Here is a 57,671-nt window from a genome sequence, read left to right as displayed (position 1 = left end):
CTTGATGGTCATCCGCGTGCCCAATGACGGCTCCCGCGCCACAGCCGTGTCGATTCCACGTGATACCTATGTTCACGACGACGATTACGGCAACCTCAAGATCAACAGCGTCTACGCCAACTACGCCGCGGACAGGCGCGCGGAGCTCCTCGAGGACGGCGCCGAGGAGAACCGCAAACTCGAGGAGAAAGTTGCAACCGCTGGCCAGCAGGGTTTGATTAGCGCGGTAGCAGACCTCACGGGTATCGAGGTAGACCACTACGCCGAGGTGGGCCTGCTCGGATTCGTTCTCCTTACCGACGCCATCGGTGGCGTCGACGTCTGTCTCAACGAGGACGTTGACGACGAGTTCTCCGGCGCCCACTTCCCTGCTGGAGTATCCACGCTCGACGGCACGCAAGCCTTAGCCTTCGTCCGACAGCGCCACGGCCTGCCCCGCGGCGACCTCGACCGCATTGTGCGCCAGCAGGCATTTATGGCCTCCCTCGTGCAAAAAGTCCTCAGCGCTGGCACTCTCACCAACCCAGCGAAGCTTAGCGATTTGGGCAACGCCGTGCAGCGCTCGGTGACTATCGATCAAAATTGGGACATCCTCGCTTTTGCTTCACAGCTGGCGAACCTGGCAGGCGGAAACGTCACTTTTACGACGATCCCCGTCACGTCCATCGACGGCACCGGCGACTTCGGCGAATCCATCGTCACAGTCGACTCAAAAGAAGTGCACACGTTTATGGACGAACTTCTCAATCCACCAAAGCCAGACCCAACGCCGACTGAAGAAAAACCGGCTGAAGAAGAGGACAACACCTTCGAGGGATACTCGGTTCACGTACTCAACGCGGGCCAGATCTCGGGCCAAGCAGGAGGCGTCGGAGCTTATCTCGAGGAAAACGGACTGGCAGTCGCCGAGGTGACCAACGCCATCGAGGGCGTGTACTCCTCATCCCAAGTAGTGGCGGCCGACCCCAATGATCCGGCAGCGTTGAAGCTTGCCGAGATGCTCGGCGGGCTCGAAGTAACCGCTAACGAAGGCCTCGATTCCGCCACGTTGATCGTCGTTACTGCCGACGAGTACGCGGGACCAAAATCCAACGTCAGCGATGAAATCGATACTCCCGAAGAACCGGTTGGTACTCCAGGTGCTGACTTCGGCGAGGCCGAAGTCGCCCCCGAAATCGATGCCGGTGGCGACGGCCCGCGCTGCGTCAACTAGTCCGCGAGACATCTCCACTCGGTTTTCCTTACGATGGGTGCCATGAGCATGCTTGAACCCTTGCTAAAGCACGATCCCGCGTCTCCACGTCTGACTGTTTACGACGAATCAACTGGTTCTCGGATGGAATTTTCCGGTGTCACCTTGGACAACTGGGCAAACAAGATCGCGAACATGATGACGCAAGAGTTCGACTCCGATCCCGATTCAGCAATCCGCATTGATCTTCCCGCTTCGTGGCAGGCCGCGGTAATCCCCCTCGGCATCATCGCTGCGGAGCTCACTCCCCTTTTCCAAGGCGACGCCGAACTCGTCTTCACCGACCTCGAAGGCTACGAGCGCTGGCCCGATGCAGATGACGTTGTCGTGGTATCCAACGATCCATTTGGTCGTGGCGTGGTCGAATCGGGTGGCACGCTCCCCCTCGGCGCAATCGATTTCGGCCCAACAGTGCGGTTCTATGGCGACCAATATTTCGGCGCGTCCCCTGAATTGGCACAGTTCCGGGTAGACGGTGTCGTCGATAAGCGATACCTGACTACCGGGTGGTCCACTGACGACGACTTTCGCAACCGCATTCTCGCGCCACTCGCTGCGGGAGGTTCCGTGGTGATTGTTACTGGCATGGCATCGACGCAGCGACTTGATGAGATTGCCACGATCGAAAAGGTGACAGCGCGTCTGGAATCCTAAATCCCAATGTCCACATGTGTGGGATTTCAAACAGCTCACCCCCGCGCAGGGGTGAGCTGGGTTAATTGCCTGCGCTGTAGTGAATACAGTCACTAAGTTCAAAGGAAATACATTTCCGAAAGGTGACACAAACATGAACTTTTCCTTGACTCGTAAAGCAGGCGCGACTCTTGCTGCTACTTTCCTCGCAGCAACTGCACTGACCGCCTGCTCCAGCACCGACGAGGGTTCCGCCGACGCACCAGCAGTAGACAACGCTGACGGCCGCGGCCCGATCACTTTCGCGATGGGCAAGAACGACACCGACAAGCTCATCCCAATCATCGACAAGTGGAACGAAGAGCACCCAGACGAAGAAGTCACCCTCAGCGAGCTCGCGGGCGAAGCTGACGCACAGCGCGAAACCCTCGTGCAATCCCTGCAGGCAGGCAACTCCGATTACGATGTCATGGCTCTCGATGTCATCTGGACCGCCGACTTCGCAGCGAACCAGTGGCTCGCACCACTCGAAGGCGACTTGGAGGTAGATACCTCTGAGCTTCTGGAAGCCACCGTGGAGTCCGCAACCTACAACGACACCCTTTACGCTCTTCCCCAGAACACCAACGGCCAGCTGCTCTTCCGCGACGCAGACAAGGTCGCAGAAGCGCCAACTACCTTCGACGAGCTTAAGGCATCGTGCGAGGAGGTTGAAGGCGACTGCCTGACCACTCAGCTCAAGCAGTACGAGGGACTGACTGTGAACACCGTCGGCTTCATCGAAGGTTGGGGTGGCTCCGTCATCGACGACCAGGGCGCACCTACCGTGGACTCCGACGAGGCAAAAGAAGGCCTTCAGGCGCTTGTCGATGCCTACGAGGACGGCACCATCGCTTCCGGCTCCACCGCAGCCACCGAGGAAGAGACCAACCTCGCGTTCACTGAGGGCAACACCGCATACGCGATCAACTGGCCTTACATGTACACCAATGCTGTCGACGCTGGCATCAACGTAGAGGTGCAGCCACTCGTTGCCAAAGACGGTGTCGGCGTGTCCACCCTGGGTGGCTACAACAACGGCATCAACATCAACTCCGAGAAAAAGGCCACTGCGCGCGACTTCATCGAGTTCATCATCAACGAAGAGAACCAGACGTCCTTCGCTGATGCTTCCTTCCCACCAGTCCTCGCATCCATCTACGATGATGAAGCACTGATCGAAAAGTACCCTTACCTGCCAGCCCTGAAGGAATCCCTGGAAAATGCGGCACCACGTCCGGTGTCCCCGTTCTACCCGGCGATCTCCAAGGCAGTTCAGGACAACGCGTACGCAGCACTCACCGACGGCAAGTCCGTTGACGATGCGACCGCAGACATGAAGGCTGCAATCGAGCAAGCCTCCAACTAGTCATTCAGATTTCAGCCCGCACTGACGTTTCCGACAGTGCGGGCTTTGTCCACTAGGAGGTTTTCCATGGCCACAGCCACCGCGACACCCAAGAAGCAACGCTTCCCCGACGCGAAGCAAGCATCCCTCCTTGTCACCCCAGCTCTCATCGTGCTCGCGATCGTGATCGGCTACCCGATCGTTCGCGCCATCTATCTGTCATTCCAGCAAGACAAGCATCTCGACCCTTCTACCGGCATCTTCGTCGACGGCGGGTTCGCAGGCTTGGACAATTACCTCTACTGGATCACTAATCGCTGCATGACCGGCACCGGCGAAGTAGGCGCGTGTCCTCCCGGAACACTGGCCACCGACTTCTGGCCCGCTGTGCGCATCACCTTGTTCTTCACCGTCACAACCGTGGCATTGGAAATCGTTTTGGGCATGATCATGGCGCTGATCATGAACGGCAACTACAAAGGTCGCGGTTTCGTCCGCGCCGCGGTGTTGATCCCGTGGGCGATCCCCACCGCAGTGACCGCGAAGCTCTGGCAATTCATGTTCGCACCACAAGGCGTGGTCAACTCGCTGCTGGGCCATTCCATCGCATGGACAACCGATCCCTGGGCCGCACGCACCGCCGTCATCATCGCCGACGTGTGGAAAACAACTCCATTCATGGCGCTGCTCATCCTCGCCGGCCTGCAGATGATTCCGGGCGATGTTTACGAGGCCGCCCGCGTCGACGGCGCCTCCCGCTGGCAACAGTTTTGGCTGATCACGTTGCCGTTGGTGCGCCCCGCACTCATGGTTGCGATTCTGTTCCGCACCCTCGATGCGCTGCGCATGTACGACCTGCCAGTCATCATGATTTCAGCCTCCTCGAACTCCCCTACCGCCACGATTTCGCAACTAGTCGTCGAAGACATGCGGCAGAACAACTTTAACTCTGCCTCAGCGTTGTCAACGTTGATCTTCTTGCTCATCTTCTTTGTCGCCTTTGTGATGATCAGGTTCCTCGGCGCCGACGTCGGTGGAGGCACAGCGAAAAAGCAACCGAGGCGTCGTCGTAAAGCAGAAGTGGAGGCAGCACAATGAAGAAAGTCACTCACTACCTAGGCATACTTTTCATCATGTTCTGGGGCCTCGCCCCGTTTTATTGGATGCTGGTTACCGCGTTCCGCGACAAGGCGCACACCTTCGACACGACACCGTGGCCGACGTACCTCACGCTGGATAACTTCCGCGACGCGCTGGCCACAGACAAGGGCAATGATTTCCTGGGCGCGATTGGTAATTCGCTGATCATTAGCTTTTCGACGACCGCACTCGCCGTCATCGTCGGCGTTTTCACCGCGTACGCTCTGGCGAGGCTTGATTTTCCTGGCAAGGGTATCGTCACCGGCATCATTCTGGCGGCATCCATGTTCCCCGGTATCGCGCTGGTCACTCCGCTGTTCCAGCTGTTTGGCGATCTCGGCTGGATCGGCACCTACCGCGCGATGATCATCCCCAACATCTCGTTCGCGCTACCGTTGACGATCTACACCCTGATCTCTTTCTTCCAGCAGCTGCCGTGGGAGCTTGAAGAAGCCGCCCGCGTCGACGGCGCCACCCGCGGTCAGGCGTTCCGACTGGTGCTGCTGCCATTGGCCACGCCTGCGATCTTTACCACAGCGATCATCGCCTTTATCACCACCTGGAACGAGTTCATGCTCTCGCGCCAGCTCTCCACGACCGCAACCGAACCTGTTACCGTGGCGATTGCAAGGTTCTCCGGACCGTCGGCGTTCGAGTATCCATACGCCGCGATCATGGCTGCGGGTTCCCTGGTCACCGTGCCGCTGGTCATCATGGTGCTAGTATTCCAGCGCCGCATCGTCTCCGGCCTGACTGCCGGTGGTGTGAAAGGTTAACCGTGCGCGAACGCAAAGACCTCGTGTGGCAGACCATCATCGGGTTTGTCGGCTTCTTCGCGCTGATCTCGCTGGTTCAGGCGGTGATTAATGTGCTGCGGCCAGATCCTCTAATCTGGCCCGGAGTGCTGGCTGGCGTGTTGCTTCTTGCCACCTGGCTCTTGGTCCGGCGTTGGCTGCAATGGCGCGAAGAAAACTAGACGCTGAGGCGGTGCACCCCTTGTTCTGGTGTCCAGCACCAACTGACATTCAATCGATCTTGAAACTCGATCCGTTCGATGGAAAACAGCTTTGCATTTAGAACTGGCTCATACTGTTGACCAGATTCAACTGATGCTGCAAAGCCCCAATCTTTGTTTTCGACAGATTGTGATTTGCCCGCAAGACTTTCGATGAAAAACTTGCCAGGTGGCAGTAGCTCCAATTCAATGGAATCCTTCTCGACTCGAGACCTCGCGTTAATTTTCACATTATGGAATGCAACGGCATAGGTATCTGTATTTGCAACAACGACTCCCCAAACACTCGAATCCCCGTTTTTCCTTGTCGCCCAATATGCATGGACGCTACCGGCCACACGTTTGAGTTCGGACTCTTCCTCTTTTCTTCGAAGCTCTTCCCTCCATTCCTCTTCACGTTCATCTCGCTGCTTCTCAAGCGCTGCAGTTTGCATGTTCGCCCGTTCAGCGGCATCTTCTGCACTCTTTGATCTCTTAAATGCCACGATTGAGATCAACACCCCAACGGCCGAAGCTACTGCCCCCGCCCATTCCCCCAAAGTGCCGAGTTCCATTTTGTCCCCTTCTTGCGTCCCAACTCTTAAATCTCGAAAGCCTATTGCCTTGGGGCATAACTTACCCAGCCTTAAGGAAGTTGTCTATTCAATTAGGAACTGTGCATTCTACATACAAACAAGAAATTGTGATTGAGAACTCTAAGGCTGCGATGGCACGAAGAAAACTAGACGTCTCCACACGTGCAAGTAGTTTTCAGTATCCTCGGTGGCGACCCCTTCCCTACCGAAAGGAATGCTCATGTCTGTTGATCTAACCCAACGTTTTGCAGGAAAGTCCGTAGTAATCACCGGTGGCGCGTCTGGCCTTGGCCTTGCAGTCGCAGAGCGCATCGCTCAGGAAGGCGGGAACGTCTTCCTCGTCGACCTCAACAACGAAGCTCTCGAGGCAGCGAAGGCGCAGCTTGAGGCTGACTACCCAAACATCAAGGTAGAGATCTTCGCGGCTAACTGCGCTAACGAAGACGAGGTCAAGGCGTACGTTGCCAAGGCAATCGAGCTCTTTGGCCGAATCGACGGCTTCTTCAACAACGCTGGCATCGAGGGCAAGCAGAACCTCACCCACGAATTTGGCTCCGAGGAATTCGACCGCGTTATCGGAGTCAACCTCAACGGCGTGTTCTACGGCATGGCTGAAGTTCTCGCGCACATGGTTGAGCAGGGTGGCGGCCAGATTGTCAACGCTGCGTCCGTCGGTGGCATCCGTGGCGTAGGCAACCAGTCCGGCTACGCTGCGTCCAAGCACGGCGTCATCGGTCTGACCCGTAACTCCGCTCGCGAGTACGGCGAGAAGAACATTTCGATCAACGCCATCGCACCCGGTGCCATCATGACCGCAATGGTGGAAAACTCACTGCGCCAGATGGGCGGCGACAACTGGGAAGAAGTTGGCAAGCAGTTCGTCTCCGTCAACCCAACCAAGCGATTTGGTCGCCCTGAGGAAGTGGGTGCCCTCGTCGCGTTCTTGCTTTCCGACGATGCGTCCTTCATCAATGGCACCGTCATCCCTATCGACGGTGGCCAGCACGCTATGTACTAAGCAGTCCAATCCATTGGCTCTTTGAGCCAGCGCTTGAATCTGCGCCACACCACCCGTGAGATGGAGTGCGGTAACGCCCCCAACTCGCGGGTGTAGTTGTAAATACGGTCGTCGTTAGGCGTTCCTGCGCCGATGACCTGCACGGGAATATCTAGGTGCCATGCCCACACGCGCGTCCGTAGCACGTGGAAATTGTTGGTCACTACGATAAACCGCTCGGCATCGGGCACCAGCGCGCGAGCATTTTCTAGGTTCTCGTTTGTCGATGTCGCCCGTGGCTCAACGACGATCCGCTCCCGAGGGAAACCATTGTCGACCAGCCACTGCGCCATCGCCTCTGCTTCACCACGCCCGCTGACGATGATGTCCGCCGAGTCGACAACATCCATCGCCTTAGCCAAGCGTTCTTCGAGCAAAGGGCGCGGCCGACCGTCGATGACCTTCGCGCCGAGAACTAGAACTGGATCCACTACTGACCCATAAGGCGTTGCTTAAGAGCCTCATCCTTGCGCTCAACTTCGGCGGCCATGTTGGCCTGGTAGTCAGCCATGCGCTGCATCAATTCATCGTTACCGGTGCCTAGAATCTGCACTGCCAGTAGGCCCGCGTTCTTGGCTCCACCAATCGACACGGTAGCGACCGGCACGCCCGACGGCATCTGCACGATGGACAGCAGCGAATCGATGCCGTCGAGGTCCTTGAGTGCTCGTGGGACACCGATCACCGGCAGCGGAGTTGCTGCAGCGACCATGCCCGGCAGGTGGGCTGCACCGCCGGCACACGCGATGATGACCTTCAGGCCCTTTTCCTGTGCACCCTTGGCGTAAGCAAGCATGCGCTCTGGGGTACGGTGCGCGGAAAGCACACCAACTTCAAAAGGAATTCCGAACTCAGCGAGAACTTCTGCGGCAGGTTCGACAGTGTCCCAGTCGGAATCCGAACCCATGATGAGGCCTACTAGTGGTTGCATGTCATCTATTGTGCCACGGCTAATTACAGCCACTGCGCGGTGACCAAGAAATGCGCCGCCGAGCGGGCAATCTCGCGCGTCTTCACCACCGATTGACCGGAGACATTCACGTGCCCGATTTTGCGACCCGCTCGATAGGTTTTCCCGTACAGATGCACCTTGACCTGTGGGTAACGCTCCATAACTTCGCGAACCCGCTGCGCCATCGGCAGCTCTGGATCTTCGTCACCACCTAGTACGTTCGCCATAACAGTCACCGGGGCAGTTTGGTCAACATCACCTAGTGGCCAATCCTGTACCGCACGCAGGTGCTGCTCAAACTGGCTGGTCACACAACCGTCCTGTGTCCAATGCCCAGTATTATGCGGGCGCATTGCCAACTCGTTGACCGCCACCTGTGGCATGCCGTCTTCGTCGAGGTACTCGAACAGCTCAACTGCCAGCACGCCGGTCACGCCGAGTTCGTCTGCGATCTTCACCGCGAGCGACTGGCAGTAATCCGCCAAGCCAGCATCCATGCCTGGCGCGGGCGCAATCGCCTCCACGCAAATACCGTCGCGCTGCACGGATTCCACCACGCGCCACGGACGAACCTCACCCGATGGACGTCGCGCGACCAGCGCAGAAAGTTCGCGAACGAAAGGTACCTTCTGCTCCCCCATCAAAGGTACGTTTTCACCGAGCAGCTTTTCGACGAGCCCTTCAAGCTCCTCCTTCGATTTCGGGAACCACACTCCATGGCCGTCGTACCCACCGCGAGTCGCCTTCAAGCACACTTCGCCGTCGACGGAGTCCCAGAAAGCATCAGCGTCCGCCACGGACTGGATCCCGGCAAATGGAGGCACCGGCGCGCCGATCTCCTGCAGTTTCTCCCGCATGACCAGCTTGTCCTGCGCGTTCACCAGCGCCTCTGGGCCCGGGTGAACGGCAATGCCGTCGTCGATAAGCGCATGCAGATGCTCGGTGGGAACGTGTTCGTGATCGAAAGTAACCACGCCTTCAGCGACTTTGCGCAAGTCATCGAGATTGCGATAGTCGCCCAGTACGACGTCAGCGATCACCTGACCCGCTGAGGAATCACGGGCCCCCGCGAGCAGTCGAAGATTAACACCAAGCTCAATCGCTTCGGTATGCATCATGCGGGCGAGCTGCCCGTCGCCGATCACGGTAACTGTAGGAGTAGCGTTCATGACAAGTAATCATACGCCCCCTTGCTTAGCGACGAACCGGCTCCCGCAATGCTTGCTCAACGCGCTTTGTGCGCCCAACGTTGGGAAAGTACACCGGCCGATCAAGACCGTACACCGCGATGGAAATTCCGCCCTTGTAGCGGCGCGCGGAATGAATCTGCTGTAGCGGAATTGAATCAACGCGAGGCTTCAACGACCCCGTTCGCGCTAGGACTCGTTTGTTCGTCACGACGAACCGCTGCCGTCGCGACCTCATCAATGGCAGAACAAATCGCCAGAATGCGAGGAAGGCCCACAGCAGCACAACTCCGTTGCGCAATTGCATGTCAATGACTTGACCAGGCTGATCCATAAACCCGACCACGATCCACAGGAGCCCGGTAATCAGTACCAACTCGAGGAACGGGAAAAACAGCGTGCTGATCGGCGCGCACATGTCAACGCGCGCGTATTCGTCTTTCCCCAGCTGGAACCGTGCCATGGAAAGAGAGCTTACCAAGGTGGGTATGCCTGTTCTAGACCTGCGGACGCAAGTGAGTGACATCGCCGGCTGAGTAGGGCGTGCCGTCGACGATGATTTCGCCAGTCGGGCTGACATCCTCCGCCACGCCGTAAACATCGCCTCCCGGCGCGATCAGCCGCACGTTTTGCCCGATCGTCGAGCACACCGCCCGGTATGCATCAAGGTCGAGGGGCTCCGACAAACGACGACCAAGCGCGTTGAGGAGGTCCGTGGCCAGCGCGGTCCAGTCATATTCGATGCCCTCTAGCAGCAATGACGTTGCATTTTCTACAGGCAAGTCCTTCTTTTCCAGCGCAACATTGAGCCCGATGCCCACCACCACGTGCGGCTTATCTCCGGAAAAGTCAGCTTCAGCGAGGATACCGGCGAGCTTCTTTCCATCAATCTGGACATCGTTCGGCCACTTCAAACGAGCCTGGGTAATCACGTCAGTTACTGCAAGGCCTGCGGTCAACGGGATGAGGCCGATGTCTTGGACGGACGGCGCGTCGATAAGCATGCTGAATGCGAACTGCGTGCCGCGCGGGGACTGCCAAGGACGCCCCAAGCGCCCCTTGCCTGCTGTTTGTTCACCAGCGATGAGCACGGCTCCTGGGGTGCCGCGCGAAAGAAGTTCAGTGTTGGTCGAACCGATTGAGTCCACATACTCAACGCTTGACCAATGGCCCTGCACGCGCGAACGTACAGTTTCGATGTCGATCTGAGTCATACCATCAGCGTACAGCTCCAAAAGGTAACGCTAGTCACTCCCTGGGGGAATGTTTCCCCTAGAAACTACCCCCGACCAGCAGGAACACAGAAAGTGACTTACATCACAGAGTTTCAAAGCTGGATAAACCCACTTCCATTGTCTAGAGTTCCAAAACATGACAGTTTCCTCAAGTTTCACGGATCTTGAAAAGCTTGCCGACAGCGCCACCACTGCCGGCAAGATCGCTGACCTGAAGAAGCGTCGCGCCGAGGCTGCCCAGCCCATGGGCGAGAAGGCTATCCAGCGCGTCCATGACAAGGGTAAACTTACTGCGCGCGAGCGCCTGGACTACCTGCTCGACGAAGGCTCCTTCGTCGAAACCGACCAGCTAGCCCGCCACCGCACCCACGACTTCGGCATGCAGGCAAAGCGTCCTGTCACTGACGGAATCGTCACCGGCTGGGGCACCATCGACGGTCGCGAGGTATGCATCTTCTCCCAGGACGGCACCGTGTTCGGCGGCGCGCTCGGCGAGGTTTACGGCGAGAAGATGATCAAGATCATGGAGCTGGCGGTCACCACAGGCCGCCCACTGATCGGGCTTTACGAAGGCGCGGGCGCCCGCATCCAAGACGGTGCCGTGTCGCTCGATCTGATCGCACAGACCTTTTACCAAAACATCAACGCATCTGGCGTGGTCCCGCAGATTTCCGTGATCATGGGCGCTTGCGCCGGCGGCAACGCATACTCCCCTGCGCTCACCGACTTCGTGGTCATGGTGGACCAGAAGTCGAAGATGTTCGTCACCGGCCCAGATGTGATCAAAACTGTCACCGGCGAAGAGATCACCCAGGAAGAACTTGGTGGCGCCATGACGCACATGACTACCGCCGGCAATGCTCACTACGTAGCTAAGTCCGACGAAGAGGCACTCGATTTCGTCTCCGACCTCGTGCATTACCTGCCATCCAACAACCGCACCTTCGCGCCACTTGAGGAACACGCGAAGGACGAAGGCTCCATCGACGACAACATCACCGCCGACGACCTAGCCCTGGACGAGATCATCCCCGACTCCCCAACCCAGCCATACGATGTCCGTGAAGTCATCGAGAAGCTTACCGACGACGGCGAATACCTCGAGATCATGGAGCAGCGCGCCGAGAACGTCGTCATCGCTTTCGGTCGCGTGGAAGGCCAGTCCGTCGGCTTCGTCGCAAACCAGCCAAGCGTTTACGCCGGCTGCCTCGACATCGACTCTTCCGAGAAGGCTGCCCGCTTCATTCGCACCTGCGACGCTTTCAACGTCCCGATCGTCATGCTTGTCGACGTCCCTGGCTTCCTCCCCGGCGCGGGCCAAGAATACGGCGGCATCCTGCGCCGCGGTGCGAAGCTGCTTTACGCCTACGGCGAAGCGACCGTGCCGAAGATCACCGTGACCATGCGAAAGGCCTATGGTGGCGCATACTGCGTAATGGGCTCCAAGGGCCTCGGCGCCGACGTCAACCTGGCGTGGCCAACCGCGCAAATCGCCGTAATGGGCGCCGCCGGTGCGGTGGGCTTTATTTACCGCAAGGAACTGGCAGAGGCTCGTGAGAAAGGCTTGGATGTCGAAGAGCTGGCCAAATCCTTCGAGCGCGAGTACGAGGATTTCATGCTCAATCCTTACCTGGCTGCAGAGCGTGGGCTGATCGACGCAGTAATCCTGCCTAGCGAGACCCGTGGCGCGATCGCACGCAACTTGCGCCTGTACAAGGACAAGAATGTCACCCGCCCGGCACGCAAGCATGGCAACATCCCGCTGTAAATCTTCTTCCAGCGAATTCCGAATTCCAGAACCCGAACGCCCTGGATGATTCGAGCACCCACTCGAAATCATCCAGGGCGTTCGGCATTTAGAATTCGGGATCTAGTTTTCACTATGAGAATTATGGTGAGGGCATACGCCCAATCCTGCAGTCCCTCCACCTTCGCCGCACGAGGATTGGGTGCGGTAGGCGATAATATCGGACGTTTTGAGTTTTCACCCATCTACTGCCCTCGTCTGACTTACCAACAAATCAAATATACTTTTATGCCAAAAACTTTATAGTTCCTGAATTATTCATCTAATATTTACAACTTATCTATTTCAAACTCTTACGGTTGACAATTGCTCACCAAAAACTTTTCCTTATAGGAGTTTTCGATGTCACTGTCCCGCCGTTCTTTCCTCACCGCCTCGGGCCTGGCTGTTTCCGCAGGCCTGACCGTTCCTACATCCGCACGCGCTCTTTCCTCCACTGGACTTTCCTCCGGCTCCTCCCTTTTCCAGGGCTTCCTTCCTAGCCGCCCAGAGATCACCCACGGTGTCGCCACTGGTGACATGCGTGCTGATGGAGCACTCGTATGGACCCGTTCCGACCGTCCAGCACGCATGGTTGTAGAGACAGCGGCTACCGAAGATTTCAACAACGCGCGTCGCTTCGTCGCAAAGCAGGCTCTTACTCCTGAGACCGACGGGACCGGTCGTGTTCGCCTTACCGGCCTTGAAGCTGGCCAGGATGTCCACTACCGCGTTACCCTGGAGGATCTCACCACCGGTGCTGCATCTGAACCAGTCACCGGCACGTTCCGCACCGCCCCTGCTGGCGAAGAGGACATTCGCTTCCACTGGTCCGCAGACGTTGCTGGCCAGGGCTACGGCATCAACCCGGACATGGATGGCATGATCGGCTGGTCCGCAATGGCAGCCCGAAGCCCACAGTTTTTCCTGCACTCCGGCGACTCGGTGTACTCCGACAATCCGATCGAGGCAGAGGTCAAGCTCGAGGACGGTCGCATCTGGCGCAACATCACCTCCGATGCGAAGTCCAAGGTTGCAGAAACTCTCGACGAGTTCCGTGGCCAGTACGCATATAACTTGATGGACAAGCACTACCTGGAGTTCAACCGCCAGGTACCGCAGCTTATGCAGTGGGATGACCACGAGGTATCGAACAACTGGTACCCGGGCGAGATCCTGGACGATCCGCGCTACACCATCGAGAAAAACGCCGATGTTCTCTCTGCACGTGGTTTCCAGGCATTCCACGAGTGGCAGCCACTGGACTCCACCATGGCCGTGGATGGACGCATCTACCGCAAGGTTTCCTACGGACCGCTCTTGGACATCTTCATCCTGGATATGCGCACCTATAAGGATGAAAACGATAAGCACCACGCCGGCGACAACGAGTACGGCTGGATCCTTGGCGATAAGCAGCGTGACTGGCTGATCAACGAGGTCAAGAACTCCACCGCAACCTGGAAGGTCATCGCAAACGACCTCCCACTGGGCATCATCATGCCGGATGGCGACAATCAGGAAGGTGTCTCATCCGGCACCCCTGGCGAGCCAGTTGGCCGCGAGCAGGAGCTCGCACACGTTCTCACCGCGTTCAAGGACATCAAGAACGTTGTTTGGCTCACCGCCGACGTTCACTACTGCGCGGCTCACGAGTACGACCCGAACAAGGCTGCCTACCAGGACTTCGCCCCGTTCTGGGAGTTCGTTTCCGGCCCGCTCCACGCAGGTGGCTTTGGTCCGAACGAAATGGACCCAACCTTTGGCCCGCGTGTGGACTTCTTCCACGGACCGGATTACGTCAATCAGTCCCCACTTGATGACATCCAGCACTTCGGCGAGGTTGACATCAACGCCGAAACCAAAGAATTCACCGTTCGCTTCATCACCACCCGCGGCAATGTCTTGTACACCAAGACCCTGCCAGCAGCGTAAGGAGATACACAATGACCGCATCTTTCAATCGTCGTCGCCTTCTTCAGGGCGGAACCATCGCAGCAGCCGCTGCAGCAATCGGCAACTTCGCGACACCGGCACGTGCAGTAGACACCGCAAACACTGCAGCGCCACTGCAGTTCAATACCGACGGCACCTTCAAGATCATGCAGTTCAATGACACTCAGGACGATCACCTCACCGACCGTCGCACCCTCGAGTTCATGGGCAAGGCACTTGACCATGAAAAGCCGAACTTCGCGCTTATTAACGGCGACGTGATCACCAGTGGCCCACAGGACAACGAGCAGGTCTACCAGGCACTAAACAATGTCGTCATGCCGATGGAATCCCGTGGCATCCCTTGGGCAGTCACCTTTGGCAACCACGACGAAGATTCAACCGAAGAAGGTGGCACCACGGTTTTCGAGCCGGAGATGACCAACTTTGTCCGCCAGTACCGGTACAACTACAACGCCCCTCTTGACGAGGCAGTATACGGCGCATCAAACACCCATCTGCTGGTCAACGGATCCACCTCCAGCTCCCCTGAGTTCGCGATTTGGATGCTGGATTCGGGTCGCTACCTCGACGACGCCCTCGCCGGCCAGCCCACCGATGAGCTACCAAGCTACGACTACATTCGCTCGTCCCAGATCAAGTGGTACCGCGATCTGTCAATCGCAACCGAAGAACAGTACGGCAAGAAAATCCCTGGCCTAATGTACTTCCACATCCCGACTTTCGAACACCGTGATATGTGGTTCGGTGGCCCTTATAACGACACCGAAGCACAGCACAAGGCGGCAGTCGCACGCCACGGCATCGAGGGTGTGAAGCACGAGGGCGTCTACGTTGGAGCGTTCAACTCCGGTATCTACTCTGCGGCGCGCGAGCGCGGCGACATCCTAGGCATGTACTGCGGCCACGACCACATCAACACCTTCCATGGTAATTACTTCGGCGTGGAGCTCGGCTACAGCCCTGGTACCGGCTTCGGCACCTACGGCCTCAACGACGGGACCTGGGACATGCACACCCTCCGCGGTGCTCGTGTCTTCGAGCTCAACGAGAACACCGACCGTGTCTACGAATCCACCCGCTTGGTCTTCGCTAAGGACCTGGGCATCGACATGAACCCAGAGCCACAGAAGATCGAGCAGCCAGAGGCATTCCCGGAGTACGTCACTCCAGGAAATTCCACTCCTGTACCAACGCCTGCTCCTGCACAGGGCAGCATTGATCTTTCTTCGAACGGCCTGTCCTCGATCTAAACCCACTAGCTAAGCGCGATATCCGGCATTTTAGGATATCGCGCTTTTACGTATCCCCAACTGGCTATTAATTAGCCCGTCCTATTGACACCAGTTTCTATTAACCTAGGGGTGTACCCATAAGCACATCCTCAAGGAGATCCAATGTGGAACAGAACACCCCCGTAGAGCAGCCAACCTACGCCATGCCACGCATCAGCGACCCAGCCCCAGAGTTTGTCGGCCAATCCACCCAAGGAACCGTCAACTTCCCATCCGACTACGCCGGCAAGTGGGTCATCCTCTTCTCCCACCCAGCGGACTTCACCCCAGTCTGCACCTCCGAGTTCATGACTTTCGCCATGATGACCGAGGAGTTCCGCAAGTACAACACCGAGCTTGTCGGCGTGTCCGTCGATGGCCTGCACAGTCACATCGCATGGCTGCGCACCATCCGTGACAACATGGACTTCCGTGGCTGGAAGAACGTCGATGTCACGTTCCCACTGATCGACGATGTCTCCATGCAGGTCTCCCAGAAGTACGGCATGATCATGCCTGGCGAGTCAGAGACCTCCGCCGTGCGTGCGGTCTTCATCATCGACCCAGCAGGCAAGGTTCGTACAATCCTGTACTACCCACTGTCTACCGGCCGTAACTTCGACGAAATCCTCCGCGTGGTCAAGGCTCTGCAGACTACCGACGAGTTCGGCGTAGCTACCCCAGCCGACTGGCGTCCAGGCGAGCGTGTCATCGTCCCCCCAGCTGGCACAATGGATGTCGCAGAAAAGCGCATGTCCGGCCAGGAAGACGGTGTCGAGTGCGCTGACTGGTTCTTCTGCACCAAGGAACTACCAGAAGACACCATCGAAAACGCGCTACAAAAGAAGTAACTCACCGCTTGACGACGAACCCCTAGCCTTCAAGGCTAGGGGTTCGCTTGTCTTTATGCTTTTTGGAAGGTCAAGTTGACCCCCCAAAAAACATGAAGGGGAATTCGTTAGTTTTGCAATGGCGTTTCGGCGGCCATTTTACCCGCAAGGTGCCCAAATATCAATCCCAACGCAATTGTGCCGCCGGCTCCTCCATAGAAGCCTTGAGTTGCTGCACCGCCTGCATTGCCCGCGGAGTAGAGTCCTTCAACAATCTGACCCGCCTTGTTTTTTACACGACCATTCGTGTCCGTAACTGGACCTCCTACCGTGCCTAGGGCCGAGGACTTCGCTTCCACTGCATAGAAGGGGCCACGCGAGATTGGGCCAAGCGTTGATGATTGTGGGGCTTTCAGGACTGGACGCATGATCTTGGAAAGCGGTCCCACGATCATTTTTCGCAGGGCTTCGGAATCGTTCTTTTTCGCAGCACGCTTGGCACCGACGTTGACGAATGGCCCAATTAACTTTGCGAACATCCCCTGCGCCTTCTGGGTGAAAGCTGGGAAGTTCTTTGCTGGGGATACTGCCCCTAGTACCGGATAAAAGTCGCCAAAGTAGCGATCGAAGAGTGTTTCACCACGGCCAAACCACGGATCGCGTCCCTTGGCGGCTTCTGGGTTGAATTTATCTACTGTTTCCAAGAGATTTTGGGCATTGACTCCTGCTCGTTCTGCCAACTCGGATAAGGAGTCTGCTTTCATGATGTATTCCGGTGCCTCCGCACCTGGAGCAGTACCGAAGAGTCCGTACTTCTCCCAGAAGTTTTGGTCGAAGATGAAGTAGGCAGGGTCATTAACCATTTCACCTCGCTCTTCGTCGAATACGCGCATTGCACCGCCCATCTGGTCATACGCTGCTGCTTCGTTGGTAAACCTCATGCCGTCTTTGTTCACCATGATGGAATGGGGAAGCGACCGCTCGCCCAGGAGCAGCCGAGCGAACGGCTTACCTTCCAAAGTTTCGCCAGGTATTTGCACGCCTGGCATCCACCATGCATGCTCCATCGCAGTAAGTTCGGCATCGATTTCTTCAGATAGCTGTACCGCAATGCCTCGATGTCCACGCGGAGATACGTGAGCACCCATTGGGGCATTCATGTACTCCGTAGTGAGTTCGTCGGATGTCTCAAAACCGCCAGATGCAATAATTACACCGTTATTCGCTTTGATAGTGTGCTCACCGCTCTTTGATGACACAACGAGGCCAGTAACCCTGCCATTTTCAATAATGAGATTCTCCGCAGGTGCCTCAACCAAAACATTGACACCAGCGACAAGATTAGCTTCAAGTAGTGCACCTACTAGCGCCGGGCCGGCGATCCACGCGGAATCGGTCTTCAGTCCACCTAGCATCCAGAAAGGCATGGGATTCTTCGCCATACCACTTGTTAGCGCTGGCCTAACATACTGAGCAGCATCGCCAAGCCCCTCCGCATTATACGGACCAGGGAAAAGTGCTCGCCCCACAGATGCGCCCGGGATATCTGACCGGTAGTCGGGCCAAATAGCGGGAATCCAGCCAAACTTCGTGTTGTTTTCGACATAGCGGACGACCTTCGGCCCTTCATTGAGAACCGTGTCAATCATGTCTGGGTCTAGGATTTCGTCACGCCCTTGACCCATGAAGTAGGTTCGACCTTGCTCAATCGAGTCCTCTACTCCTAGCGCCTCCGTCGAAAATCCATGGGCAGGAACCCACGCAGCACCTGCGGAAACACCTGTTGCTCCGCCGACGATATCAAGCGACTCGACGACCAACACGCTAGCACCACGGTCCGCTGCAGTCAGTGCTGCAGTTAGGCCTGCTCCACCGGAACCGATAACAATCACGTCAATATTGTCTGGAATGCCGTGCTCTTCTACGGTTCCGATTACACCTTTGTGACCAGGTTGACGGACAACCATAATTTCTCCTTCGCTCGAATTTGATGTTGAATCACCAATCGTATCGACGAATGATTTGAAGCACCGTAAGCTTTCTTGAAAAAGCTTGTGACAGTACTGTATAAACGCTCCCAGTGTAGGCACTTCTCCCGGGTCAAAGCATATTTCTCTAGTCCTATCCACGGGTTCGCTGTTTCTTCACCTCCCAGATACCCTGTCGCAATGTCCAAGACATAGCGTCGAGGCATGTCACTTTCGTTCTCCCCTGACGGCCACTTCCGCATCGTCCAATTCAACGACACTCAGGACACCCACCTCACTGACCGTCGCACGATCGAGTTCATGGAAAAGGTCCTCGATCAGGAGCAGCCGAACTTCGCGCTCATCAATGGTGATGTCATCTCCGGCGGCCAGGGCACAAACCTCGAGGTCTACCAGTCGATCAACAACGTGGTCATGCCTATGGAATCTCGCGGCATCCCCTGGGCAATCACCTTTGGCAACCACGAAGAGGACTCCACCGAACAGGCTGGCACGACGGTTTTCAAGCCCGAGATGGTCAGCTTCGTTCGCCAGTACGAGCACAATGTGAACCCGGAGGTCGTCGACAAGCTTCCGGGATGTTCGAACGGGCAGGTGCTTATCGACGACGCGTTCGCCATCTGGTTGCTCGATTCCGGACGCTACATCTCTCCACGGATTAATGCTCAGTCCATGCAGTTTATGCCGATCTACGACTACATTCGCCCACAACAAGTGCAGTGGTTCTTAGAACAGGCCACGAAGGTTCCCGGCCTGTTGTTTTTCCACATTCCAACCTACGAACACGCCGACATGTGGAACGGAGGGCCGGGCAAGAACTCAGAGTTTGATCACTACGAGGCGGTCAATCACTACGGGATTGTCGGCGAAAAGAACGAGGCAGTCGACTACGGAGCCTTCAACTCCGGCATTTTTGCGGCAGCACTCGAGCGTGGCGACATCGTTGGTATCTACTGCGGCCACGACCACATCAACTCTTACAAGGGCACCTACTACGGAATTGAGCTCGGCTTTAGCCCCGGCACAGGCTTCGGTCCGTACGGCTTCCAGGGCGAAGACAAGCACCGACTGCGCGGCGCCCGCGTGTTTGATCTAGATGCCAACTCCAGCCGCGTGTACCAGGGCACTCGATTGGTTCTGGCCAAAGACTTGGGTCTAGACATGACTCCAGAAAAGCAGCCGATCGCGGAGCCGGTGGAGTTTCCTGATTATGTCCGCCTTTCATAATTCCCATTGAGTAAGATTCCTCATATGCAAGATCTGTCAACAATGGAAGCTCTTAGACTATTCGCTCAAGAAAGAAACTGGACACAGTTTCATACTCCTGAAAACCTCGCTAAGAGCATCGCTATTGAAGCTGGAGAGTTGCTCGAGTGCTTTCAGTGGGATGACAATTCGAGAATTGAGCGGGTTCGCCTTGAGCTGGCAGATGTACTCACCTATGCATATTTTCTAGCAGATGCGCTGGACGAAATTCCAGAAGCACTGATCCGAGAAAAACTAGAGATTACAAAAACGAAGTATCCAGTTGAAAAAAGCTACGGATCATCCACGAAGTATGACGAACACAATGGGAGTGGGGCTGGTGACTGATGGAGATAATTGGTAGCGCTCGCACACTAGTTGAAGCATTCTCGTATTCTCCTAACAGTCTCGCAAAATTCATAGCGAATACTGGTGAAGCAAATGAGGAAGCCAAACGCTTGCTTCTCAAATTCCCTACCGTTTACATCATTTATTACCGAGCAAATACAGGATATAGCGTTTATGTCGGCGAGACGAACAACATCGCGCAACGAACCAAAACACACTTAGAGTCCGATACTCGGCTCAGGGATCTCAGTGAAGACGACCTGGAACAAGGTCTCCAACTACCCGCTGAGCCCACTCCCGAGATGCTTCAATCATCCAAATGGAAGGCTTTTCGTGACGAGGATTCGACCATTATCGTCATTGGCCACTCTCTATTCAACAAATCACTGACCTTGGACATCGAAGACCGCTTGATGCTCTATTTGTCCAGCGTTGACGAAGTGCAAGCCGCTGGGGAGAATTCGGTTCGAATCCAAAACTCTCGCCGGAATATTCAGACTGAGTATTTCACTCAGCAGTACGTAAACCGTACTTTCCAAGAAATTTGGCGAGAACTTCGCAATTGCGATCCTGAACTATTCCCTCTTGAGCGATTGATCCAAGAGTCAGCAATTTTTAAAGCATCTCCATTCCACCGCCTGAATGAACAGCAAGTTTCCGCAAAAGTCGAGATCCTCGAATCTATCGATCTTGCACTGACTCCGAAAGAAGGGTTTGAGGCAAGCCAATCCTCGAAACTCATCTTGGTCCAAGGTGGCGCAGGCACTGGAAAAACAGTTCTCCTAAGTAGTGTATTTTATGAGCTTTTCCAAACTCGGAGCGACGCAATCGATATAACAGATTTCGATTCTTACGATGCATACCTTTTGGTCAACCACGACGAGCAGTTGACAGTTTATGAACAAATAGCAGAAAAGCTCGGACTGAGTAATGCGAAAAAAGAGCGCGTTATGAAACCCACTAGATTCATTAACAGCCAAAGTCCCGACAGCCCAGTAGACATCGTTCTTATCGACGAAGCCCATCTACTTTGGACACAAGGCAAGCAATCATACAAAGGCGATCATCAGCTCAAAGACATACTTCAAAGGGCTCGAGTTGTGGTCGCTATTTTCGATCCAATGCAAGTCCTAGCAGGTAACCAATACTGGCAAGAAGATGCTCTCAAGGAACTTTATTCTCGCGCAGGTAATGATGTCATTCACTTAAGTGAACAAATGCGGATCGATTCAGACGGACCCGCTGAAGAGTGGATTGCGACTTTGGTCAATGACGGAATAGTGAACCCTATCCCAACGAATGACAAGTACAAAGTTGAAATCTTTAGTTCTCCTGGACAACTCCATGCGAAGATCCGAGAAAAGTCTTCCTCCGAAAACGCGAACGAAAAAGGTCTGTCGCGCCTCATCGCTACTTACGACTGGAAATTCACTACAGGAAAAAAGATCAAGCCAGTGGGCAGTAATACATGGGACGTTGTGATCGGCAATTTTCGGCTTCCATGGAACAACCAAGGTAAATACAGTCGCCGCGAGAAAAACCTAGCTTGGGCTGAACGAAACCAAACCGTCGACGAAGTCGGCTCAATCTTCACCATACAAGGATTCGATTTAAACTATGCCGGGGTGATCATCGGCCCATCCGTCAAGTATCGAAACGGCAAAATCGTGTTCGATGCAAAGGAAAGCCACAACCCGAACGTCATCCACAAACGCACGTTAACAGTTAATGGTGTCAAGAAGAAGGTCGATGTCAGTGAGGGCTTGCTTCGGAATCAGCTCAATGTTCTACTCACGAGGGGTGTCCGTGGGCTAGGAATCTACGCGGTGGACGACGCCCTTCGTGAAGCACTGCTCAATGCTCAGCAAAACTAGAGCCACTGACATGTTTTCCTAATCACAGGATTCGGAAATGGCAATCGCCGGTGGCATACTAGCCTAATGAACTCGACTTCCATTAGAGAACAGGAAACGAAACGCACCCGCGTCGTCGGTTTGGATATTGCACGTGCGCTGGCGATCATCGGCATGATCGTCGCGCACCTGGCCCCCTCCCGGCGCGGCCGAGGCAATCGTCTCCGGGCTGCCAGCTGCACTTTTCGCTGTTCTCGCCGGAGTCAGTCCTGGATTCATCGAGTCGCCACGCAACATCGCGATTCGTGGCGTTGTACTGATCGTTCTCGGATTCGCGCTCAACCCGTTCTCCGGAGCGATCCAAGTCGTGCTCCAGACGATGGGCGTGAGCTTCTTACTTCTGCACCGCGCTCCCCGTTGGTCGCTGCGCGCCCAAGCCGTTCTCACAGTTCTCCTGGCAATCACTGGAATGGCAGTCCACGCCTACGCGGCCAACGCCGAGGCGTGGGCGCTGTGGCTCATGTTCGTCGATGGCCCTTACCCGCTGCTCACGTGGACTGCGTATATGCTGATCGGCTTCATCGCAGGCCAAACACTCCTTAACAATGAACGCACCCAGATAATCGCGCTCATCGTCGGGTTCGCCACCGTGGTGTTCGGTGTCATCGCCCGTGGAAACGAAACACTAGCGACGTCTGGATTCCTCGATCCTTCACCTCATTCTGGTGGTGCGATTGATTTCCTGGCCACGAGCTCGTCGTCAATTGCAACGATCGCCGCTTGCTTAGTGCTGACCCGCTCGAAACCACTTGCCCTAGCCCTTGCCCCGCTGCAGGCTTTCGGATCGATGAGCCTTACCATGTATATCCTGCACGTTCTTAGCGCAGGAACCATGCTGAATCAGCCGTCGCAGCCCGTCCTGCCCAACGCTGCCCTCACGAGCATTTTTGTTGGGCTTGCCTTTGCGATGGCGTGGAAACTCACTGGTCTTCGACGCGGGCCCGCGGAATGGCTCATGCATAGGCTCGCGACTCTCGGTCGACCCAAGTCGCCCGCATCCCTCGCCACTGCAGCCCTCACCCTTCTGCCCACACCCGCTTACGCTTTGGATAACGCAACTCCAACCACCGACCCGCAGGCGCTGGAAACTGTCGCCAGGATCTATTTCAATGAAAGCCCAGCGGACGAACCCGACTGCACAGGGACCATGGTTGCCGACAGGTGGGCGATCACAGCCCGCCATTGCATCGATGGACTCTCCGATACCTCCGGCATCCTCACCCTAGGTAACGACGGGTCCGAATCTGATTACGAGTTCGATGGCGCCGTCCCCGCGCCGCACGGCGACTTCGCACTCCTCCACACAACCGAGCCCATCAACACAAGCGGTTACCCTCAGCTTTCCGACGACGTCCCCTCCCAAGGCAGCGGTACCACTTACGGTTGGTCGTCTTCTGGCATGGGAGGCGAAGGAACGCTCCCGCAGGCGGAATTCACAATCGACGAGGTGGCCGATTTCTCCCTGTACGACGGCGACAGCACGCTACTTACCACTTTGAAAAACAATGCCACTTCCCAACCAGGCGACTCCGGAGGTCCATTGTTCGTTGATGGCAAAATTGCCGGTGTCGCCTCCGTTGCCCTTGGCGGCGGCAATGAAGAGTCCAGCAACTCCGTCGCCTACTCCCCTGTTGCCTCCCAGGCCGAATGGGCCCGCGAACTAATCAGCAACGACGAAGTGGACTCGGCGCTGTTCGCCTCCGCCGACGGGGCCGACGCCATCACCGACGTGCCCTGGTGGTACGCACTGATCGCGTTTGCCGTGATGGTGATCGTCGCCGTGCCGTTTTACCGCAAGCGCGGCTAGACCCGCGTCCGGGCCGCTTTCACCCCAACAGTCACCGTCGCCGCCAATGACACTCCGAACCACACCCACGCATCGCTGATCTGCTTCGAAGCGTTGTAGGCCCACGTCTGGATGCTGTACTGCGCGTCGGCATCCAGAAGCGTGGGCAGCGCCCCCGTGCCGTGCGAGGTAATAAACAACACGCCGATCAGTACGAACAAAGCGCCGGAAATCATGGACAAGGTGTTCGTCGTGAAGCGACCGAGTCGCACTTCCCGCCCGCGCAGCCACGACTTTGAACCGAGGTCGAAACGATCCCAGAAAAGTGCGAGAACGAAAAGCGGCACCGCCATCCCCGCTGCGTATACCGCCATGATCAAAGCGCCGTACACCGCGGACCCCGACACCGCTGCGGTGGTAAGCACCGCGCCCAGGAGTGGCCCAGCGCAGAAACCCGCGAAGCCATAGACCGCGCCCAAGGCGAAAACGGCTAGGTATCCTTGACCGCGGACTCGTGAATTCAAGCGGGCCAGCCCCGGGACTTGGAACCCGCCGCCGAAAAATGCGTAGATACCCAGCGCGATGATGATCCACCCGCCGACTAGGATCACGGTCTCGCGGTGCATGGTAAAAATCTGCCCCAAGCCACCGGCACCAGTGCCCAGTGGTACAAGTGTCGCACAGAGGCCGAGGAAGAACACGAACGTTTTGGTCACCAACTGGCGAACCGACGCAAACGCATATGCAAAGAACGCCGGCACCAACAACGCGGAACACGGACTAATCAAAGACAAAATACCGGCGACAAAGGCACCAAAGACACCGATGGAAATCATAACGCCCTCCTTATACCCCGCCCAGAGCCAGCCCGAGCAGGAAGGCGGTCACAATCACCAACACAATAAAAAGCCATACCAGCCAGTGCGAGTCTGGGTTATTCATTGCCATAATTGTCCGTCAGTGCGTCCTGAATCGCCTCGTCGAAAATCTCGATGGGTTGAGCACCTGCGACAAAGCCCTTACCGACGAAGAACCCCGGCGTGCCATTGACCCCGATCTGGGCTCCATAGTTTCGCGCTTCTGTCACGGCCTCAGTGTAGGTGCCGTTGGTGACCTCCTGCTCAAACCGCGCAAGATCCGGCACCCCAGCCTGGCGAGCAAAATCGACGAAATTCTCGATTTCATACCCAGGGTGTCCCTCTTCCCCTTCGCTCGCCCCGAACAGTGCCTGCTTGAACTCCTGGAATTTTCCTTGCGCAGCCGCCGCGCGCCCGGCCGCCGCCGCTTTCTCGGAGTTCGGACCATTGATCGGCATGTCGTTCCACTCGATGCGCACCAAACCGGTGTCGACATACTTTTCAATCAGCTCGGGGTGCGTCTGATTCGTGTGGCGTGAACAGAACGGACACTCGAAGTCAGAAAACTCCGCGATTACCACCGGCGCATCGACAGCGCCGATCGCAAACGGGTCTGCCGAGTTGCGACGGTACACCTTATCTATATCCGTATCCGACGTAATTTCCTCGCGCGGACCGAACATAAACGCGTCGCCCTCCCCCGCCGCTGGCACCGTAAAGTCGGTTCCCGGTTCCGCCTCGTTGCTTGTCGACGAAGGCGCCGCCACCTTCGTCACCGGCACCGGTTCCTCCTTGCGATCGGCGATGAGGAAACCGATCACCAGCGCCATGATCGCGATGACCGCCACGAAGATCCATGTGGTCTTGGGAACGGCTGCAAGTACGGATTGCTTTGGCGACGAGGAGGTCATCTCGGATCTTTCTTAGGAATTTAAATGATGCCACTCAGGGTATCAATAAATTCAGTTTAGAAAAGCCGGAAAGCAAAATCCCCAATCCCGCCATATCTAGGCCACACCCACCTATAGTTGAAGCTGCAAGTTAATTCTGTTGCCCTTGTCCTAAAGGAACCTCCCGTGCGCCGTCACACACTCCGCCTTGTCATCGCAGTTTCCTGTCTCGCCCTGTCCGCATGCTCGAGTGCGAATACTTCCAGCGCTCCGGTGACGGTCACTTCCACCGTCGTCGCCACGTCTGAAGCTTCACAGGACCCGGAGACTCCTACCATCGAAGAAGAAACTCCGACCGAAGAAACGCAGGCCGCCCCAGTGGTCGAACCGGTCGACATCTCGCAACACAGCATTAACGCGGGCCAGGTAGGCGGCAATTGTGGCACGACCTCCCAAGGGGACTCCATCCGAGCGAACGATTCCACCTCCTGCGAGTTCGCGGCGGCTATCTTCAACTCGGCAATCAGTGCACAGTACACGACGGTTACGACAAATCCGTCCGTCACCGCTTTGCCCAGAGCACAAATCACCGCATACAGCCCAGTCACCCAGCAGGCCTATAACCTGGAGTGTTACGTGAATTCGGCCGGACAAACCTTAACCTGCTATGACCCCGGCAATGACGGACGCGGCGCATCATTCTCTACCGAGCGAATGGGGTACCACGGACGCCTCAACCTCATCGAGTAGTTCACCGACCGCTGAACACTGACCTGCAGTGAGCACACTCTGACTGAACATCCGTTCGCACACAGGAGCGCCCATGTCCACCTCGCCCAGTACTCTGCGAACATGCGAGACAACATTTCTGACTACGATCCGTTCCCCGACTCGTTCGAACTGCTAACCTCTGAGCAAGAGGAAGCCAAACAACGGTTCAGGAAGAACCGGCTGCCGTACATCGATTCTGTAACCCTGACCCTCCACGGCATGCCCGGCACGTCCGAATTCGGCGTGCTTAGCATTCAGGACAAGAAGGTCACTGTAGAGCGCGAAGCCGAGTGGATACTAGACCCTAGCTACAAGCCGCCCTCATACATCACCACTCGCCAAACCCTCGGTGCGTGTCACTCTGGATTGTGGGCACCCACCTACGAAAGCGACCTATTCATCATGGACGGCCAATCGTGGAGAGTCCGACTGACTTTCAGCAATGGCGCACCGCCGTTCGAGTCACGTGGCCAAAATTCATCACCGCCGACGTTTCAGCGTCTTGTCAAACTCTTCGGTTTCACCGCTGATTGATGTACCCCAAAAAAAGATTTCATGGACTGCCATTTCCGCCCCTTCACCCGCTACTTGCTCGACGGTTACTCAACCTCGTCAACCGTAGACCGCCCAGACACGCTCCACCAAAGACGCTGTCATCGCAGGGCCTATAAAACCTAAACAAGTGTCATCATTTTCATTTTCGGCGAATATTAACTTGACGTCGTATCTTTTGACTGGAGTTTCGAAATCTAATTGATCGCACGGCATGCGACTATTGAACTACTCCGCAATAGGCCTCCAAAATTGAAGGTTACTCGGCCCATTGACGTAAATATTAATCGTTAATTGAACCTATATTTTGCAGGCCGATCGACTGGTTGTTTCCCCTAGCCCAGTACGTGCAAGATCATTGAACCACTTTCCCCCTTGCACATTCAGGCAATCCAGCAAATAATGAATAGCATGGTTTCTCAGAATTCTCTGAATCATGAAAAGTCAATGCTCTTCACTTCAATTTTTCAAACTCAGTGGCTTAACTTTATTGCTAAGGAATCTGCTCTCCCGCCAAATCTGACAACTTCGAGCTATAATTCCTCGCTTCACAATGATCTACTTGCACTAAAGTGCATGAAAGCATCGAAACTCGCACCGTCAGAGTATCAGGCGGTGCGATTCGACGGAAAGATCAGGTTCATGGAGCTGCCCCATCCGTTACCTTATGCGTTTCTAGGCAATACACTCATTGAAAAGTGGGATCTATTGCGAGAGAAATGCTCAACAAAGGAATCTGCCCTTCGGCCGCAATTTAAGGGCAATACTCAACGAATCATTCGATTCACATATCCCGCAGACGACGATGGAGAATGCTGGCTTTCGGCCCTCGACGGTAACCGCTCTCCGTTCTTGAATGGCCGATCGAGCTTTAAGAACCCCATCTTATTGAAACTGGATATTGCCAATTTCTTTCCTTCCATCTATACCCATGCCCTCGATTGGGCGATTGAAGGAGAACGCAAAAGTGGAAAGAAACACCTTGGAGCTCTGGTTGACCAGGCATACCAGTACTCCAGAAACATGCGAACTGACGGTGTAGCCATCGGACCGATTACATCCAATATTGCCGCTGAAATCATACTTAACGACCTAGACAAGTTTCTCTCGGAAAAGAAAGATGCCGAAGAATTAGATTTTAGACGATTTGTCGATGACATCGAGATTCTCACGCCGAGTTCCACGGACATCGACCAGTTAGTTGGTGAAATTTCAAGAATTCTTCGAAAATACTCCTTGTCGTTGAACCACACAAAGCAATCGGTAAAACCAGTTTGGGAGCACCTTGCCGGTGGAATAAATGCCAAGGCTAACACCTTTCTTAGTACGAGTCTGGGATCGATTTCCAGTAAGAATATCAAGCACTTTGTTGCCGATCTTCATCATCTGGCAATTCAAGAAAAAAGTTATTCAATCCTGAAATACTCCTGGGATCGAATTATTAGAGAAATGGCCGAATCGTCAGAAAACAAAAAGAGACTCTTTGTACGCGAAGCGATCTATCTTCTCCGCGATCACCCCGATCTTGCTTCACGAATAGCAGAAGAGATAAAAAAGGACGCATTGCTCGCGAGAGAAATCAACGGCCATCGGCCATCAACGTCATACTTTAATCTTCTCACGCTGCACTTCATAAGCACTGGGTCAACCGAAACTGTTTGCTGGCTACTACATATCTTCTCACTTTGCAGAATTGATCCAAGCTGTCTGTTATCAAAATTAATGGAGCAGGTAGAAGAATCCAGCGGTCCAACTTCGCAGGCGACGGGTACAGACCTCCCGACTGGGCCAACTTACTCCCTAGATCCCTCCGCAGATCAAAAAGCTTCCGATGCAAGTGAAACTAATTCGCTTAACAATAATTCTTCCGGAGAGCCCAATTCATGCATCCGGGGTGAAGCAACGCGATTAACTCTTTTATCGTTGATTACCCCTCTGGTAGCACTGTCTTTTCTAGATTGTTTTGAGCGAGTCAGCTTGAAAAGGAAGCTGACTTGTCCGCCCCAAAAGATCCTTCGAATCCTAAAGGAAATGTATTCTGGAGACGATCCCTACACGGATGAGAGAAAAGAGGACTGGTCTTGGGCTTGGCCGATTCGTTACGAATTATTTCGTCGCAAAGAGCTCCATGCGGTCGATCTTGAACCCTATGAGACTAAAGTGTTCAATATACTTGAGAAAAACGATTTCAGGATTCTAGCTCCATAATTGGAAGTCTCTTGTCGGAACTATCCACGAATTGAAACTTTGAAGCACAACATTCGAACCGGCAGACGAACCACTCGTTAGTAGGACGAAGCCTACCTTAATTTGTTCAAATAAGTGTTAAGGTGGCACCTTTTACATTCCACCCCTACTTATGCGCGACAGTGTGCCCAGCCTCACGCTCATTCGATGAAGTCGTCATCGATTTCAGCACCTCGCTGACACGGATGTCGCCGACTGGCGCCTGCTCGGGGTCGTCGAAAAGCGAGTCGCCCAGGATGTTGTACACGTAGTCCAAGTCCTTGTCGCCACGGCCAGAGAGATTAACCAGCAGGTTGAGCTCCTCACCATCGGCAACCTCGGCGAGCTTCAGTGCGTAGGCCAACGCGTGGGAGGACTCCAGCGCCGGGATGATGCCCTCGTAGCGCGACAACAACCGGAACGCCTGCAGCGCATCCTCATCGGTCACAGCAACGTACTCCGCGCGGCCAATCTCACGCAGGTAGGAATGCTCCGGGCCTACACCTGGGTAATCCAAGCCAGCCGACACTGAGAAGGACTCTGGCAACTGCTCGCCATCTTGTCCAGTGACTACGTAGGAACGCGAGCCGTGCAGCAGCCCGATCTTGCCATGGTTCAATGCTGCGCCATGCTTGTCGGTATCCAACCCCTCGCCGGCGGGCTCGACGCCAATCAGTTGCACGTCCGCGTTGCCGGGTTCGTCCTTGAGGTACTCCGCAAATGCACCGATAGCATTGGAACCACCACCCACGGCTGCGATTACCGCGTCAGGGAGACGACCTGTGTCTTCCAGCATCTGCTGGCGCGACTCGCGCGAGACCACCGCCTGGAACTCCTTGACCAATGTTGGGAAGGGGTGCGGCCCACACGCCGAGCCCAGCACATAATGCGTGGTCTCGATGTTTCCAACCCAGTCCTCCAGCGCAACGTCGATGGCGTTGGACATGGAGCCGCCTGCCTCGTTGGTCACGGGGACTACCTTCGCGCCCATCAGCCGCATGCGACGCACGTTCGGCTGCTGGCGCGCAACGTCTTGGGCGCCCATATAAATGGTGCACTCCATATCCATCAACGCTGCTACCATCGCGGTCGCCGTTCCATGCTGGCCCGCGCCGGTTTCCGCGATCAGACGATTCTTGCCCAAACGCTTGGCCAGCAGTGCCTGCGCCAGGACCTGGTTGCCCTTGTGCGCGCCGCCATGAGCAAGGTCTTCACGTTTGAGGAAGATGCGCGAAGTACCCACGCGAGGCAGGTTCGCGCATTCGTATACCGGGGTGGGGCGACCCAGGAATTTCGCCTGCAATCGCGCGAGCTCGTCCAAGAATTCCTTGTCCTCGCGGGCCTCAACGAATGCCTTTTCTAGCTCATCGAGCACTGGGAACAGCGGCTCCGGAACATACTGCCCGCCGAACTCTCCAAAGTATGCTGGCAACAAGGTATCGCGGTGTTGTTTCTCGATCATTCTGTACCTTTCCAAGGTCGGGCGGGATTAATACATAAACCATACCCGGCCAGCACTAGTGATCCTGAAACGTTCTCTCGACTTTTACCGATATAATTCTCAGCTACTTGGTGCCCTAAATACCAAGCCCGGAGTATTTCGTCCTAGACTGTGAGATTATGAGCGCTTCAAAACCTGACCTGACTACCACCGCCGGTAAGCTTGCGGATCTTCGCCAGCGTCTAGCGGAGGCCCAGGCTCCCTTGGGCAGCGAAGTCGTGGAAGCAACCCACGCCGAAGGTAAGTCCACCGCCCGCGAGCGCGTACTGCAGCTCCTCGACCCGGAGACCTTCACCGAAACCGATGCGCTGGCCCGCCACCGCATCGAGACTTTCGGCATGGACCGCACCAAGCCTGCCACCGACGGTGTCGTCACCGGTTACGGCCTGGTCAATGGTCGTCGCGTGTGTGTTTTCTCCCAGGACCCGACGATCTTCGACGGTACCCTCGGCGAGGTCTACGCAGAGAAAATCCTGAAGATCTACGACCTCGCAACGAAGACCGGCGTTCCCCTCATCGGCATCTACGACTCGGCTGGCCCGCGTATCCAGGAAGGCATCGTCACCGCGGCGATGTATGCGAAGATCCTCCGCGCCGCGACCGAGGCATCCGGCCTGATCCCACAACTAGCCATCGTCACTGGCGCAGTGACCGACATCGCGGCGCTGACCGTCCCTCTCTCCGACATCACGATTGCGGTCGAGGGGGCGTCGGTAAGCATTAGCGGCGAGAGCACCGACAATCTCGCTCACATCACCGCGCCAAGCGACACCGAAGCTGTGGAAGCAACCCGCAAGCTCATCGGTTTCCTGCCGATGAACAACCTCGCGGAGTCGCCACTTGCCGAGGTCCCCGACACCATCGACGCAACAGGCCTGGACGAGTTCATGCCTGACGACGACTCGACCGCCTACAACGTTCACGACATCCTGGCCAAGGTCACCGACGGCGACCTGGTCGAGCTCAAGGCCGACCAGGCGAAAAATATCGTGACCGGCTTTGCCCACATCTCGGGTCGCTCGGTGGCCGTCGTGGCCAACCAGCCGACCGCAATGAACGGCCAGCTCACCGCCGCCGCAGCTGAGAAGGCGGCGCGCTTTATCCGCATGGCTGATGCGTTCAACCTGCCAATCGTGCAGTTCGTTGACTCCCCTGGCTTTGCAGATGACGCACCGGCCAGTGCCGCAAAGCTTGCGTACGCTTTCGCGGAAGCCCAGGTAGGCACCATCACTGTGGTGACCCGCAAGGCGCTTGGTGCTGCGTACGTCGTGATGGGCTCCAAGGATCTCGGTGCGGACCTCGCTTTTGCGTGGCCAACCGCCCAAATCGCGCTCACCGATGCCAACACCGCGGCTGCGAAGCTCGAAACCGATGCCGCTGAGTATGGCGAGGCAAACATCAACCCGTACATCGCTGCCGAGCGTGGCCTCATCGACGCTGTGATCGAGCCGGCGAACACTCGCGCAAGCATCACCGAGGGCCTTCGCCTGCTAGAACGTAAAGTACTGCACCCACGTCCGAAGAAGCACGGTAATATCCCGCTGTAAGAACTCGAAGGAGAAAAATCTGATGACCGCTCCGATTTTCAAGGTGCTCAAAGGCAACCCTTCCGACGACGAGCTCGCAGCGCTGACCGCTGTTCTGTCGTCGCTCACCGCCGAGGCCAATAAGCGCCCCGCACACGTCGAACGCAACATGTGGGGCCGCCCTGAGTCCCGCCTGAGCACACCCACTGTTTTCAACCCAGCTGCGTTCTCCTCGGTGACCTACTACTAATGCGCTTTGTTTTAGCGTCGCAGTCTCCGTCACGCCGCATGATCTTGGAATCAGGCGGCGTGACCCCTATTCAGCACCCCGCGCATATCGACGAAGATGCGCTGCTGGAGACGCTTAGCGACGAATCCCCCGCCACCACCGTCTGCGCCCTAGCTAGGGCCAAGGCGACCGTTGTCGCTGAGCAGTTCCCAGACGACGTGGTCGTTGGCTGCGACTCTATGTTGCTGCTAGACGGCAAGCTCCAAGGCAAGCCACTGACCGTAGACTCAACCATCGAGCGGTGGAAGACGCAGCGCGGCAAAACCGCCGAGCTGCTCACCGGTCACGCAGTCTGCTTCCAAGGAAAATGGGTGGAAGAGACGATCTCCACCACGATCCATTTCGGTGACGTCTCCGACAAAGACATCGTGGCCTATGCCCAATCAGGCGAACCACTCCAGTGCGCGGGGGCTTTTACTCTTGAGGCGCTCGGAGGCTGGTTCATCGATAGGATCGAAGGCGACCAAACCAGCGTGATCGGCCTGTCACTGCCGCTGTTGCGCCGGGCTCTCTACTCGTTTGGACTTTCTGCCAGCGATTTCTGGAGGTAGCCTCCCTTGAAGCAAGAGCGGCTCGACGGCATCGACCTTGCCCGAGCCATCGCCATACTGGGCATGTTCATCATGCACACATTTGCCAAGCAGGATCCAGACAATAAATTCCTGCAGGCATTCGAGGGCCGTTCCACCATTTTGTTCACCGTTCTCGCGGGTGTTTCGGTGATCCTGATGTCACGCACCCGCAACGTCAAACAGTCACTGGCCCAGTTCGGCATCCGGGGCATTTTCATCATGGCCCTCGGACTGTCGATCACCACCGAGAACACCGGCCCCATCGTGATTCTGTCCACCTACGGCGCCCTCTACCTCGTTGTGGCACCGTTGCTCTTCCGCGCGCCCGGATGGCTGCTTGCAGTTGTCGCCGCCGCCACGACTTTCGTAGCACCCTGGCTCTCCTTTGTCCTTCGCCAAGACTTGGAACCCGCCGCCGAGTTCGGTGAAATTCCCACTTGGTCCATGCTGGTCGACGGTGAAATTGGCCGCGCGCTCGAACTTCTCTTCGTCACGGGCAACTTCCCCGTCCTCACACTCGCGCCGGTGTTCATCGCGGGCATGGCCGCTGGGCGTGCTCTCATCCGCACAAAATACGCCTGGGACGGCCTCATCGGAGTTGGCGGAATCCTCGCCGCAGCAGCGTTTTGGGTCAATGTGTGGGCGCTCAGTGACCGAGGATTCGTCGACAAGCTTGCTGCTCTTGACGATCCCTTCACCGCCTACGGAGTCACCAACCTTGCCGACTCCCGCTTCCTCTGGGTCTACGTCCCCCACTCGGGCTCGATCACCGAACTCATCGGCTCCATCGGCGTCTCGCTGTGCGTGATCGGCATCGGGGTTCTCGTCTGCACGTTTGGCCCGCTGAACACAGTTACCTACCCGCTGCGCGCCGTGGGGCGCATGCCGCTGACGATCTACACCGCGCACATCATGGCAGTCGGAATGATCAACTTCATGGGAGCGCATATCTCGTGGCCAGAGTACGCGTGGCCAAACCTTTTGGTTCCGCTGTTTTTTGCCCCGGCGTGGCTGGTCTTTTTCAAACGCGGTCCGCTGGAAATGCTGCAACGACAGCTCCTGCGCATTACCGGGTAGCCTGGGCACATGGAAATGAAAGATATGCTTGCCCCTCCCCCAGTTCAGCTCCCCGCCGACCCGGCGCAGGGCAAGGACTTGCTTAGCGACGACACCGCCCTCGCCCACCCAGATTCCCCGTCTGTCTGGGCGGCTCGCGCAAAGAACGAGCTAGATGGTGGCGATAAACTCATCGCCTATGCGTACGCACGCACCGGCTACCACCGTTCCCTCGATCGCCTTCGCGCCAACGGTTGGAAGGGCTGGGGTCCGATCCCCTACGGGCACGAGCCGAACCAAGGCGTCCTCCAATCCATCGCACTGCTTGCGCTTGCGTCCCAGGCGATCGGCGACCAAGACGAGTACGACCGCTGCCGGGGCATGCTCTCTGATGCCGATCCGGAAGCGGTCGCTGCGTTGCTAGGCGCTTAGGCCTTCCTGGATTCTTCCACCAGTTCGCCGGTGTTTTGCGCGGTGCGGATCATGGAGATCACAAACTCCAGCATGACGCGGGAGTAAACCAGGCTGACGATGAAAAAGATGCCGCCACCAATGATGGTCAGCAGCAGCATGCCGATTCCCAAGCCCGCGCTTTCGGAGAAGGCTGCGAAGGAGGACAGGATCCAAGCCAGCCAGGTGAGAGCGAAGATCACCATCAAAATGATGTAGATGATCTTTGCAAACTTGATGGTGACAAACTGGGTGAAGGAGAAGTCGAACAAGGCGCTCATGAAGCCGTTGGCCGTGTTCGCTTCTGCCTTGTTCGCCTCAGGGGCTGCCGGGAATGGCTGCTGGAATCCCTGGTTCGGATCCTGGTACCCAGAGTAGTTCTGCTGCTGTCCATAGCCGGAGTAGCCCGCGTATCCGGACTGTGGCTGTTCGTTGTTCTGGTTGTTTGGATCAAACGGGGAGCTCATGAATTTCCTTACTACTTCCGACGCTTACGTGAAAACAGTGGAAGCATAACCCAGCCCGGTTGGTTGCGCAGTCCATTAACGACGAAAGGGTTCGTCGACAAGCACGAGTGCTTATCGACGAACCCTTGAAGTCGAAGGAGACTTACGCGTTCTTGGTCTCGATGCGGCCGATTGCTTCCTTAGCAACGAGCTCCTGGATACCCATGTCGAGCTCGGAGGTGAAGCCAACGCAAGAGCAGTTGATCTCGCCGAGAACGTAGGTGTCCTCGCCGTTTTCGCCGTCTGCGAGCATGAAGTCTGCGGTCCAGATCAGTGGGATGTTGTCGCCACCGAGCTTCTCAGCGATGACTGGACGAGCGTCAGCGAACATGTCGATGAGCTCCTGCCATGCCTCTGGCTTGTCGTAGGTGTACTTCGCGCCGGAGAACAGGGTTGCGGAGAAGTTGTCGCCACCCTCTGCTGGCTTCTTGTGAACCACGAAGACTGGGTGTGGGCCAACCAGAAGAATGCGGATCTCGCCCTCAACGATGCGTGGGCAGAAGCGCATGTCAACGAGCATGCCGTTGTCGCCGATGATGTACTGGTCGCAGAAGTCCATGAACTCGCCGAGCTCGCGGATTTCGGTGTGGTTGTCAACAGCCTCAGTGCAGCGGATCTTGGTGTCCAGTGGCAGTGCGGTGCCTGGCTCAACAGAAGCCTCAAGCTCCTTGTCTTCAAGCTGAACGCGCCAGATACCGGAACCGGTGGAGCCACGGTTCTGCTTCAGAACGCGCTCGCCGTAGGAAAGGGAGGTTGGGAAGGTGTTGTGGAAAGTCTCAACGTCGTAGTATGCCGCGGTGTCGGTTGGCACCAGGTCGGTGTCGTTGAGCTTGACCAGTGCATCCTTTGCACCGTATGCAAGCATCTCTTCTGGGGTGGACATGCCGACAAGGCCAGCCTCGGACAGCTTGGTCAGTAGGTCGAAGTAGCCCTTCTCGCCACCAGGGATGTTGCCAGGGTTAACGCGGGAGATGTAGCCATCAAAGTTCTCGGAGACGTATTTGAATAAATCCTCTGCCCACTCAGGACGGAAGTAAACAACCTCGGAGTGCCAGCCAGCGTCCTTGATCGAGTTAACGATTGGCATGGTGTCTTTACGGTGGCCGTCGATGTACTTGTCAGATCCGCCTTCAACTTCGAAGACGACAATTGCCTTGTGCACGTGCATCCCTTTCCATGGGTATTTCGTATCAAATAGTTTGAGAAACAGCCGCAATCGAGGAAACCCTTCACGATGGCCATCTCCTCAAGAAACATTAACGCTGAACGATGTTCTCCGCCGGATGAGCTAGTTTTTAGTTACCAAGCACACATCTCACATCCAGTCCACCGAGTAACTTCGATCACGGGTACTCTGATTTATGAGAGCTCACAAGATTTTGGAAAGGACCCCGCCATAATGGCTGTGCCATTCGACCCCAATCCGCAGTTTCAGGAGTATTCCCACCCGGAGCGGCTCGTCTCGGCTTCTTGGTTATCAGCCCGGCTAGGCACCCCCGGACTGAAGGTGGTGGAGTCTGACGAGGATGCGTTTCTCTACGACATCGGCCACATCCCCGGCGCTGTGCGCATCGACTGGCGCAAGGACCTCAACGATCCCGTCACCCGCGATTTCATCGACGGCCAGGCCTTTGCAGAACTCATGCAGGCCCGTGGCATTTCCCGCGACGACACCGTCGTTGTCTACGGCGACAAGTCTAACTGGTGGGCGGCTTACACCCTGTGGGTTTTCGAGCTCTTCGGCCACCCCGATGTACGCCTCCTCGACGGTGGTCGCGATGCTTGGATGGGCGAAGAGCGCGACATGTCGTTCGCGGTCCCAGAACCTGCGCCTTCTGATTATCCCGCGGTAGAACGCGACGATTCCACGCTGCGCATGCTTGTCGACGAACTCAAGGCCTCCAAGACTTCACGCACCTTGGTCGACGTACGCGAAAAGGATGAGTACACCGGCACACCGGCGACTACTGCGGAGGCGTTGCCCGCCCTACGCCACGGCCACATCCCGGGCGCGATTAACATCCCGTGGGGAGGTTCTGTGTATCCCAACGCGCGGTTCCGCCCGAAGGCAGAGATCGCGGAAACATACGGCGAGCTTGATCCGTCGCAGCAAACCGTTGTTTACTGCCACCTTGGCGATCGTTCCGCCCACTCGTGGTTCGTGCTGAAATACATGCTCGGTTTCAAAGACGTGGTGAACTACGATGGCAGCTGGTCGGAATGGGGAAACATGGTACGGATGCCTATTAAACAGGGCGAAAAGCCGTAACGATCTCGTGTTTCGCACCGATAATCTTTTTAATTTCCCCTAGGAAAAAATTAGAAGTATCCTTAACACATCACAACGTGACGGTTTACTCACGTTTGGTGTGTAACAATGATGCCCGTAATCGTTCACATCTGGAGGACTAATTTAAGTGGCAACGAATAACAAGATCACCAAGGTCTTAGTGGCCAACCGCGGAGAGATCGCCGTGCGCATCATCCGAGCGGCACAAGACGCGGGCATTGCCTCCGTCGCCGTATACGCTGAGCCGGACGCAGACGCACCGTTTGTTGAGCTTGCCGACGAAGCCTTCGCCCTCGGTGGTGCTACTTCTGCTGACTCTTACCTCGACATCGACAAGATCATCGATGCCGCGGCTAAGTCCGGTGCCGATGCTGTCCACCCTGGTTACGGATTCTTGGCCGAGAACGCGGAGTTCGCGCAGCGAGTTATCGATGCCGACCTTATTTGGATCGGCCCATCGCCTGAGTCCATTGCAGCATTGGGCGACAAGGTCACCGCACGCCATATCGCAGAAAAGGCGAACGCACCGATGGCGCCGGGCACCAAGGATCCAGTGGCAAACGCCGACGAGGTCGTAGCATTTGCAGACGAGTACGGCCTGCCTATCGCGATCAAAGCCGCATACGGTGGTGGCGGTCGCGGCATGAAGGTCGCTTACACACGCGAGGAAATCCCTGAGCTGTTCGAGTCCGCAACACGCGAGGCTGTCGCAGCCTTCGGTCGCGGCGAGTGCTTCGTTGAGCGCTACCTTGACAAGGCACGCCACGTGGAGGCACAGGTTCTTGCAGACCAACACGGTAACGTCATCGTTTCTGGTACACGCGACTGCTCCCTGCAACGTCGTTTTCAAAAGCTTGTGGAAGAGGCTCCTGCCCCATTCCTCACCGACGAACAGCGTGATCGCATCCACTCGTCCGCCAAGGAAATCTGCAAGGAAGCCGGCTACTACGGCGCAGGTACCGTTGAGTACCTCGTGGGTGCCGATGGCCTGATTTCCTTCCTCGAGGTCAACACCCGCCTCCAGGTGGAACACCCAGTCACCGAGGTCACCGCGGGCATTGACCTAGTGCGCGAGCAGTTCCGTATCGCCGAAGGTCAGGTTCTTCGCTTCACCGAGGATCCAGAACCACGTGGCCACGCCTTCGAGTTCCGCATCAATGGTGAGGACGCAGGCGCAAACTTCATGCCAGCTCCTGGCACGGTAGTCGAGTACTCCGAGCCAGCTGGGCCCGGCGTACGCGTCGATTCTGGTGTTCGTCAGGGCTCCGTGATTGGTGGTCAGTTCGACTCTATGCTGGCGAAGCTCATCGTTTACGGCGAAACTCGACAGGAGGCGCTGGAGCGTTCCCGCCGCGCGCTCGCCGAGTTCAAGGTCGAAGGCATGCCAACCGTGATTCCTTTCCACCAGGCGGTCGTGAAGGATCCAGCATTTGTTGGCACCGAGGAAGGCTTCGACGTCTATACCAAGTGGATCGAAGAGGAGTGGAATAACACTATCGATCCGTTTGTCGACCCTGCAGATCTTCCTGAGGATGACGAGAATGAGCCACACAAGAAGTTCGTTGTCGAGGTTGCGGGGCGTCGCATCGAGGTCGCTCTTCCTGCTGCGTTAACCTTCGGCGGCGGAGCTGCCCCGAAGAAGAAGCGCAAGCGTCGAGGTGGCGGCGGAGCAAAGTCTGCTGCTTCCGGTGACGCGATCGCGGCTCCAATGCAGGGCACGGTGATCAAAGTCAACGTCGAAGAAGGCGCTGAGGTCAACGAAGGCGATGTAGTCGTCGTCTTGGAAGCGATGAAGATGGAAAACCCTGTCAAGGCTCACAAGTCTGGCACCGTTACTGGCCTCGCTGCCGAAGCTGGCGGACAGGTGAACAAGGGCGCTGTGCTGATGGAGATTAAGTAAGGCAGACGCTATCGTCGGTAAGCATGCAACTGCTTCCCGCAACTGAATCTGACCGTACGTATTTTGCTCGCCTTTTCTTCCTCACGGATGTTTATGGCGACGAAAGTCGTGCGGTCAGTGATTACCACCTTCGCGACATCGTCGGCTACGTCGACGATTGGAATCCAACCCGCGACGGTGGTTTTGTGGTTTATGACGAGAACCGGATCCCCGCAGGTGGCATCTGGTTCCGATACTGGGAAGGCCCAGACGCCCTCGGCTGGGCGAATTTGGGCCCCGATATCCCTGAGCTCGCGATCGCAGTCGAGTCACGCTTTGCTGGAAAAGGTATCTCCCGCTTGCTTCTCGACGCAGCCGTGGACCTCGGACGCTCGCAAGGAGCCCCTGCTCTTGCGCTTTCCGTTGCCGCTGACAACCCACGCGCACGCCACGTCTACGAGAAGTTCGGCTTTACCGATGTCGCAGACGTTGACGGCGCGATGCGTTACAACCTCTAGGCAATAACGACGACCAGGTCGCCGCCTTCAACCTTCGTCGCCTGAGCCAGCGCGACACGTTCGATCGTTCCGTCGATGGTTGCGGAAATCGTCGCTTCCATCTTCATTGCTTCGATCGTTGCTACTGGGTCGCCAGCCTTGACCTCATCACCCGGGTTGACGGTGACGTTAACCACGCCAGCAAACGGTGCAGCCACCTGACCGGGCTTCGAGGAATCCGCCTTTTCAACATCGGCGACAACGGAATCGGCGTTGTTGTCGCGCACCTTGAGCGGACGGATCTGACCATTGACAGTTAGAACGACCTGGCGCATACCCTTTTCGTCCGGCTCGCCCACAGCATCAAGACGCACAACCAGTGGCGGTGTATCAGAGCCTGGGTTGCCGTAGACGACGACGGACTCTTCGCCTTCTTCCAGACCGTAGAAGAAGGTCGAATCGCTGAGCGCGTCGGTGTAGCCGTAGTTGCGGCGGTGCTCCAGATATTCGTCGTACTGCTTCGGGAAGAGCAGCTTGTTCAGCGCTGTACGACGAGTTTCGTGGTCCTCAGAAGTAAGCGCCTCTGCCGTATCTTCTGGGACATCAACCATAATCGACGATCCCTCGGCGCGACCAGCAAGTGCCTTGTCGCGCAGCAGCGGCCAGCCTCCCGGAGGGGTACCAAGATCGCCACGAAGGAATCCGATGACGGAGTCTGGGATGTCGTACTTCTGCGGGTCGTTGGCAAAGTCAGCCGGATCGACGTTTGCGCCGACAAGGTGCAGGGCGAGGTCGCCAACAACCTTCGAGGATGGGGTCACCTTGGTTGGGCGACCGAGCATTTCGTTAACGGCTGCATAGTAGTCCTCTACCAGTTCGAAGCGATCGCCCAAGCCTAGCGCCTTCGCCTGAGTGCGCAGGTTGGACAGCTGGCCACCTGGGATCTCGTGTTGGTACACGCGACCGGTTGGGCCAGGAATTCCAGACTCGAATGGAGCATAAACCTGGCGGACTGCCTCCCAGTAAGGCTCGAGGTCGGCGACTGCCTTCTCGGAGATACCCGTGTCGCGGTCGGTGTTGGCAAACGCGGCCACAAGCGCAGACATCGATGGCTGGGAGGTGGTGCCAGCAAGCGGCGCCGACGCAACGTCAACCACATCTGCTCCGGCGACTGCAGCAGCCACATAGGTAGCCAGCTGGCCACCAGCGGTGTCGTGGGTGTGTACGTGTACTGGAAGATCAAACTCTTGGCGCAACGCGGTGACCAGCTTGCGTGCAGCCTCTGGGCGCAGCAGACCAGCCATGTCCTTGATCGCAAGGATGTGGGCGCCGGTGTCGACGATCTCTTCCGCGAGCTTCAGGTAGTAGTCAAGCGTGTACAGATCTTCGTTCGGATCGAGCAGGTTGCCGGAGTACGCCATCGCAACCTCGGCCACGGTGGTGTTGGTTTCCAAAACAGCGTCGATCGCTGGTCGCATCTGGGAGACGTCGTTAAGCGCATCGAAGATGCGGAAGATATCGATGCCGGAGCTTGCTGCTTCCTTGACAAAAGCCGTGGTCACTGACTCTGGGTACGGTGTGTATCCCACGGTGTTGCGGCCGCGCAACAGCATCTGAATGTTGACGTTTGGCATCGCTTCGCGCAGGATGTCCAATCGCTCCCACGGGTTTTCGTGGAGGAAGCGCATTGCGACATCGTAGGTTGCTCCGCCCCATGCCTCCACAGAGAACAGATCTGGAGTCAGGTAACCAACGTGCTTCGCAGCCGCATACAAGGTCTTGGTGCGGATACGGGTCGCAAGCAAGGACTGGTGCGCGTCACGGAAAGTAGTTTCAGTAACACCGAGTTTCGTCTGGTTACGCAGGTTCTCCGCGAATTTCTTTGGGCCTACCTCAAGGAGCTCGTCGCGGGAACCCCGTGGGATGGAGTCGTATTCCCACTCCGGCAGCTTGTCTGCGGGGCGAACTGTGGCTGGACGCTCACCATTTGGCTTATTGACGGTAACATCCGCCAGGTAGTCCAGGATTCGGCCGGCAGCGTCGGTCGCAGGAGGTGCTTCGAGCAGGTGGATGTGGTCTGCGATAAACCCGGTTGCGATGCGCTTTTCGCGGAAGTCTGCCTCTTCTAGCAGTGCGCGGAGGAAACCGATGTTCGTGGACACACCGGAGACGCTGAACTCGTTCAGTGCGCGCTGCGCACGGGCAACTGCTTCAGCAAAATTCACACCACGGCAGGTCATCTTGACCAACAGGGAGTCAAAGTTCGGGGTGATCTCGGTGCCGACGCCGACGGAACCGTCAAGACGCACGCCAGCGCCGCCTGGAGAACGATAGCCGGTGATTACGCCAGAGTCTGGGCGGAAGCCGTTGTTTGGATCCTCGGTAGTAATACGGCACTGGAGCGCCGCGCCAGTGACTGTGATGTTCTCCTGCTTCAAGCCCAGCTGTTCAAGCGATGCACCAGCAGCGATGTGGATCTGAGACTTTACGATGTCAACGCCAGTGATCTCCTCCGTAACGGTGTGCTCCACCTGCACGCGAGGGTTCATCTCGATGAAGACGTGGTTGCCGTTTTCGTCGACAAGAAATTCGACGGTGCCAGCGCCCTCGTACTTGATGTGCTTACAGAAGTTCACTGCATCCTGGCAGATCTGGTCGCGTAGCTCTGGCTTTAGGTGCTGCGCAGGAGCGATCTCGACAACCTTTTGGTGACGGCGCTGCAAAGAGCAGTCACGCTCGAAAAGGTGGATGACATTGCCCTGAGAATCGGCAAGAATCTGAACCTCGATGTGCTGCGGGTTGATTACCGCTTGCTCGACATATACGGAAGCGTCGCCGAACGCGGCTTCCGCCTCGCGAGACGCTTCAGCGGCAAGCTGCTCGATATCCTCCAGCTTAGGAACGAAGCGCATGCCTCGTCCGCCACCGCCGGCAACAGCCTTGACGAAAACTGGGAACTGGAAGTCCTTTGCAAATTCTGCAATTTCCTTCGGGTCAGTGGAAGGCTCAGAATCGTGAAGAACTGGAAGGCCTGCCTCTGCAGCCGCCTGAACCGCCGCAGACTTGTCGCCGGTTAAGTCCAGTGTCGCAGCGGAAGGGCCGATGAACTTGATGCCGTTCTCATCGCACGCACGAGCAAGTTCCGCACGCTCAGAAAGGAAACCGTAGCCTGGATACACAGCATCAGCACCGGTCTTCTTTGCAGCGCGAATCACCTCGTTGATGTCCAAGTAAGCCTTGACTGGCTGGCCTTCAACACCGATGCGGATTGCCTCATCCGCGAATGGCCGGTGGAAAGAGTTGCGGTCTTCCTTTGGGAAGATTGCAACGGTTTGAGCTCCGGTCTCGAATGCTGCGCGAAACGCGCGTACCGCAATTTCACCACGGTTGGCAACGAGGACCTTGTTAAATGAAGGCAATTGTGTATCCACGAGATGCGTGTCCTTTCACTGCAAAAAATGTCCTAAGTGTGAGTGTATATCTCACCTGGACGCAGTGAGTGATAAAGCCCGCAATGGGGGCCATCACTAGGGCAAATCACAATTCCCCTTACACTGCGCCCCACCTATCTTGAACAGAGGCCCAACTAGCTGACGTGACGCTCGTCGTGTCCGTTGTAGGCCGCGAGTGGGCGGATGAGCGAGTTGTTTTCATACTGCTCAATGATGTGGGCACTCCAACCGGTGATTCGTGCCATGACAAACAGCGGAGTGAAAAACGGGATGTCGAAGCCCATCAGGTAGTACGCCGGGCCGGCCGGAAAGTCCAGGTTCGGGCGAATGTTGATCGATGTGTTTTCATACATTGCCTTTTCCATGACATCGTACATCTCGACCCACTTCTCGCCACCTTCATGTTCCGATGCAAGCTTCTTAAACGCCGCTTCCATCGTCGGCACGCGAGAGTCGCCCTTTTTGTACACACGGTGACCGAACCCCATGACGACTTCCTTGCTTGCAAGCTTGTCCTTGCACCACTGTTCAGCCTTCGCCGGATCGTCGATTTCGAGCATGTTGTGCATGACAGCTTCGTTGGCACCACCGTGGAGCGGCCCCTTCAAAGCCCCAACAGCTCCTGCAAGTGCAGACCACGTGTCCGAGCGAGTCGACGTGATCAAACGAGCGGTGAATGTCGAGGCGTTGAACGAGTGTTCTGCGTAGAGAATCATGGATTTTTCAAAGCACTCCACGTCTCCCGGCTTGTTCAAAGGCGAATCTGGGCCATCGCCGAACACCATCCAAAGGAAATTCTCCGAAAATCCCTTCTCAGGGTCGGGCTTGACATAACCTTCACCGCGGCGACGGCGAATATCCAGCGCGATGATCGTCGGGATCTTTGCTAGCAACGCACGGCCCACCTCCCGAATGTCATCCGCGCTTGTAGTGAAATGTTCCTTATCAAACGTGCCGAGGAAGGAAATCGCGGTACGCAGGACATCCATCGGATGGCATTCTTTGGGCATTGCCTCAATGACCGCGATAGTTTCTTCATTCAGGCCTCGCTCCGCGCGGTACTGCTCCTGGAACGCCTTTAGCTGCGCCGCGCTGGGCAACTCGTTACGCCACAAGAGATGAGCCACTTCTTCGAAGGTGCAGTTCTCTGCCAATTCCTGGACCGGGTAGCCGCGGTAGAGAAGCGAATTAGTCTCGGGATTGACCTTGGAAATCGCGGTGTAGTCGGCATAAACGCCGGCGAGCCCCTTCTTGATATCTGGTGCAGTCATGTTACTTCTCCTCCTTTTCAAAGGTGGACTTGTAGGAGTCCAGTGAGTATGTGAAAACTTTCTGGTCAAAGGCGTTGTACTTTTCGTACTCGACAAGTTCATAGAGGCGGGAGCGGTGCTGCATTTTCTCCAGCCACGGCTCTTGGGTGCCTGTTTCAGCGATATTGCGCAGCATTTCTTCGGTCTGCCCCATCGCCAAACGAAGTGTGGTCACCGGCCAAATCACGGCGTCATAGCCGATTTCTTCTAGCGTTTTCGCCGACAGCAGTTCGGTCTTGCCAAATTCAGTCATATTGGCCAGCAGCGGTATATCGACGGCCGCGCGGAACTTTTCAAAATCCGCCGGTGAATACAGCGCCTCGGTGAAAATCAGGTCCGCACCGGCATCTGCGTATGCTTTCGCACGCTCGATGGCGTTATCGATTCCCTCAATACCCGCCGCGTCCGTACGCGCGCAGATCACGAAATTCTCGTCGCGACGTTCGTTGACCGCAGCCGTGATGCGACGCACCATGAGATCCTGCGGCACTACCTCTTTGCCGTCGAGATGCCCGCACCGCTTTGGATTTACTTGGTCTTCCAGATGGAACCCAGCAACACCTGCGTCCTCGAACTCGGAGATGGTGCGTGCAGCACTCATCGGCTCGCCAAACCCAGTATCCGCGTCAACTAGAATCGGCAGATCCGTCGCGCGAGCGATTTGCCTCGACCGCCCCGCAACCTCGGTCAGCGTGGTCAGGCCAATGTCGGGAAGCCCAAGATCGTTAGCCAGCACAGCGCCTGAAACGTAGACGCCTTCGAAGGCGCCAATGTCCTGGATGAGTCGCGCAACCAACGGCGAGAAAGCGCCAGGTAGCTTGGTGATCGTCGAGGAGTTCAACGATTCACGCAGTGCTTTACGACGATCAGTCGCGCTGATAGAAGATGCAAACATCTAGAACAGTCCTTCCGGCGTCGCTGGCGCCTTGGCAAGCGCTTCGTCGGTAAGCACGACGTTGAGCTCGCGCAGATCTGTCAGGTTCTCCAGGTTCTGTGCAGCCTCAAGGAAGCGGTTCTGTTCTTCCTCAGACACCAGCCCCTCCGCCAGGGTGCGGAACTTCTGGATGTACTGTTCACGGGCGAACGGACGCGCGCCAAGCGGATGGGCATCAGCCACGGCCATTTCGTCTTGGATGACGGTGCCGTCCTTGAACGTAATCACTGCCTTCGCGCCGAATGCCTTTTCTGCCGGATCCTGTGAGTGGTAGCGACGAGTCCACTCAGGGTCTTCCACGGTGGAGATCTTGTGCCACAGCTCGATAGTTTCAGGACGGTTCGCCCGTTCCGGCGCGTAGGAACGTACGTGGTGCCAGGTGCCGTCTTCCAGAGCTACCGCAAAGATGTACATGATGGAGTGGTCGAGGGTTTCACGAGACGCGTTCGGGTCCATCTTCTGTGGGTCGTTCGCTCCGGTGCCGATCACAAAGTGAGTGTGATGCGAAGTGTGCAGCACGATAGATTCCACATCCGCGGTCTTCAGGCCTTTCTCCTCCAGAGTCGCCTTCATGCGGCGTGCCAGATCGATCGGCGCCTGGGATTGGTACTCCGCGGAGTGTTCCTTGGTGTAGGTATCAAGGATTGCGCGCTTCTCCTCCCCTTCTGCAGGAAGCGGAACGGTGTAGGTGCGTTCTGGCGAGTGGAGCATCCAAGCGATGAAGCCGTCTTCGCCTTCCCAAATCGGGGCCGGCGCACCTTCGCCTCGCATTGCCCGATCGACAGCCTCGATTGCCATCTTTCCGGCGAAAGCAGGCGCATAAGCCTTCCACGAAGAAATCAAGCCCTTGCGCGACTGTCGGGTTGCGGTGGTTGTGTGCAAAGCCTGGCCGATTGCCTGGTAGATGGTGTCTACATCCAGATCCAGCATCGTTCCCAGGCCTGCTGCCACCGACGGACCGAGGTGCGCAACGTGGTCAATTTTCCACTCGTGCAGGCAAATGCCCTTCACAAGGTTGACTTGGATCTCGTAACCGGTAGCGACGCCACGGATGAGCTGCTTTCCACTAAGCCCTTTGTGCTGGGCAACCGCCAGCATCGGAGGAATGTTGTCGCCAGGGTGGGAGTACTCCGCAGCGAGGAACGTATCGTGGAAGTCCAGTTCGCGCACAGCGGTGCCGTTTGCCAGCGCGGCCCACTCCGCGGAGTAGGTTCCCTCGATGCCGAAGACGTTTGCGCCGCCTTCGGTCACGGGATGTCCCTGAGCGATCACGCGCGCCGAAGTGACTGGCTTACGAGGTACGGATGCAACAGCCACAGATGCGTTATCGATGATGCGGTTGATAATCATGTCGATGGTTTCTGCAGGGACCTCCACGGGGTCTGCAGCAACGCGGGCAATCTTGTGGGCAAGGTGCTCTTCGATGGGAAAGTCTTCTGCCGATCGGCGGGTTTTCACTTCGTGATTAATCATTGGGTCATGCGCTCCTCTTGTTTTCGTTGGTCAATGCTCTGGCTGAGCTGCAACTCATACTAAGAAGAAAATTGTGCTGGCCATCACAGCAATATCTGCGTAATCTTGTGTCACACATTCGCCGATTTGGCGAAACATGTAAATACAGCAGGCAGTCCCCAAGATGCGGAAGGGAGTTAGAATGACCAAGCACTTCGCGGGGGCACGGATACGCACGCTCCGTCGCCAGCACGATCTCACACAAGTTCAGATGGCGAAACGACTCGACATCTCAACCAGCTATCTCAACCAACTGGAAAACAATCAACGCCCGCTTACGGTCAGCGTGCTACTTCAGATCACCGAGTCTTTCGATGTCGAAGCCACGTACTTCTCCGACGATCAAGACCTGCGCATAGTTCACGAACTCGCGGAGCTCCTACCCGAAACGCCTGAAGACGAACTCATCGATTTCACCGCTCGCTACCCAGAAATGGCCCGCTCGGTGCTGCGCCTTCCACGCCCGGGGCAAGCAAAAGAAGAAAGCCCGTACCAGGCGGTTCGTGAATTTTTCTACCAAGGTCGCAATTTCTTCCACGAGCTCGATTTCGCCGCCGAGGAATTCGCCACGTGGGCCGGAGTCCGTCAGCTCCGCTTGACGCGCATCGCTACTGCACTCGACGAGGAGTTCGGGATTACATCCCGCTTCAATAAGATCTCCGGTGGCCCGCGTCGCGTCTTCAACCCCGAGACACGCGAGCTTCTGTTGCGCACTGGGCTCACAGAGGCGCAACAATGCTTTGAGCTCGCCTTTCAGTACGGAATTACGAAAGAATCTTCGCTTATCGACGACTACGTGGCAGACTTACCCAGCGAAGAATCCCGCAAGATTGCGCGCCTCGGTTTGGCACAGTACTACGCGGCGGCAGTGACGATGCCATACGGCAAGATCCTCAAAGCTGCCGATGAAACCAGGTACGACATCGAGCTCATTGCCGCTAGGTTCGGCACCGGTTTTGAATCGACCTGCCAACGCCTGTCTACACTACAGCGCCCAGGTTCACGAGCAGTGCCGTTCTTCTTTGTCCGTACAGACCGCGCTGGCAATATTTCTAAGCGCCAGTCCTCGTCGACATTTCACTTTTCGCGCACTGGCGGAACATGCCCACTGTGGGTAGTCCACCGCGCTTTTGAAACCTCAAACCGCATCACACGCCAAGTCGCGGTGATGCCAGACGGGCGAGCTTACCTATGGATCGCCCGCATGGTGAAAGGCGCAGTTCAGGCCTTCGGGCAGCCTTCAAAGGAATTCTCCGTGGGCCTCGGGTGTGACCTCGACCACGCACATCGTTTGGTCTATGCGGATCAGCTAAATCTGAACCCTGCGGCTGCGACCCCAATTGGGCCCGGGTGCGCCACATGTCTGCGCGACGACTGCGCACAGCGTGCGTTCCCGGTCGAGGGCCGAAAAGTAGCTCTCGACCTCAACGTCACCACCGACGCAGTCTATGAGACGGTGCTTAGTTCAGGTCGTCGGTCACAAGCAAACGACGCGCAGCCTCAGTGATCGAGCCGGACAGTGACGGGTACACTGCCATGGATTCCGCAAGGTCATACACGGTGAGGTTGTTGGTCACTGCGATGGTCAACGACCAGATTAGCTCGGAGGCTGTCGGTGCAACGATCACGCCACCGAGCACCTGACCCGAGCCCTTGCGCGAAAAGACCTTGACAAAACCGTGCTTCAAAGAACGCATCTTGGCACGAGGGTTGGTAGCTAGCTCCAGCTTGACGATGTCGGCCTGCACTTTGCCGTCGCGGATCTCCTGCTCCGTCACGCCCACCGCCGCGATCTCTGGGCGGGTAAACACTGCATTGCCCACAGTCTTCAATCGGATTGGGCTCACGCCCTCACCCAGAGCGTGATACATCGAGGTACGTCCCTGCATCGCGGCAACCGATGCCAACGGAAGCAAGTCAGAGCAGTCACCGGCAGCGTAGATTCCCGGCGCGGTCGTGCGCGAGACACGGTCAACGTTGATGTGGCCGGATGGTGAGTAGCTCACTCCTGCGGCTTCGAGGTTCAGTTCAGCCGTGTTCGGGATCGAGCCGATCGACATGATGCAGTGAGAACCGGTGATCTCGCGACCATCGGCGGTACGAACGACGACACCGTCTCCGGTGTTAGTCACTGTGTCTACGCGGGCATGCTTTACCAAGGAGACTCCGCGCTTCTTCAAGACGGTCTCTAGAACATCCGCGGCGTCCGCGTCGTCGTGAGGCAAAATGCGGTCTCGCGATGCGACCATTGTGACCTTTACACCGAATTCAGCAAAGGCGGACACAAACTCCGCACCGGTGACACCAGAACCGACGACGATGAGGTGCTCTGGGTTCTCCTTGAGGTTGTAGACCTGCTGCCAAGTCAGCACTCGCTCGCCGTCCGGCATTGCGCCTTTGAGAACGCGGGGCGATGCGCCCGTGGCGAGCAGCACGATGTCTGCTTCCGTCACGTAGCTCTCTTCCCCCTCAGGGGTGATCTCAACGTTGTAGGTAATGTGCTCGGTCTGGTCCTCGGCGAAACGAGCCGAACCGATAACAACTTCGACCCCGGCGTTGACGATCTGCCCACGGATGTCAGCTGACTGCTGCGCGGCCATGGCGCGCACACGATCATTCAATGCATCAATGGAAAGCGAAGCGTTTGCGATGCCATGGTTCAGTCCCATGTCGTCGGCACGACGAAGGTCGGTCTTGATGTTTGCACCTGCGATGAAACTCTTGGATGGCACGACATCCTTGAGGACACCCGAGCCACCTAGCCCCTGGCGCTCAACGAGGGTGATCTCAACATCGTATTGCGCACCAACAAGAGCAGCTTCGTATCCCGCAGGACCTCCACCGATGATGACGACTTTTTTGGTCACAGAAATTGACTCCTTGGTTGATGAGTTTTCGGTGCCCAAGTGTAGTACCTAGTGCAGAATATCGCCGTCGAAGGCTCCTGGGCGCGCAGGTCGGCTGAAGAACCTTTCCACTACCGACCCAAATAGGCGCACTCCGACACCGATGGAGCGTTCGTCGACAAGCAAATCCCCCTGGTGCAAGTCGTGCCGATCACCTTCTCCCGACCAGCAGCCCAGCCGACCCATGGAGCCTGGGACGTGCTCGAGATACCAAGAGAAATCTTCACCGCCCGACGACTGCGGCGCATCGACCACTCCTTGCGGATCCACAGCTCGACCGGCATCGGCAAGAAGCGCGGTCGCGATGTCGTCGTTAAGCACTGGCGGGACGCCCCGGTGGTAAGTGAGCTTGTGAGAGCAGCCTGTCGGCGCGAGAATGCCGTCGACGAGTTCCGCCACCAGCGTCTCCATAGTGCGCCAGATACCGATATCTGCTGTGCGCAACGTACCGCGCAGCCTGCCGGTTTGCGGGATCGCGTTCGGGGCAAAGCCCGACTCAACTTGCCCGAATACCAGCACGGTGCCGGTGCGCGGGTCAACCCGGCGCGACAACAGTGCTGGGAGCTGCGTAATGACGTTACCCAGGGCATAGACCACATCAGAAGTGAGATGTGGGCGCGACGTGTGTCCGCCTGGTCCCGAAATTTCTAGGTCGATCACATCGGTTGCGGATGTGATCGCGCCCGTTCGGACACCCACCTTGCCCACGCGAAGCTTCGGCTCCACGTGCAAAGCAAAAATGGAGCCTACTCCTTGCAGTCCGCCCCAAGCGATAACGTCTGACGCCCCGCCGTTCATTACCTCCTCAGCTGGCTGGAAAATCACGCGGACGCCTTGTGGCAATTCCAACGTGGACAACGCGCAGGCCAGGGCAAGAGCGATCGTTGTGTGAACATCATGTCCGCACGAGTGCGAGACCCCGGGACGTTGTGAGGTGAACTCAAGCCCGGTCGCTTCCGCAATCGGCAATGCATCGATGTCCGCACGAAATGCGAGCTTGCCCTCAGTTTCTGGGCCGATGTCCACGTACAAACCGGTGCCTGGAAACCGCACTGGCGCGAGACCATGTTCTAAGAGGATGCTTTCGATGAAGTCGGTGGTAGCGAATTCCTCATTCGACAGCTCCGGGTGGGAATGCAGATACCTCCGCCATTCGATGACCTGCGTGCGGTACTCCCGCAACCAGGAACTCACGTCGGCTGCAATGCCCACTTCTTCTCTCCTGCCCAGCTGATTTGTTTGCTGGGTAGAAAGTCTACAACTAGACCAAGCGGTATGTTAATTCAGCCGGGTTGCTCTTGGCAGAATCGTGGCGCTTGCCCAAGTTTTCCTTCGTAGATGTAGTCATCGTGAAAGCGTGCCGTGTCCTCTGGGCGAGTCGGCCACTCGACGGCCATTGCAGGCACAGTCCCGTCACAGAACTCGGTGGGGCAAATCTCCTCGACGATCTGGTCTACCGCGGGCAGCAAGACCGCAGGCGGCACGTGCAAACCGAAAGCGATCTTGTACAACGTTGACAGGGTCGGATCCGCGCTGCGCTCACCACTGTAGTAATTGCGTTCCAGATTCGAGATGACGGACCGCGACAAGCCCGAAAGCTCCGCCAACCGTGTTTGCGAGAGACCCCGCATGTGCCGGAGCCGTCTGATACGGGCAGAAAGACCAAACCCATAGCTTGCCCAGTGGTAATCGGACAGCACTTCCGCCATGTCGCCACCTTCTTTCAGCATTTTCCCTGAGTACAGGCTAAGTGATCCGCTAATGCAAAGTTCGGTAGTTTCCACTGAAATACAATTTCTTAGGAAACCTCACGCGAACACTTAGTGCTGGCTGCGATATGACCAGTATCGGAGAGCGTGGCTGCTTACCCCCTACAGGTCAATATTGCGTGGCCCATAAAGGCGATCGCCTGCATCGCCCAAACCTGGCACGATGTACGCATCCGCGTTCAAGCTCGGATCGATCACAGCGGTAACCAAACGAACTGGCAAGCCAGATTCCTTCAGTTTGTCCACTCCCGGCTGAGCGGACACCATGCACACGCACGTGATGTCGTCGGCGCCACGGTCGACGAGCAACCGAATCGCGTGAATGAGCGAGCCGCCCGTAGCCAACATCGGATCCACCAAAAACACAGGTTGCCCCTTGAGATCTTCCGGTAGCGCTTCAAGATACGGCACAGGCTCGTGAGTTTCTTCGTCGCGCGCCATTCCGATGAAGCCGACTTGCGCATCGGGAATCATCGACAGTGCCGGATCAATCATGCCAAGACCTGCCCGAATGATCGGCACGATGATTGGCGGGTTCTTCAGGCGCACGCCATCGGCTAGGTCTACTGGAGTTTGGCAATCGAAATGTTCAACTTCGAGGTCGCGAGATGCTTCGTAAATCAGCATGCTGCCAAGGTCTGACAGCGCTGCGCGGAATCCCGCGTTATTCGTGCGCTCGTCTCGCATGATTGTCAGCCGAGATGCGGTGAGCGGGTGGTTTACCACAGTAATGTCCATACGCCCCATGCTAGAGGGAATTTTTCATTCGATGGAACCGTTCGGCCCTTTTCACGGTCTAACAAGAGTATGAACACTTCTGAACTTCACGTTGACCCCGACCGTATCGCCTTACTCGTGCAGCACATGCACGAAGATGCCGAACTCATCCCTCGCTCTCCCGATGCCCTAGTCCCAGCAGTAGGTCCCCTTACCCGCCTGAGTGCTGCGTTGCACAATGCCCATCGCCATTTCAATGACTACGCATCTACCCTCGCATCCGAAGCTCACCGCCTCGCAACCGATATGTCCACGATGTCGGATCTTGTAGTCGATGCGGACCAAGAACTCGCCCTTGAACTGGAGAAAGTCGTACCATGATCGATGTAATCTCGACCGTCCGCGACATCATCCACCGCGCGCCCCAGCCATTTTCAGTTCCTGCATTCGGTGAGTTCCCCGAATTCGAAGCAGCCCGCGAGCTAGCCGAGATTGTGCAAGCTGACCCGAGCGACTTCTACACGCAGCTGGACGCTCTCATCAACGACGGCTCGCTTATCGACGAAGCCACGTCCACTGCCCAACACCTCGTCGAGATGGCGATCAATGACATTGCCGACATCGCAACCGAATTCATTTCCCATGTGATGTCCAACTCAACTGAGTTTCTCCATCCGTTACTAGGCTTAGGTGCGGTCGCCGAGTCTGGAGTCTTCGGTATGGAATGCCTGGCGCGCGCTGATGCTCGTGCCGCACAACTTCAGGTCGAACTCGATCCGGTGGCCGAGAATCTCGAGTCGCTTGATCCTCCGGTGGAGGCATCTGTGCCACCTCCGCCACCTCCTGAGGAACCTGCAGCGCCCACAAATTCGGTTGGCCAAGCGGCCGTCGCGGCCGCAAAAAGCCAGTTGGGCACCCCATACGTTTGGGGCGGAACGCAGCCCGGCGGGTTCGACTGCTCCGGCCTCACTTCCTGGGCATATGCCCAGGCCGGGTTTGAAATTCCACGCTTGGCCGAGCAGCAAGCAGTCGGGCAACAGGTCTCATTCGATGAGCTACAGGCTGGCGACCTCATCGTGTGGGATGGACACGTAGCAATGTATACCGAAGACGGAATGATGATCGAGGCTGGTGATCCAGTACAAATTAACCCAGTGCGCACCGAAAACATTGGGATGCCGTTTAAGGGCTTCTGGCGACCAACCGCATAAGCGTTTAGTAGAGTCATGCAACATGAGCTCCCGTGCGATTCTCCCCGTCAAGATTTCTTTGACCGAAGGCGACTTCTTCACCCTTTGGGCCCCCACTTGGAAGGAACATGGTTCAGAGTGGCAGGCGTTCCTCGGCGACGACGAGTCCGTTCTTGTCTTCCACACTCCCGAGGAGCTGCTGGCCTACTTAGATAAGAATTCTTCTCACGACCTGAGCAGTCACCCAAAGTGGGCCGAGTTCTCCCAGGGCAAAGATGACCGCGTCGTGCCGAATGAGAAACAGTACTACGACATCATCGGTGCACCGAAGTACCTCGCCGGGCGTCCAAGCCACGAAAATGTCTCCACGATCTCGCGAATTTTCCAGCTCACCCGTTCCCTCGCCGAGGTAGGTGGAGCCGAAGATGCCGTCATCTTCTTTGCTACTCACTCGGTTCTTGGCAACGTAGCGCGTGGCTCTGACCATTACTCCGGCGAGCATGGCTTAGGCGAATGGTCTGCGGTTGGTCGTGCGGTTCTGACGAACTGGGAGAAAGTCGTTGAGTCTCTCGACGAAACTGTTCGGGTCGTTGAAACTAAGGAATTCGAGCCGGATGTAATCACTGCCGCGGCCACACGCATTTCCAACGCACAGGCTGAGCGGGAAGAAGCGGAGAAGCTGGCAGCCGAGCAGGCGAAGGCTGAGCGCGAAAATGTCGACCCCTACGACACCACCCCTTGGGCCGCCGCAGGCATCGACCCAGTAAAGATCTCCGTTCAAGGCAAGAGCGTATACACGCTACGCACCTACCTTGATGGATCCCCTGTCTTCTTAGGCAAGTACGGCGAGATCTTCACCTTCCCAACTGGCAAGCAGCTGCTGCGTTGGATGCTGGAAAATGAGGACCATGACCTTGCAACCGTGTCTACCTGGGAAGATCTGATGAGCTCCGCACATGCTGGCGAGCTGGAGCTGACCGTCCACAAGGACAACACCTACTCGTTCAACGGTATTGCCAACGGCATCGAGAAAGGCGTCGACAGCGTTGACACTGACCAGATGGGCAAGGCGTACGAGATTCTCGCCGACGCTGCCGACTGGGCTGCCGACGATTCCCTCAACTCTTTCCTCTTGGCAAACCCTCGCATGCAGGATTATCTGGCATACATGCTGGGCTCCACTGAACAGGCGGGTTATGTTCCTTCCGCTCCGTTTAACGACAAAGCTGACGGTTGGCGAGAACTAGAGAACATGCTGATCAAGCGCTTCTCCAAGTTCTAAGCCACGTTAGTTCCGAAGAGCCAACCAACCACGAAAGTCACAACCAAGGCAGCGGCGCCACCAATTACCAGGCGTGATGCTGCCTTGACTTGGTTTGCACCACCAAGGCGCGCCGAGATCATGCCGGTAATCGCCAGTGCCACGAGCGTCACGACAAAAGTCACCGGGACGCGCCATGCTTCTGGAGGCAGCAGGATTGCTAGCAGCGGGATCAACGCTCCGACGAAGAAAGCGAAGAATGAAGCAATGCCCGCCGTCCAGGGGTTCACGATGTCTTCGCGGTCAATGCCGTAGTGCGCGTCGAGGTGTGCTCCCAGAGCATCCTTTTCGGTGAATTCCTTGGCCACCTGGTTCGCGGTTTCTTCCGAAAGCCCCTGAGCCTTATATTCCTCAACCAATACGCGGAACTCCCCTTCAGGGTCTTCCTTGTGCAGGTTGGTTTCTTTCTCGATAATTGCGTGTTCGGTGTCGCGTTGCGACGACACCGAGACGTATTCGCCCAGCGCCATCGAAACCGCGCCACCGACCAATGCGGCAATACCTGCCGTGGCGATTTCGCGAAGGCTACTGGTTGCGCCGGCGACACCCACCACAACTGCTGCGGTGGACACGATGCCGTCGTTTGCGCCGAGGACTCCGGCACGAAGTTTGTTGAGCTTCTCGTTGAGCCCTGCATGTTCTTGTGATGGTGTAGTTGTCATATATCAAGTGGTAGCCCTATTAAATAGATCACACAAGGAAGTTAGCCCTTACTAACTTGCAGGTCAGAGCAAAATTATGGTGTGTCCCCTTTCTAAGGCATAAACTGATCCCTTGATGAAACCTGCATCAGTTAGCGCCGTCGCCCTCTTGTGCGCGATCGCCCTCACCGCTTCCCCTCTGTTGTGGGCGGAAGAGCCGACCACACGCGAAGTCGCACCCGATACCGACCGCTGCCCGCAGGCAACTTGGCCTCCCAAGGCTCAGACAACTTCAGAAGCTCCAACAAGCATTTCTCCCCTGCCACAGCTTTACGACGGCCCATGTGGCATCACCGCTCCCGACGGCTTCAAGGTTGACGACAACGTCCTCGCTTCGTCCTGGCTCGTCGCCGATGTCGATTCAGGCGAAGTCATTGCGATGAAGGATCCACACGGTCGCTATCGCCCAGCGTCGATCATTAAGGTTCTCCTCGCGATGGTCGTGATCAACGAGCTTCCGATGGAACAAGAAGTCACTGTCTCTCTCGAATCCGCTTCGCAGCAAGGCTCCGCGGTCGGCATCGGTGAAGGCGGGGTCTACACCGTGGAGCAGCTTTTATTAGGCCTGTTGCTGGCTTCCGGAAACGACGCGGCCCACGCACTGGCCCAAACCCTAGGTGGCGATGAAGCAACTCTACGCAAAATCAACGCCCTCGCCAGCGAGCTCGGCACCACAGACACCCGAGTGGCCACTTATTCAGGCCTCGATGCCTCTGGGATGCAAACCTCCGCGTGGGATCTCGGACTGATGTACCGCGCCGCCTACGCCGACCCGACGTTCTCGCGCCTTGTCAACACTGAATCCGTGGAGTTTCCCGGCTACGGCGACACCCCGGGTTACGAGCTCTGGAACGATAACCAGCTTTTCATGAACGACCCCAACGGAATTGGTGGCAAGACCGGCTTTACCGACGACGCTAATCACACATTTGTCGGTGCGCTCGGCCGAGACGGCCGACGTCTCATGGCAATTATCCTCGACACCACCGTTGGCGAAATGCGCCCTTGGCAGCAATCGCAAGCGCTGCTCCACGAGGCCTACAACTTCGACACGTCCGTCGCCGAACTTACACAGCTTCCCGAGCCTCCCAAACAAGCGCCGCCAGTCGTCGCTCAAGCAAAAACTAACGACGATCCCGATGATCTTGCGATCGGAATCGTCGTTGGAGTTTTACTTGCGGCGGTCGTGGCTATTTTCGTCGGAGAAGTGCAACGGCGCCGGCGCCGATAGCACCCAACGCTGCACCAACGCCGAGCATGCGGCCAGAATCAGGCTGCTGCCGTACTTCGTTGCGCACGCGAATTACTGCTGAATCTGGGACCGGTACCGGCGCAATCGCCAGAGACTCCTCGGTAGTTGCTGTCCACGCAGATACGTACATCACCAAGCGCCAGATCAGATACAGCATGACCATGAGCGTGATGATCGGACCGAATGCCGCACCAGCAGGGTTGCCAGATGCTGAAGAAACGATCACTGTAGAAAGCTGCTTAATCACCTCGAAGAGAACCGCGCCGAGGAGCGCGCCCTGCAGGCCGGACTTGCGTGGCACCTTGGTGCGAGGAAGGAAAATGATCAGCCAAGCCATCACCAAGAAGTTGGCTAGGATACCGACGAGAATCGCGACGCCGAAAACGATCCAGCGGATGCCCGGCATCTGATCCAACCCGATCCAGCCAAGGATGGTCGTCGTCCAGCCGCCACTACCGATCGCGGTGGCCAGGAATGCGATGATCAGCGCAATCAACAGCCCAATCAGCGCGACGAGGTCCATGAGCTTCTTCTTCACAAAGTTGCCGCCCTCGGTCGGATCGAGGTTCCACATGGCGCCGATACCCGCGCGCAGGTTATTCATCCAGCCCAAACCGGACCAGAGGGCGGTCAGAGCACCGACACCAGCCACAGCGCCACGGGAAGCAATGGCCTGGTCGACGATCTCATTAACCGTGGTACCCAAATCGCCTTGCACCGATTGTGTGATCTGATCCTGGATCTGTGCCAAGAGATCAGGTCGGTTGGCAAGCACAGCACCAAGTGCCGCGAACAGCAGCATTGCCAACGGGAAAATGGACATTACCGAGAAGTAGGTAATGCCGGCGGAGAACTGGTTACCCCCGCCATGCCCGAATCTTTCCACCATCCGCATGATGTGGTCGATTACTGGGGCACGGTCGCGAACCTTCTCGACGACACCGTCGCCGTTATCGTTGTGCTCGCGCTCGATACCGTAGTCATCGGTGTATTTGTCTTGTGGTTTCGTGCGTGTCGCCATTCGGTTACCTCTTGAAACTAGTCTGATTAGTCCCTCTTTATGGTAGACATCTGCGACACAGCCTGCACAAGTGAAGGGGTAGTGTGCCTATACTCATTGCTTGAATGACTACTCAAAGCGAAAGGCTTCCCATGAATCTTCGTAACACTGTTGCTTCCCTTGCAG

General features: G+C 56.7%; 54 protein-coding genes (2 of these 54 only partly in view). 32 read left to right on the top strand and 22 right to left on the bottom strand.

From position 1 onward, the window contains the following. From QP027_RS02305 to QP027_RS02280, 6 genes are all read left to right on the top strand, one after another. Window positions 1–1,213, top strand: partial view of an LCP family protein gene (locus QP027_RS02305; protein WP_284825682.1) — the 3' portion only. 356 nt of this gene lie to the left of the window's left edge; the window shows 1,213 of its 1,569 coding nt (coding positions 357–1,569); the start codon falls outside the window, past its left edge; its stop codon occupies window positions 1,211–1,213. 42 nt (window positions 1,214–1,255) lie between these two features. Further along, complete coding sequence (locus QP027_RS02300; protein ID WP_284825681.1) at window positions 1,256–1,906, top strand: TIGR03089 family protein; 651 nt, start codon at window positions 1,256–1,258, stop codon at window positions 1,904–1,906. A gap of 133 nt (window positions 1,907–2,039) precedes the next feature. Further along, window positions 2,040–3,293, top strand: a complete 1,254-nt coding sequence (locus QP027_RS02295) for an ABC transporter substrate-binding protein (RefSeq protein ID WP_284825680.1) — start codon at window positions 2,040–2,042, stop codon at window positions 3,291–3,293. A gap of 66 nt (window positions 3,294–3,359) precedes the next feature. After that, the gene (locus QP027_RS02290; protein WP_284825679.1) at window positions 3,360–4,370 is read left to right on the top strand and encodes a carbohydrate ABC transporter permease; all 1,011 of its coding nucleotides are present in this window, start codon (window positions 3,360–3,362) and stop codon (window positions 4,368–4,370) included. Further along, window positions 4,367–5,188: a carbohydrate ABC transporter permease gene (locus QP027_RS02285; protein WP_284825678.1), complete on the top strand. Its 822-nt coding sequence runs from the start codon at window positions 4,367–4,369 to the stop codon at window positions 5,186–5,188. The genes QP027_RS02290 and QP027_RS02285 overlap by 4 nt, the downstream gene beginning before the upstream one ends. Window positions 5,189–5,190: 2 nt before the next feature. Further along, on the top strand, window positions 5,191–5,388 hold the full coding sequence (locus tag QP027_RS02280) for a hypothetical protein (RefSeq protein WP_284825677.1): 198 nt from the start codon (window positions 5,191–5,193) through the stop codon (window positions 5,386–5,388). On the opposite strand, the gene QP027_RS02275 is transcribed toward QP027_RS02280, so the two are convergent. After that, complete coding sequence (locus QP027_RS02275) at window positions 5,385–5,981, bottom strand: hypothetical protein (RefSeq protein ID WP_284825676.1); 597 nt, start codon at window positions 5,979–5,981, stop codon at window positions 5,385–5,387. The two genes, QP027_RS02280 and QP027_RS02275, sit on opposite strands and share 4 nt — an antisense overlap. A gap of 241 nt (window positions 5,982–6,222) precedes the next feature. Between QP027_RS02275 and QP027_RS02270 the strand changes: the two genes are divergently transcribed. After that, a complete protein-coding gene (locus tag QP027_RS02270) occupies window positions 6,223–7,020 on the top strand; it encodes a glucose 1-dehydrogenase (RefSeq protein WP_284825675.1) in 798 nt (265 codons plus the stop codon). Here QP027_RS02270 and QP027_RS02265 read toward each other — a convergent pair. From QP027_RS02265 to QP027_RS02245, 5 genes are read right to left on the bottom strand one after another with little or no spacing between them, the layout of a single operon-like run. Continuing rightward, window positions 7,017–7,490 carry a YdcF family protein gene (locus QP027_RS02265; RefSeq protein WP_284825674.1) on the bottom strand — a complete coding sequence of 158 codons (474 nt, stop codon included), beginning with the start codon at window positions 7,488–7,490 and terminating at the stop codon, window positions 7,017–7,019. The two genes, QP027_RS02270 and QP027_RS02265, sit on opposite strands and share 4 nt — an antisense overlap. After that, window positions 7,490–7,990: a 5-(carboxyamino)imidazole ribonucleotide mutase gene (purE, locus tag QP027_RS02260; protein WP_284825673.1), complete on the bottom strand. Its 501-nt coding sequence runs from the start codon at window positions 7,988–7,990 to the stop codon at window positions 7,490–7,492. Before purE ends, QP027_RS02265 begins: the two co-directional genes overlap by 1 nt. Window positions 7,991–8,013: 23 nt before the next feature. Continuing rightward, window positions 8,014–9,180: a 5-(carboxyamino)imidazole ribonucleotide synthase gene (locus QP027_RS02255; protein WP_284825671.1), complete on the bottom strand. Its 1,167-nt coding sequence runs from the start codon at window positions 9,178–9,180 to the stop codon at window positions 8,014–8,016. A gap of 25 nt (window positions 9,181–9,205) precedes the next feature. Continuing rightward, window positions 9,206–9,661, bottom strand: coding sequence for a PH domain-containing protein (locus QP027_RS02250; protein WP_284825668.1), 456 nt, complete (start codon window positions 9,659–9,661; stop codon window positions 9,206–9,208). 34 nt (window positions 9,662–9,695) lie between these two features. After that, window positions 9,696–10,412 carry a biotin--[acetyl-CoA-carboxylase] ligase gene (locus tag QP027_RS02245; protein ID WP_284825666.1) on the bottom strand — a complete coding sequence of 239 codons (717 nt, stop codon included), beginning with the start codon at window positions 10,410–10,412 and terminating at the stop codon, window positions 9,696–9,698. A 157-nt stretch (window positions 10,413–10,569) separates the two neighbouring features. Between QP027_RS02245 and QP027_RS02240 the strand changes: the two genes are divergently transcribed. The 4 genes from QP027_RS02240 to QP027_RS02225 all read left to right on the top strand — a co-directional run bounded on the left by QP027_RS02240 (window position 10,570) and on the right by QP027_RS02225 (window position 16,300). Continuing rightward, a complete protein-coding gene (locus QP027_RS02240; RefSeq protein ID WP_284825664.1) occupies window positions 10,570–12,201 on the top strand; it encodes an acyl-CoA carboxylase subunit beta in 1,632 nt (543 codons plus the stop codon). Window positions 12,202–12,582: 381 nt separating this feature from the next. Further along, entirely contained in the window at window positions 12,583–14,154 is a 1,572-nt protein-coding gene (locus QP027_RS02235) for an alkaline phosphatase D family protein (RefSeq protein ID WP_284825662.1), read from the top strand. Between the two features lie 11 nt (window positions 14,155–14,165). Continuing rightward, window positions 14,166–15,428, top strand: coding sequence for a metallophosphoesterase (locus tag QP027_RS02230; RefSeq protein WP_284825660.1), 1,263 nt, complete (start codon window positions 14,166–14,168; stop codon window positions 15,426–15,428). A gap of 185 nt (window positions 15,429–15,613) precedes the next feature. Further along, a complete protein-coding gene (locus tag QP027_RS02225; RefSeq protein ID WP_284826888.1) occupies window positions 15,614–16,300 on the top strand; it encodes a peroxiredoxin in 687 nt (228 codons plus the stop codon). A gap of 107 nt (window positions 16,301–16,407) precedes the next feature. On the opposite strand, the gene QP027_RS02220 is transcribed toward QP027_RS02225, so the two are convergent. Next, entirely contained in the window at window positions 16,408–18,246 is a 1,839-nt protein-coding gene (locus QP027_RS02220; protein ID WP_284825658.1) for an FAD-dependent oxidoreductase, read from the bottom strand. Between the two features lie 225 nt (window positions 18,247–18,471). On the opposite strand from QP027_RS02220, the gene QP027_RS02215 reads away from it, so the two are divergent. The 4 genes from QP027_RS02215 to QP027_RS02200 all read left to right on the top strand — a co-directional run bounded on the left by QP027_RS02215 (window position 18,472) and on the right by QP027_RS02200 (window position 23,580). Continuing rightward, window positions 18,472–19,494, top strand: a complete 1,023-nt coding sequence (locus tag QP027_RS02215; RefSeq protein WP_284825657.1) for a metallophosphoesterase family protein — start codon at window positions 18,472–18,474, stop codon at window positions 19,492–19,494. A 24-nt stretch (window positions 19,495–19,518) separates the two neighbouring features. Further along, window positions 19,519–19,860 (top strand): nucleotide pyrophosphohydrolase, encoded by a 342-nt coding sequence (locus tag QP027_RS02210; protein WP_284825655.1) that lies wholly within the window; start codon window positions 19,519–19,521, stop codon window positions 19,858–19,860. Then, the gene (locus QP027_RS02205) at window positions 19,860–21,734 is read left to right on the top strand and encodes a DNA/RNA helicase domain-containing protein (RefSeq protein WP_284825653.1); all 1,875 of its coding nucleotides are present in this window, start codon (window positions 19,860–19,862) and stop codon (window positions 21,732–21,734) included. The genes QP027_RS02210 and QP027_RS02205 overlap by 1 nt, the downstream gene beginning before the upstream one ends. A gap of 364 nt (window positions 21,735–22,098) precedes the next feature. After that, on the top strand, window positions 22,099–23,580 hold the full coding sequence (locus tag QP027_RS02200) for a trypsin-like serine protease (protein WP_284825651.1): 1,482 nt from the start codon (window positions 22,099–22,101) through the stop codon (window positions 23,578–23,580). On the opposite strand, the gene QP027_RS02195 is transcribed toward QP027_RS02200, so the two are convergent. Next, window positions 23,577–24,395, bottom strand: a complete 819-nt coding sequence (locus QP027_RS02195; RefSeq protein ID WP_284825649.1) for a cytochrome c biogenesis CcdA family protein — start codon at window positions 24,393–24,395, stop codon at window positions 23,577–23,579. The two genes, QP027_RS02200 and QP027_RS02195, sit on opposite strands and share 4 nt — an antisense overlap. 98 nt (window positions 24,396–24,493) lie before the next feature. Further along, the gene (locus QP027_RS02190; protein WP_284825647.1) at window positions 24,494–25,327 is read right to left on the bottom strand and encodes a DsbA family protein; all 834 of its coding nucleotides are present in this window, start codon (window positions 25,325–25,327) and stop codon (window positions 24,494–24,496) included. A gap of 165 nt (window positions 25,328–25,492) precedes the next feature. On the opposite strand from QP027_RS02190, the gene QP027_RS02185 reads away from it, so the two are divergent. From QP027_RS02185 to QP027_RS02175, 3 genes are all read left to right on the top strand, one after another. Continuing rightward, on the top strand, window positions 25,493–26,056 hold the full coding sequence (locus QP027_RS02185) for a hypothetical protein (RefSeq protein ID WP_284825646.1): 564 nt from the start codon (window positions 25,493–25,495) through the stop codon (window positions 26,054–26,056). A 102-nt stretch (window positions 26,057–26,158) separates the two neighbouring features. Next, window positions 26,159–26,611: a hypothetical protein gene (locus QP027_RS02180; protein WP_284825644.1), complete on the top strand. Its 453-nt coding sequence runs from the start codon at window positions 26,159–26,161 to the stop codon at window positions 26,609–26,611. A 429-nt stretch (window positions 26,612–27,040) separates the two neighbouring features. Continuing rightward, window positions 27,041–28,837: an RNA-directed DNA polymerase gene (locus QP027_RS02175; protein ID WP_284825642.1), complete on the top strand. Its 1,797-nt coding sequence runs from the start codon at window positions 27,041–27,043 to the stop codon at window positions 28,835–28,837. Between the two features lie 145 nt (window positions 28,838–28,982). Here the strand turns inward: QP027_RS02175 and trpB are convergent, their stop codons facing one another. Beyond that, window positions 28,983–30,317, bottom strand: coding sequence for a tryptophan synthase subunit beta (trpB, locus tag QP027_RS02170; protein ID WP_284825641.1), 1,335 nt, complete (start codon window positions 30,315–30,317; stop codon window positions 28,983–28,985). Between the two features lie 158 nt (window positions 30,318–30,475). On the opposite strand from trpB, the gene QP027_RS02165 reads away from it, so the two are divergent. The 5 genes from QP027_RS02165 to QP027_RS02145 are packed head-to-tail and all read left to right on the top strand — an operon-like array spanning window position 30,476 to window position 34,231. After that, window positions 30,476–31,903 carry an acyl-CoA carboxylase subunit beta gene (locus QP027_RS02165; protein ID WP_284825639.1) on the top strand — a complete coding sequence of 476 codons (1,428 nt, stop codon included), beginning with the start codon at window positions 30,476–30,478 and terminating at the stop codon, window positions 31,901–31,903. A 22-nt stretch (window positions 31,904–31,925) separates the two neighbouring features. Further along, complete coding sequence (locus QP027_RS02160; RefSeq protein ID WP_284825638.1) at window positions 31,926–32,132, top strand: acyl-CoA carboxylase subunit epsilon; 207 nt, start codon at window positions 31,926–31,928, stop codon at window positions 32,130–32,132. Continuing rightward, window positions 32,132–32,722, top strand: a complete 591-nt coding sequence (locus tag QP027_RS02155) for a Maf family protein (protein ID WP_284825635.1) — start codon at window positions 32,132–32,134, stop codon at window positions 32,720–32,722. Before QP027_RS02160 ends, QP027_RS02155 begins: the two co-directional genes overlap by 1 nt. A 6-nt stretch (window positions 32,723–32,728) precedes the next feature. Beyond that, complete coding sequence (locus QP027_RS02150) at window positions 32,729–33,820, top strand: heparan-alpha-glucosaminide N-acetyltransferase domain-containing protein (RefSeq protein ID WP_284825633.1); 1,092 nt, start codon at window positions 32,729–32,731, stop codon at window positions 33,818–33,820. Window positions 33,821–33,829: 9 nt separating this feature from the next. After that, window positions 33,830–34,231, top strand: a complete 402-nt coding sequence (locus tag QP027_RS02145; RefSeq protein ID WP_284825631.1) for a DUF3151 domain-containing protein — start codon at window positions 33,830–33,832, stop codon at window positions 34,229–34,231. Here the strand turns inward: QP027_RS02145 and QP027_RS02140 are convergent. Both QP027_RS02140 and QP027_RS02135 read right to left on the bottom strand, forming a co-directional pair. Next, window positions 34,228–34,716: a DUF4282 domain-containing protein gene (locus QP027_RS02140; RefSeq protein WP_284825629.1), complete on the bottom strand. Its 489-nt coding sequence runs from the start codon at window positions 34,714–34,716 to the stop codon at window positions 34,228–34,230. The genes QP027_RS02145 and QP027_RS02140 overlap by 4 nt on opposite strands. 142 nt (window positions 34,717–34,858) lie before the next feature. Further along, complete coding sequence (locus QP027_RS02135) at window positions 34,859–35,917, bottom strand: Cj0069 family protein (protein ID WP_284825627.1); 1,059 nt, start codon at window positions 35,915–35,917, stop codon at window positions 34,859–34,861. Window positions 35,918–36,154: 237 nt separating this feature from the next. On the opposite strand from QP027_RS02135, the gene QP027_RS02130 reads away from it, so the two are divergent. From QP027_RS02130 to QP027_RS02120, 3 genes are all read left to right on the top strand, one after another. Further along, window positions 36,155–37,024 (top strand): sulfurtransferase, encoded by an 870-nt coding sequence (locus tag QP027_RS02130; RefSeq protein WP_284825625.1) that lies wholly within the window; start codon window positions 36,155–36,157, stop codon window positions 37,022–37,024. Window positions 37,025–37,172: 148 nt separating this feature from the next. Then, window positions 37,173–38,945: an acetyl/propionyl/methylcrotonyl-CoA carboxylase subunit alpha gene (locus QP027_RS02125; protein ID WP_284825623.1), complete on the top strand. Its 1,773-nt coding sequence runs from the start codon at window positions 37,173–37,175 to the stop codon at window positions 38,943–38,945. A gap of 23 nt (window positions 38,946–38,968) precedes the next feature. Next, window positions 38,969–39,442 (top strand): GNAT family N-acetyltransferase, encoded by a 474-nt coding sequence (locus QP027_RS02120; RefSeq protein ID WP_284825621.1) that lies wholly within the window; start codon window positions 38,969–38,971, stop codon window positions 39,440–39,442. On the opposite strand, the gene QP027_RS02115 is transcribed toward QP027_RS02120, so the two are convergent. From QP027_RS02115 to prpD, 4 genes are all read right to left on the bottom strand, one after another. Next, complete coding sequence (locus tag QP027_RS02115) at window positions 39,439–42,852, bottom strand: pyruvate carboxylase (RefSeq protein ID WP_284825619.1); 3,414 nt, start codon at window positions 42,850–42,852, stop codon at window positions 39,439–39,441. The two genes, QP027_RS02120 and QP027_RS02115, sit on opposite strands and share 4 nt — an antisense overlap. A 155-nt stretch (window positions 42,853–43,007) precedes the next feature. Further along, window positions 43,008–44,144: a bifunctional 2-methylcitrate synthase/citrate synthase gene (locus tag QP027_RS02110; RefSeq protein WP_284825618.1), complete on the bottom strand. Its 1,137-nt coding sequence runs from the start codon at window positions 44,142–44,144 to the stop codon at window positions 43,008–43,010. A 1-nt stretch (window position 44,145) separates the two neighbouring features. Continuing rightward, the gene (gene prpB / locus QP027_RS02105) at window positions 44,146–45,078 is read right to left on the bottom strand and encodes a methylisocitrate lyase (RefSeq protein ID WP_284825616.1); all 933 of its coding nucleotides are present in this window, start codon (window positions 45,076–45,078) and stop codon (window positions 44,146–44,148) included. After that, the gene (prpD, locus tag QP027_RS02100) at window positions 45,079–46,590 is read right to left on the bottom strand and encodes a 2-methylcitrate dehydratase PrpD (RefSeq protein WP_284825614.1); all 1,512 of its coding nucleotides are present in this window, start codon (window positions 46,588–46,590) and stop codon (window positions 45,079–45,081) included. Window positions 46,591–46,771: 181 nt separating this feature from the next. Between prpD and QP027_RS02095 the strand changes: the two genes are divergently transcribed. Next, entirely contained in the window at window positions 46,772–48,136 is a 1,365-nt protein-coding gene (locus QP027_RS02095; protein ID WP_284825612.1) for a short-chain fatty acyl-CoA regulator family protein, read from the top strand. Here the strand turns inward: QP027_RS02095 and QP027_RS02090 are convergent. The 4 genes from QP027_RS02090 to upp all read right to left on the bottom strand — a co-directional run bounded on the left by QP027_RS02090 (window position 48,090) and on the right by upp (window position 52,042). Then, complete coding sequence (locus QP027_RS02090; RefSeq protein ID WP_284825610.1) at window positions 48,090–49,496, bottom strand: NAD(P)H-quinone dehydrogenase; 1,407 nt, start codon at window positions 49,494–49,496, stop codon at window positions 48,090–48,092. The genes QP027_RS02095 and QP027_RS02090 overlap by 47 nt on opposite strands. Before the next feature lie 48 nt (window positions 49,497–49,544). Then, window positions 49,545–50,747, bottom strand: coding sequence for a M20 family metallopeptidase (locus QP027_RS02085; RefSeq protein ID WP_284825609.1), 1,203 nt, complete (start codon window positions 50,745–50,747; stop codon window positions 49,545–49,547). A gap of 71 nt (window positions 50,748–50,818) precedes the next feature. Continuing rightward, window positions 50,819–51,265, bottom strand: a complete 447-nt coding sequence (locus QP027_RS02080; RefSeq protein ID WP_284825607.1) for a helix-turn-helix domain-containing protein — start codon at window positions 51,263–51,265, stop codon at window positions 50,819–50,821. Window positions 51,266–51,406: 141 nt separating this feature from the next. Next, on the bottom strand, window positions 51,407–52,042 hold the full coding sequence (gene upp, locus QP027_RS02075; protein WP_284825605.1) for a uracil phosphoribosyltransferase: 636 nt from the start codon (window positions 52,040–52,042) through the stop codon (window positions 51,407–51,409). Between the two features lie 69 nt (window positions 52,043–52,111). Here upp and QP027_RS02070 point away from each other — a divergent pair, with 69 nt between their 5' ends. From QP027_RS02070 to QP027_RS02060, 3 genes are read left to right on the top strand one after another with little or no spacing between them, the layout of a single operon-like run. Further along, complete coding sequence (locus QP027_RS02070) at window positions 52,112–52,402, top strand: hypothetical protein (RefSeq protein WP_284825604.1); 291 nt, start codon at window positions 52,112–52,114, stop codon at window positions 52,400–52,402. Continuing rightward, window positions 52,399–53,232, top strand: a complete 834-nt coding sequence (locus tag QP027_RS02065) for a C40 family peptidase (RefSeq protein ID WP_284825603.1) — start codon at window positions 52,399–52,401, stop codon at window positions 53,230–53,232. The genes QP027_RS02070 and QP027_RS02065 overlap by 4 nt, the downstream gene beginning before the upstream one ends. 22 nt (window positions 53,233–53,254) lie before the next feature. Continuing rightward, window positions 53,255–54,493, top strand: a complete 1,239-nt coding sequence (locus QP027_RS02060; protein ID WP_284825601.1) for a hypothetical protein — start codon at window positions 53,255–53,257, stop codon at window positions 54,491–54,493. On the opposite strand, the gene QP027_RS02055 is transcribed toward QP027_RS02060, so the two are convergent. Then, the gene (locus QP027_RS02055) at window positions 54,490–55,194 is read right to left on the bottom strand and encodes a VIT1/CCC1 transporter family protein (protein WP_284825600.1); all 705 of its coding nucleotides are present in this window, start codon (window positions 55,192–55,194) and stop codon (window positions 54,490–54,492) included. The two genes, QP027_RS02060 and QP027_RS02055, sit on opposite strands and share 4 nt — an antisense overlap. 115 nt (window positions 55,195–55,309) lie before the next feature. Between QP027_RS02055 and QP027_RS02050 the strand changes: the two genes are divergently transcribed. Continuing rightward, window positions 55,310–56,464, top strand: a complete 1,155-nt coding sequence (locus tag QP027_RS02050) for a D-alanyl-D-alanine carboxypeptidase family protein (protein WP_284826887.1) — start codon at window positions 55,310–55,312, stop codon at window positions 56,462–56,464. On the opposite strand, the gene QP027_RS02045 is transcribed toward QP027_RS02050, so the two are convergent. After that, a complete protein-coding gene (locus QP027_RS02045; RefSeq protein ID WP_284825598.1) occupies window positions 56,424–57,506 on the bottom strand; it encodes a YhjD/YihY/BrkB family envelope integrity protein in 1,083 nt (360 codons plus the stop codon). The genes QP027_RS02050 and QP027_RS02045 overlap by 41 nt on opposite strands. A gap of 131 nt (window positions 57,507–57,637) precedes the next feature. On the opposite strand from QP027_RS02045, the gene QP027_RS02040 reads away from it, so the two are divergent. Beyond that, window positions 57,638–57,671, top strand: partial view of a hypothetical protein gene (locus QP027_RS02040; protein ID WP_284825596.1) — the 5' end (the start) only. The gene runs 257 nt beyond the window's last position; only the first 34 of its 291 coding nucleotides appear in the window; it begins with the start codon at window positions 57,638–57,640; its stop codon lies off the right edge, out of view.

Source organism: Corynebacterium breve (genome assembly GCF_030252165.1).
GTDB lineage: Bacteria > Actinomycetota > Actinomycetes > Mycobacteriales > Mycobacteriaceae > Corynebacterium > Corynebacterium breve.
Note: the sequence above shows the minus strand (reverse complement) of the source record. Positions and strands in the feature narration are given on the sequence as shown.

Coding starts and splice junctions, on each gene's coding strand:
- QP027_RS02290 (WP_284825679.1), top strand. CDS start 3,360: ATGGCCACAGCCACCGCGACACCCAAGAAGCAACGCTTCCCCGACGCG.
- QP027_RS02060 (WP_284825601.1), top strand. CDS start 53,255: ATGAGCTCCCGTGCGATTCTCCCCGTCAAGATTTCTTTGACCGAAGGC.
- QP027_RS02190 (WP_284825647.1), bottom strand. CDS start 25,327: ATGACCTCCTCGTCGCCAAAGCAATCCGTACTTGCAGCCGTTCCCAAG.
- QP027_RS02195 (WP_284825649.1), bottom strand. CDS start 24,395: ATGATTTCCATCGGTGTCTTTGGTGCCTTTGTCGCCGGTATTTTGTCT.
- QP027_RS02270 (WP_284825675.1), top strand. CDS start 6,223: ATGTCTGTTGATCTAACCCAACGTTTTGCAGGAAAGTCCGTAGTAATC.
- QP027_RS02285 (WP_284825678.1), top strand. CDS start 4,367: ATGAAGAAAGTCACTCACTACCTAGGCATACTTTTCATCATGTTCTGG.
- QP027_RS02065 (WP_284825603.1), top strand. CDS start 52,399: ATGATCGATGTAATCTCGACCGTCCGCGACATCATCCACCGCGCGCCC.
- QP027_RS02225 (WP_284826888.1), top strand. CDS start 15,614: ATGCCACGCATCAGCGACCCAGCCCCAGAGTTTGTCGGCCAATCCACC.
- prpD (WP_284825614.1), bottom strand. CDS start 46,590: ATGATTAATCACGAAGTGAAAACCCGCCGATCGGCAGAAGACTTTCCC.
- QP027_RS02220 (WP_284825658.1), bottom strand. CDS start 18,246: ATGGTTGTCCGTCAACCTGGTCACAAAGGTGTAATCGGAACCGTAGAA.
- QP027_RS02240 (WP_284825664.1), top strand. CDS start 10,570: ATGACAGTTTCCTCAAGTTTCACGGATCTTGAAAAGCTTGCCGACAGC.
- QP027_RS02050 (WP_284826887.1), top strand. CDS start 55,310: ATGAAACCTGCATCAGTTAGCGCCGTCGCCCTCTTGTGCGCGATCGCC.
- purE (WP_284825673.1), bottom strand. CDS start 7,990: ATGCAACCACTAGTAGGCCTCATCATGGGTTCGGATTCCGACTGGGAC.
- QP027_RS02165 (WP_284825639.1), top strand. CDS start 30,476: ATGAGCGCTTCAAAACCTGACCTGACTACCACCGCCGGTAAGCTTGCG.
- QP027_RS02160 (WP_284825638.1), top strand. CDS start 31,926: ATGACCGCTCCGATTTTCAAGGTGCTCAAAGGCAACCCTTCCGACGAC.
- QP027_RS02175 (WP_284825642.1), top strand. CDS start 27,041: ATGGTTTCTCAGAATTCTCTGAATCATGAAAAGTCAATGCTCTTCACT.
- QP027_RS02215 (WP_284825657.1), top strand. CDS start 18,472: ATGTCACTTTCGTTCTCCCCTGACGGCCACTTCCGCATCGTCCAATTC.
- QP027_RS02155 (WP_284825635.1), top strand. CDS start 32,132: ATGCGCTTTGTTTTAGCGTCGCAGTCTCCGTCACGCCGCATGATCTTG.
- QP027_RS02095 (WP_284825612.1), top strand. CDS start 46,772: ATGACCAAGCACTTCGCGGGGGCACGGATACGCACGCTCCGTCGCCAG.
- upp (WP_284825605.1), bottom strand. CDS start 52,042: ATGGACATTACTGTGGTAAACCACCCGCTCACCGCATCTCGGCTGACA.
- QP027_RS02145 (WP_284825631.1), top strand. CDS start 33,830: ATGGAAATGAAAGATATGCTTGCCCCTCCCCCAGTTCAGCTCCCCGCC.
- QP027_RS02245 (WP_284825666.1), bottom strand. CDS start 10,412: ATGACTCAGATCGACATCGAAACTGTACGTTCGCGCGTGCAGGGCCAT.
- QP027_RS02275 (WP_284825676.1), bottom strand. CDS start 5,981: ATGGAACTCGGCACTTTGGGGGAATGGGCGGGGGCAGTAGCTTCGGCC.
- QP027_RS02250 (WP_284825668.1), bottom strand. CDS start 9,661: ATGGCACGGTTCCAGCTGGGGAAAGACGAATACGCGCGCGTTGACATG.
- QP027_RS02230 (WP_284825660.1), top strand. CDS start 14,166: ATGACCGCATCTTTCAATCGTCGTCGCCTTCTTCAGGGCGGAACCATC.
- QP027_RS02295 (WP_284825680.1), top strand. CDS start 2,040: ATGAACTTTTCCTTGACTCGTAAAGCAGGCGCGACTCTTGCTGCTACT.
- QP027_RS02180 (WP_284825644.1), top strand. CDS start 26,159: ATGCGAGACAACATTTCTGACTACGATCCGTTCCCCGACTCGTTCGAA.
- QP027_RS02140 (WP_284825629.1), bottom strand. CDS start 34,716: ATGAGCTCCCCGTTTGATCCAAACAACCAGAACAACGAACAGCCACAG.
- QP027_RS02080 (WP_284825607.1), bottom strand. CDS start 51,265: ATGCTGAAAGAAGGTGGCGACATGGCGGAAGTGCTGTCCGATTACCAC.
- QP027_RS02300 (WP_284825681.1), top strand. CDS start 1,256: ATGAGCATGCTTGAACCCTTGCTAAAGCACGATCCCGCGTCTCCACGT.
- QP027_RS02120 (WP_284825621.1), top strand. CDS start 38,969: ATGCAACTGCTTCCCGCAACTGAATCTGACCGTACGTATTTTGCTCGC.
- trpB (WP_284825641.1), bottom strand. CDS start 30,317: ATGATCGAGAAACAACACCGCGATACCTTGTTGCCAGCATACTTTGGA.
- QP027_RS02210 (WP_284825655.1), top strand. CDS start 19,519: ATGCAAGATCTGTCAACAATGGAAGCTCTTAGACTATTCGCTCAAGAA.
- prpB (WP_284825616.1), bottom strand. CDS start 45,078: ATGTTTGCATCTTCTATCAGCGCGACTGATCGTCGTAAAGCACTGCGT.
- QP027_RS02255 (WP_284825671.1), bottom strand. CDS start 9,180: ATGAACGCTACTCCTACAGTTACCGTGATCGGCGACGGGCAGCTCGCC.
- QP027_RS02130 (WP_284825625.1), top strand. CDS start 36,155: ATGGCTGTGCCATTCGACCCCAATCCGCAGTTTCAGGAGTATTCCCAC.
- QP027_RS02070 (WP_284825604.1), top strand. CDS start 52,112: ATGAACACTTCTGAACTTCACGTTGACCCCGACCGTATCGCCTTACTC.
- QP027_RS02205 (WP_284825653.1), top strand. CDS start 19,860: ATGGAGATAATTGGTAGCGCTCGCACACTAGTTGAAGCATTCTCGTAT.
- QP027_RS02110 (WP_284825618.1), bottom strand. CDS start 44,144: ATGACTGCACCAGATATCAAGAAGGGGCTCGCCGGCGTTTATGCCGAC.
- QP027_RS02235 (WP_284825662.1), top strand. CDS start 12,583: ATGTCACTGTCCCGCCGTTCTTTCCTCACCGCCTCGGGCCTGGCTGTT.
- QP027_RS02045 (WP_284825598.1), bottom strand. CDS start 57,506: ATGGCGACACGCACGAAACCACAAGACAAATACACCGATGACTACGGT.
- QP027_RS02055 (WP_284825600.1), bottom strand. CDS start 55,194: ATGACAACTACACCATCACAAGAACATGCAGGGCTCAACGAGAAGCTC.